This is a genomic window from Promicromonospora sp. MEB111 (genome assembly GCF_030209445.1).
GTDB lineage: Bacteria > Actinomycetota > Actinomycetes > Actinomycetales > Cellulomonadaceae > Promicromonospora.
Genome location: NZ_JARVSD010000005.1, coordinates 1 through 55,535, shown reverse-complemented (window position 1 = coordinate 55,535; position 55,535 = coordinate 1). Strand labels below are relative to the sequence as shown.

The following is a 55,535-nucleotide window of genomic DNA, read 5'->3' as shown; positions in this document are numbered from 1 at the left end:
TGGACCTCCTCGTAGTTCTTGCCGCCGTAGAGGGCTCGAATGGCACCGTCCTTGGGGTCGATCGACACGATCGACACACCGAGCCGCTTGGACGCGGCACCCTCGCCCTCGTACGGGATGGTCTTCGCCGCGTCGACCGCCGCCTTCTGGAACTTCGAGTTGATGGTGGTGCGGATCTCATAACCGTTGTTCATGAGGTCCTCCTCACCGATGCCCTCGTCGGCGAGCTCCTTGCGCACCTCCTCGAGCAGGTAGCCCACCTGGCCGGCGCGCGAGGCCGGCTTGTACTCGATGGGCTCGGGGAAGGTCGCGGAGTTGCGCTCCTCCTGGGTGATGACGCCCATCTCTGCCATGTTGCGCAGCACGCGGGCCCACTTCTCCTCCGCCACGGCGCGCGACTCCTCGCCGAACCGGGGGTCCCAGTACGACGGCGACGGGATGATGCCCACCAGCATCGCGGTCTCCGAGACGGTGAGCTCGGCCGCGGGCTTGTTGAAGTAGGCCTTCGCCGCGGCCTCGAACCCGTAGGCACCCCGGCCGAGGTAGATGCTGTTGACGTAACCCTCGAGGATCTCGTCCTTCGACTTCTCCTGGTCCACCTTGAGGGCCAGGATGATCTCGCGGAACTTGTCCGCGTAGGACGACTGGCCCGGCTGGAAGTACGTGTTCTCGACGTACTGCTGCGTCAGTGTGGACGCACCCTGCCGGCCGCCACCGGTCACGTTGCTGATGAACGCACGGACGATGCCCAGCGGGTCGACGCCCATGTGGTTCTCGAAGTTCTGGTCCTCGGACGCCAGCACGGCCTGCCCGATGTACGGGGGCAGCTCGTCCAGCGAGCGGATCGTCCGGTCGACCGCCGCGAACCTACCGAGGACCTTGCCGTCCTCGTAGTACACGGTGGTGGTCTCCGAGCCGATCTGCTTGTTCTCGTCCGGTACGGCCCAGCCGATCCACCCGGCGGTGAAGACACCGACACCGAGTGAGACCAGGGTCAGCGCCGTTCCGACGACGACGCGCCACGACGGGATCCATGCGCGCAGACCCGTGCGGTGCGGCCGGGGGTAGTTCCAGATGCCACGCCGGCGTCGGGGCGTCTGCGGCCAGATCGGAGAAGGACTCCAGTTCGCCACGTCTTCCTCGTTCCTCGATTCAGTCCAGTGGGCGCACTGAACCGTCGAAACGATAGAGGATCGATGTTGGCAGCAAGTAGCACAAACGCGGTTTCTCTGTGTACGCCCCGTGTCCGAGACGCAGGTCTCAACGGGCTCTACCAGCGCCTTTCGGGCCTTTTCACCCGGTACTTCACCCGACGCCGGCAGAGCCCGCCTGCCGACCTACCCGAAGATGCCCCCGCCGTCCCCGGACGGGTCGTCGGTCGGGTCGTCGCCCGATCCGGTGGAGATCACGAGGGTCACCTCGCTGCCCTTCGGCACCTCCGAGCCCTCGCCCGGGTCCACCGAGATCACCGAGCCCTCGGGCACGGTGTCCGACGGCGCCTCCTGGATCACCGGCGTGAGCTCCGCGTCCTGGAGCTGCTGCTCGGCGTCGCCCTGCTCCCGGTTGGTCAGGCCCCACGGCACCGTGGTGGTCTCCACCTCGGCCTGGGACCCGTTGGACACCTGGACCTCGATCTCCGAGTTCCGGTCGATCTCCTCACCCGCGTGCTCGACGGCGAGCACCGTGCCCGGGGGCTCGGCGCTGTCCACGTCCACCTGCACGGGCACGAGCTGCAGCCCGCCGAGCACCGCCGCGACGGCCGCGAACTGCTGGCCCACCAGGTTGTCGGGCACCACGACCGTCTCCTCGGGCTCCTCGGAGGGGCTCGTGGACGGCGACGGCGACTCCGACGGTTCGGGGGCCGGCGGGACGTAGTCCGGGAGAGGCTCGACGTCCATGCCCTCGGTGGCCTTCAGCATGTAGGCGGTCCACGCCGTGACCGGCCAGGTACCACCGGTGATCTGCTCGTAGCCGCCGAACGGCTTGATCTGCTCGTACCTGTTCGCGTCGGTGTTGTACTCGTAGAGGCCGACGACGGTGGTGAGCTGCGGCACGAAGCCGGCGAACCACGCCGACATGTTGTCGTTCGAGGAGCCGGTCTTTCCGGCGGCTGGCCGCTCGAGCTCCAGCGCCGGCATGCCGGACCCTTCCTCGACGACCTTGCTCATCGCGTACGTCGCCGCGGCCATGACCTCGGGGTCGAACATCTGCTCGCTGGTGCTCTTCCCCTCGTAGACGAGCTCGTCGCCGTTCTTCACCTCGACCACCATGTGCGGCGTGGTGCGGTAACCCTGGGCGGCGATCGTGGAGTAGGCGTGCGCGAGGTCCACGTTGGTCACGTAGGCGGTGCCGAGCACGTTGGCCAGGTTGCCGCCGATGGCGCAGCAGTCGCGGGTGTCCGGGTCGTCGTCGGCCTGCGGGATGCCGAGGTCGTAGCCGACCTGCGCCGTCGTCTCCGGGCCGATGTCCTTGTTGAGTTGGCCGTAGACCACGTTCACCGAGTTCGCGGTGGCGTCGACCAGGTCGAGGCTGTTCCACGAGTCGTTGTTGAAGTTGTACAGCGGCACGTCGGGGCCGTCCGGCGTCTGCTTCCAGCCCTCGATCACCGTCCCGTCCACCGCGCTGTACCTCTTGTTGAGCTGGAAGCCCTCCGTCAGCGCGCCGATGAGCGTGAACGGCTTGAAGGTCGACGCGCCCTGCGCCTCGAACGTCGCGGCGTTGGTCGGGTAGATCGAGTAGTCCGGGCCGCCGTACATCGCCTTGATCTCGCCCGTCGCCGGGTCGATCGACGTCAGCGACGCGCGGGCGAACTTGCTCGCGTCCTCGGGCAGCTTCATGGTCTCGGCCGCGGCGGCCTGCATCTTGCGGTCGATGGACGTGTGGATCTCGTAGCCCATCTTGGTGAGCTGATCGGCCGCGATGCCCTTCCGGTCGAGCTCGTTGGCCACCTGCTCCAGCAGGTAGGCGGTGCGGTTGTCGCCGGACCCCTGGGTGTACTTGACGAGCTTGGGGTACTCGGCGGCGTTCCGGTCGTCCTGGGTGATGTAACCCTGCTCCACCATCAGGTTGAGCGTGCGCTCCCAGCGCGCCCTCGCCTGCGCCTCGGCGCCCTCGCCCTGCCGCGGGTCCCAGTAGGTCGGGTTCGGGATGATGCCCGCGAGGAACGCGGACTCGGAGATGGTCATCTCCTTGGCCGAGTGCCCGAAGTACGCCTGGGACGCGGCCTCGACGCCGTACGCACCACGCCCCAGGTAGATGGTGTTGACGTATCCCTCCAGCACCTGGTCCTTGGACTGCTGCTGCGTCACCTTGAGGGCGATGATCGCTTCCTTGAGCTTGGTCGAGTAGGTCGCGTACTCCACGCCCACGTAGTAGTTCTCGACGTACTGCTGCGTCAGCGTCGACGCGCCCTGCCGGTCGCCGCCGGTCACGTTGTTGAGCGCCGCACGGACGATGCCCAGGGGGTTGATGCCGATGTGGGTGCGGAAGCTCTGGTCCTCCGACGAGATGATCGCCTGCGTCACCTGGGGCGGGAGGTCGGCCAGCGCCACGATCGTGCGGTCCTGCGCGGCGAATTTCCCGAGCGGCTTGCCGTCGGAGTAGTACACCGTCGTGGTCTCGGAGCGCACCGTGTCCAGCTCGCCGGGGACGGGCACGCTGACCCAGGCAGCCAGCAGGACGCCGGCGACGAGCGACGTACCGGTCAGCAGCGTTCCCACGACGAACCGCCACGACGGGATCCACGCGCGGATCCCGGTGCGGTACGGCCGGGGATAGTTCCAGATCCCCTCCCGGCGCCGGGGTGTCTGCGGCCAGATCGGAGGGGGACTCCAGTTCGACACAACAGCCTCTTCCTCGTTCGGACTCGGGGCCCACCGATGTGCTTTGACGCACCCGCCACGGCGGACCACCCGAAACCATAGGGGATTCACCCTCTAGCGCAGTAGCCGGATCCGTCCACATCCCCCCACGCGGGACATTTCACCGCATGGTCAACCCAGTCCGTCTGCCCTCATTTCACAGTTCCCTCACCTCCGCGATGGAACCCCGGCCGGCCGCGGCGGATTGCGCGCCGACGGCGCCGTGCTTATTCTCTCGATGTATCGACTCGATACATCGTGTCGAAGAAGTTGACCCGGCCCGCCGGGTTCTTCCGGGAAGGAGGTCGCCGTGCGTAGTCGGTCCGACGTGCTGGAGACCGCCGTCCTCGGCCTGCTCAACGAGTCCCCGTTGCACGGCTACGAGCTCCGCAAGCGCCTCAACCTGGTGCTGGGCTCGTTCCGTGCCTTCTCTTACGGCACGCTCTACCCGGCCCTGAAGGGCCTGGTCACGCGGGGTCTGATCGAGACCACCGAGAGCGAACCCACGCCGTCGTCACCCCGCAAGGGGAAGGCCGGGATCCCCGGCCGGACCACCAAGCCCATGCCCCTCGGACGACGTCGTGTGGTCTACGAGCTGACCGCCGAGGGCAAGGAGCACCTCCAGTCCGTCCTGGCCACCGCCGGGCCCGCGGCCTGGGAGGACGACAACTTCGACGTGCGGTTCGCGCTCTTCGGGCAGACCGACGCCGAGACCCGCCTCCGCGTGCTCGAGGGCCGGCGCACCCGGCTGACCGAGCGCCTGGAGGCCTTCCGCGAGTCCACGACGCACCCGCGTTCGAGGCTCGACGAATATGCGCTCGAGCTCCGGCGCTTCGGGCTCGAGAAGGTCGAGCGCGAAGTGCACTGGCTCGACAGCCTCATCTCCACCGAGCGGGGACGCGCCGCGGCGCAGGGCCCCGCACCGCAGCAGGAACAAACGAAGAAGGAGCGAGGATGACCTCCATCCGCGTGGGCATCGTCGGCGTAGGCAACTGCGCCTCGTCCCTGGTCCAGGGCGTGCACTACTACCGTGACGCCGACCCGGCGAGCACCGTCCCGGGCCTCATGCACGTGCAGTTCGGCGACTACCACGTGTCGGACCTCGAGTTCGTCGCGGCGTTCGACGTCGACGCGAAGAAGGTCGGGTTCGACCTGGCCGAGGCCATCAACGCGTCCGAGAACAACACGATCAAGATCGCCGACGTCCCGCCGACCGGCGTGACGGTCCAGCGGGGCCCGACCCTCGACGGTCTCGGCGACTACTACCGCGCCACGATCGACGAGTCCACGAAGGAGGCCGTCGACGTCGTCGCCGCGCTGCGCGCCGCCGAGGTCGACGTGCTCGTCTGCTACCTGCCGGTGGGCTCCGAGGAGGCCGCCAAGTTCTACGCGCAGTGCGCGATCGAGGCCGGCGTCGCGTTCGTGAACGCCCTGCCGGTGTTCATCGCCTCCGACCCGGAGTGGGCCGCCAAGTTCGAGGAGGCCGGCGTGCCGATCGTCGGCGACGACATCAAGTCGCAGGTCGGCGCGACCATCACGCACCGCGTGCTGGCCAAGCTGTTCGAGGAGCGTGGCGTCGTCCTCGACCGCACCTACCAGCTCAACGTGGGCGGCAACATGGACTTCAAGAACATGCTGCAGCGTGACCGGCTGGAGTCGAAGAAGCTGTCCAAGACGCAGGCCGTGACGTCCAACCTCACCGGCCCCCTGGCCGGCAAGAAGGAGGACCGCAACGTCCACATCGGGCCGTCGGACTACGTCGCCTGGCTCGACGACCGCAAGTGGGCGTACGTGCGACTCGAGGGCCGCGCGTTCGGCGAGGTGCCGCTCAGCCTGGAGTACAAGCTCGAGGTGTGGGACTCCCCCAACTCCGCGGGCATCATCATCGACGCGGTGCGGGCGGCCAAGATCGCGAAGGACCGCGGCGTGGGCGGCCCGATCCTGTCGGCGGCGACCTACTTCATGAAGTCCCCGCCCGTGCAGATGGAGGACACCGCGGGGCGGGCGCAGCTGGAGGCCTTCATCCGCGGTGACATCGAGCGCTGACGCGGAGCGCAGCGGAGGTTGGAGGCCGAGGTACGAGGCATCCGGCCGAAGCGGAGCGCAGCGGAAGCGGTCAGCGGAAATCGAGCGCTGACGCGGAGCAGCTGACGCGCCGGACGCCTGCCCGGTCGTCCGCCCTGCCGAGACCCAGACCTCGGCAGGGCGGCCGCCGGACAGGCGACCTACTTCGTGGGACCGCCTGTTACAGCGCGGTCAGCCCGAAGTTGTAGACCGTCGTCTGGCCCGCGATGATCTGGGCCTTCTTGGTCGCCGGGACGAACCCGTCGGCCGAGACGGTCACCTGCAGCGGGGCGTTGGACTTCTGCATCCAGTACGAGTACGTACCCTCGGCGTCCGTCCGCAGCACGACGTCGTACGAGACGCCGTCGAGGGCCACGACCGCGTCCTCGATCGGCGCACCGCCGCCGCTCACCGTGCCCGTGATCTTGCCCCAGCCCGCGGGCGCCTTCACCGACATGGTCGCCGCCACGGGGGTGACGTCGTACGGCGTGTTGTTCCCGATGTTGATGGACGCCGTGTAGGTGCCCGGCTGGTCGACGGCGGCCGTGATGGTCGCCACCGCGGTCACGCTCTTGCCCGGCGCCAGGGTGAACGACGGCGGCTGGACGTCCAGCCACTCGACGCCACCACCGCTGCCGGCCACCTCACCGGTCACGTCGATGACCAGGTTGGAGTCCGGGAAGCCCAGGCTGTCGGCGGTCGTCGGCTCCGGGGTACCGCAGCCGTCCGAGGCGAGGTAGGTCGGGCTGGTCTCCGCGGCGGGGTTGCCGCCCACGTAGATGGCCGCGCCCGCGACCTCGACCACCAGGATGTCGTCCGGGGCGATGGTCGCCTCGGCGTCGATCGGCACCGTGTACCAGGAGCCGAAGTCGTCGGTCACGGTGACCTGGCCCGACCCGATCGGGGTCAGGTTGGCGTACGTGAACGCACCCGACAGCGTGTAGAGGGTGACCGTGGCCGTGGTCGACGGCGTGGCCACCTCCTGGATACCGAACGTGACACTGGTCGGCTGGAAGCCGGCCGTGATGCCGAAGTCGCCCGGGGTGTAAGTGCGCAGCAGCTTGGTGATGCCCGACGGGCAGGCCACCGAGCTCGCCGCGACGATCTCGTGCGAGGTCGAGTGCGAGAGGACGACCTCGTCCGCGGCCACGTCCGGGTAGGCCGCCGCGGCGACCTGACCGGTGGCGACGCCGGCGGAGGCGCTGCTGCGCAGACCGCTGATCTTGCCGCCGCCGGACGAGAACGGCAGCTTGGCCGCCGTCGCCTTGCCCTGGACGCCCTTCACCACGCCGCTCGTGGAGGCCGTGTCACCACCGAGGACGACGTACCCGCCGCCGCGCGCAGCCAGGTCCACCTCGGCCGGCGCGGAGCCGGTGTTGGTGATCTTGATGTTGCGCGACGCGGAGCCGCCGATCGCCAGGCTGGCGTCGATGGCGGTCTTCGAGACCGTCAGCTTGCCGGCCTTGAGCTGGGCGCTCACGGTGACGTCGGAACCCTCCTCGGTGACGGCCGCGGTCCTGGTGGCCGACTGGAAGTCGTCCGCCGCGATCTCGACCGAGTAGTCGCCCAGGCTCACCAGGGTGGAGTAGGTACCGTCCGCCGCGGTGGTCGCGGTGACCTCCGTGCCGTCCGCCGAGGTCAGGGTGACGTCGGCGCCCTCGATCGGCTCCTGGGTGTTGTAGTCCTCGACCACGCCCGCCACCGTGGCGACAGGCGGGGCGTCGAACGCGATCGACAGGCCCTCGGACAGCACCGCGGAGTTGTACGAGAACTGCGTGGCGACGGTACCGCTCGCGTTCTCCACACCGATCGTGGCCGAGTTGCCCTTCGCGCCGGCGGAGTCGGTCACGGCGCCGTACCCGAAGGTCACGTCACCGTTGGCCAGCAGCGTCACCGAGAAGTTCAGCCGGTCGGACTCGGCGTCGTACTTCCGGATGTTGCGCCACTCCAGCACGTAGGCGTCCACGCCGTCGACGGTGGTCGTCCCCGAGTACAGGCCGGCGGCCGAGTCGAGGTTGAGGTCGTCCCAGAACGGGTAGAGCGCCGCGTTGGGCACGCTCGTCGACGGGATCGTCGTGTTGGCGTACGTGTTGGTGGCGGCCAGGAAGTTGATGTGGCCGTTGGTCGTCACGAACGCCCGCGAGTACTCCTCGCCGTAGAACGGGAAGGAGAACGGCAGGTTCACGGACGTCGACGCGTCGTCGCCCGACAGGGTCACGCGGGTGTCGCCCTGGCGGTAGTCGGCGGTCGTGACCGAGCACGAGTAGCCGCCGGCGTCGACGTTCGGGACGATGTCGATGTCCACGTCCTCCGCGCCGTCGACCACGAGCTCGCCGTCGTACGGAGCGGCGCAACCGCCCAGCTGGACGGCCAGCGAGTAGGTGCCCTCGGGCACGTCGGCGAACTCGAACGTGCCGTCCGCACCGGTCGTGGCCGGCTCGAACGGTGATCCGCGGAGCGTGACCGGCGTGCCGGCGACCGGCTCACCGGACCCCTCGAGCTGGACCGTACCCGTGACGGTGTGCCGCGGGGCCGACTCCAGGGTGATGGCGACCGTCTCGGTCTCGTCCACGTCCACCGTCACGGCGGCGGGCGCCGAGGTGAGGTAGCCGAAGGCCGAGGCAGACACGCTGTAGTCGCCGGCGAGGACCGCTGCCGACCAGGCGCCGGTCTCGTCCGTGGAGACGGTCCGGTCCCGCTCGCCGTCGACGACGACCGACGCGTTGGCGATCGGCGTGCCGGAGGCGTCCGCGACGGTGCCCGAGAGGGTGCCGGTGCCGGCCGTCGGAGCGGCGTCCACGAGCGCGGCGACGTCGAGCTTGCCCTCGCCCCAGACGTTGTTGCGCTCCGGGGTACCGCCGCACGAGAGGTCCTCGGTGTCGATGGCGGTCTCGTCGAGGAGCGCGATGGTGCCCTCGATGTCGCCGACCAGCGACGGAGCGGCGCTCCACAGCAGCGCGATGGCGCCCGCGAGGTGCGGGGTGGCCATGGAGGTGCCGCTGAAGCTCGCGTAGCCACCGCCAGGGATGGAGGAGCGCACGTTCACGCCAGGGGCGGCGATGTTCGGCAGCAGGGTGCCCTCACGCCCCGGACCACGCGCCGAGAACGACGCGATGGCGCCGTTCACGTCGAACGCGCCGACCGAGTAGGTGTGCGTGAACTCACCGGGGAAGCGGCCCGACTCACACGCCGGACCCTCGTTGCCGCCGGCCCAGGCACCGAAGATGCCCGCGGCGTTCCAGGCCTGCGTCTCGGCGCTCATCCAGTCCTCGGGCAGGTTGACGCCCGGCGGGATGCCCCACGAGTTGCTGACCACGTGCGGCCGCTTCGACGGGTCCGCGTCGCTGCCGTCCGCACGGGTCGGAGCGAGGAACCACTGCGCGTTCGCGAGGTAGTCGTCCCACTCGCAGCCGGCGTTGTCGATGCAGTTCGACGCGATCCAGGTGGCGTCGGGCGCGACGCCGATCTGGTTGGCGCCCGTGCCGCCGACGATGGTGCCCATGGTGTGGGTGCCGTGCTCGCCGGAGTCGCAGGGTGCGCCGCCACCACAGGTGTCGGGGATGTCGAAGTAGTTGTAGTCGTTGTCGTACGTGCCGTCGGCGTTGTACCCGCGGTACTTGCTCTGCAGCGCCGGGTGCGTGGCGTCCACACCGGTGTCGAAGTTCGCCACCACGATGCCCGCGCCGGTGTAGCCCTGCTCCCACACCTCGGGTGCGTTGATCGCGTCGAGGCCCCACTCGACGGCGGCCGCAGACTTCTCGCCGGACGCCTTCTTCTCGACCGGCTGCTCGTTCTGCATGGTGATCTGCTCGTGGATCCCGGCGACCGTGCTGCTGGTCGCGAGGCTCTCGGCGAGCGCGAGCGAGCCGTCGTCGACGAAGATCGCGTTGTTGATCCAGTAGCTCTGGAAGTTCGCGCCGGCCGCCGTCAGCTCCTTGGCCACCGAGGCCTGGGACTTCTTGGCCGTGGCGTGCAGCGCGTCGTAGACGAACTGGCCGCGCTCGTCCCAGTCGGCGATGTCCTCGGCCGGTGCCAGGTCCGCCTTGTCCGTGAACTGGATCCAGAAGTCCGCGGTCTTCTTGTCCTCCAGCTGGGCAAGGACCTTGGCGCTGAGCTTCTCCTCGGGCTCGTCGGCGGCGGCAAGGGTGGTCGTCGGGACGGTCTGGGCGAGCGCTGCCGGAGCAACGGTCACCGCTGAGGTTGCCAGGAGCGCGAGCGCCGTTGTGACGGCGGTCGTCGCCCTCCCTGCAATTTTCCTGCGACGGTACATGGGGCCTCCATGCTCGGGCGCACCCGCTGCAGTTCCGCGGGAGCGCGCGACGGCGATCCACTTGCTGTGGACCGCGTCCTACCGTCGGCTGGACGCCTCCTGGGAACAAGGTCGGTTCACGGTCGAGCGAAGGTCAGTTTCCGGTCAAGACACGGACCGAGCCCGGCGGTCGCCCTTGTCAAGAGTCCAGAATCAATTTCACCCCAAGAGCCGCAAAGTTCACCCCATACGGGGTCAAGTGACGCAATACCGTCATCCGGGCGGGAATGCGCCATATCCCGCACGCAACGGGTAGGTAACGAAAAATTGACCCAAGCGGTACGACTCGGGGGCAAACTGGCGCGCGCCGGCCAGGTTTAACCCGGTCCGCGCCTGAACGGTCGACCATGGAGGGCGAGTCAATGACGCACGACCCCGCACCAGGAACCACCCCCGGCCTCGTCGTCTGCGTGGGCCTCCCCTCCGACCAGATCATCGAGATCGCCCGGCTCCTGCGCGGCCAGGCCACGGTGCTCGCCACGCCCGACGCCGACGGGGCGCGCGCCGTGCTCACCCCCCAGACCGCGCCGCGGCGCACCGGCGACGCGCCCTGGCGTGGCCTCGGCACGCAGCCCGAACGCTTCGACAACCCCGGCCCGGCGGACGAGCGGGCCTACGGCCGGCACCTCTCCGGGCACCCGACCGACCGGCTCCCGGACAACCTCACCGACCAGGCGGTACACCCCGCCCCGGAGTACCTGCCCGCGCAGTGGACGGCGTCCCCCGTGCTGCCCGTGGCGACGATCCCCGCGCCGGCCCGGTCGGCGACGGGCGCGCTGTCGGCCGTCACCGAGGCGATGCGTCCGGTCACGGGTCCGGTTCCTGCCGTCACGGGCGCCGTCCCGATGGTCGCGCCGCCCGTGCTCGAACCGCTCGTGGCCGGGCCGCTGCTCGTGGACCTCGCCGCCCGGGAGGTCACGGCGCTGGGCCGGCGCGTGTACCTGTCGGCGCGGGAGTTCGACCTGCTCGCGACGCTCGCCCTGGAGGCCGGGCGGGTGTGGTCGTTCGCCGAGCTCACGGCGCGGGTGTGGCAGCTGCCCTACCTCGGCGACTCCGACCCGGTGACGTCCGCGGTGAAGCGGCTGCGCAAGCGGCTCGCGCCCGTGCGCGACGTGGAGGTCGCGTCGGTGCGGGGCGTGGGCTACCGGCTCAAGGTGTGGGCCTGACCTGCCTCACGCCCCCGTCACCAGCCAGCGGTCGCCGCGGGCGCGCCAGCCGGTGGTCACGGCGCGCGCGGCCATGAACACACCGGCGAACGCGAGCCAGAGCCAGGCGAGCCCGCGTGCGCCGTCGGGCGCCCAGGCGGCGACCGCGAGCGCGAACGGGAGGTAGGCCACGAGCGTCGCCATGCCCGCCCAGGCGAGGTAGCGGCCGTCGCCGGCGCCGATGAGGACGCCGTCGAGCACGAAGACCCAGCCCGCCATCGGCATGAGCACACCGCAGACTGCGATGCCGAGCGCGATGGCGACGCGCACGTCGGGGTCGGGCGAGAAGAGGGGCGCGATCCACCAGCCGGCCGCCGCGAGGAGCAGGCCGATCACGGCCCCCGCGCCGACGCCCCACTGCAGGCACCGGCGCAGCACGCCCCGGACGTGGGCGACGTCGCCGGCCCCGAGCCCGTGCCCCACCAGGGCCTGTGCCGCGATGGCGAGCGCGTCGAGCGCGAATGCCGCGAGGCCCCACAGCGAGCTGACCACCTGGTGCCCGGCGAGCGCGACGTCGCCGAGACCCGTCGCGACGACCACGGTGAGCAGGATGGCGGCGCGCAGGCTGAGGGTGCGGACCACCAGGGGCGCGCCGGCCCGCGCGCCGGACAGGATGCCCGCGCGGTGCGGGCGCAGGCTCGCGCCGCGCCGCCGAGCGCCGCGCACCACGATCACGCCCAGCACGACGGCCATGAGCAGCTGGGTGATCGCGGTCCCGAGGCCCGACCCGGCGATCCCCATGCCCACGCCGTACACGAGCGCGATGTTCAGCACCGTGTTGAGCACGGCCCCCGCGGCGGCGACGACCAGGGGCGTGCGCGTGTCGCGCAGGCCGCGCAGCACACCGGTCGCGGCCTGGACCACGAGCATCCCGGCGAGCCCCGGCGCGGACCACCGCAGGTACGTCACGGCATGGTGCGCGACGTCGCCGTGAGCACCCAGCGCGGCCACCGTCAGCGGGGCGGCGAGCAGCAGGACGACGACGAGGACCGCGCCGATCCCGAGCGCCAGCCACATGCCGTCGATGCCGGACTGCAGGGCCTGGCGTTCCCGGCCCGCACCGGTCAGCCGGGCCACCGAGGCGGTGGTGGTGTACGCGAGGAAGACGCACAGCCCGACGAGCGTGAGCAGCACGTTGCTCGCGAGCGAGAGCCCCGCGAGCTGGGCCGTGCCGAGGTGGCCCACGACCGCGCTGTCCACGAGCACGAAGACGGGTTCGGCGATCAGGGCCCCGAGGGCGGGTACCGCGAGGGCGAGGATCTCCCGGTCGATGGACCGCGATGAACCGGGGGTGTGGCGAGGCTCGCCCAACTTTCTTTCCTCCACAGGCTGGGGGTTGCGTCAACGCAGGTCAGAGGGCATGTCGATGTTTTACACAGGGGTTATCCACAACTGGGGACAGGGTTGTCCACCCGCTGTGCACAGCCCTGGGCCACCTTTCCACATGGATGTGCACAGGCTTGTCCACAGGTCTCGTTGCGCTCGGGTGCGCGGGGGCCTAGCGTCAGCGGAGCTAGCTTGCTGGTCTGATGTCCGGGGACTGTCGTGCACGACACAAAGGCGTGTCGGTGCCGATGTCCCGAGAGTGTCGGTGGCGAGGAGTAGAACAGGTGTAGGACATCGACCGGACGCACGCGTAGCGTGTGCCCGGGCGTCACGGGATGTCACGAGATCAGGAAGGCTGGAGGCGCGGATGTCGATCGAGGAGCTCGAGTCGAGCTACTCCGGCGGGAGCCCCGGCCTCGACCGGACGCCGCCGCAGGACGTCCCCGCCGAGATGAGCGTGCTGGGCGGCATGCTGCTGTCCAAGGACGCGATCGCCGACGTGATCGAGCAGATCCGCGGCAACGACTTCTACCGCCCCGCGCACGAGGCGATCTACGACGCGATCATCGACCTCTACGGTCGCGGCGAGCCCGCCGACGCCATCACCGTGGTCGCCGAGCTGCAGCGTCGGGGTGAGCACGCCCGCGTGGGCGGCGCCCCGTACATCCACGACCTCATGGCGGGCGTGCCCACGGCCGCCAACGCCGGGTACTACGCCAAGATCGTGCGCGAGCGCGCCATCATGCGCCGCCTGGTGGAGGCCGGCACCCGCATCGTGCAGATGGGCTACGCCACCGACGGCGGCGAGGTGGACGACGTCGTCAACAACGCGCAGGCCGAGGTCTACGCCGTGACCGAGCGGCGCGCGTCCGAGGACTACCTGCCGCTCGCCGAGATCATCGGGCCGACCTTCGACGAGATCGACGCCGCGCAGGGCCGCGGCGAGGGGCTCACCGGTGTGCCGACGGGGTACTCCGACTTCGACCGGCTGACCAACGGCCTGCACGGCGGTCAGATGATCGTCGTCGCGGCCCGGCCGGCCGTGGGAAAGTCCGTTTTGGGAATTAACGTCGCTTCTCATGCGGCCATCCACCACGACATGGCCTCCGTCATCTTCTCCCTGGAGATGAGCCGCAACGAGATCGTCATGCGAATGCTCGCCGCCGAGGCCCGCGTGCCGCTGACCAAGATGCGCAGCGGCAACATGGACGACGGGGACTGGCAGAAGCTCGCCGCCACCATGGGCAAGGTCTCCGACGCGCCGCTGTTCATCGACGACTCGCCCAACATGTCGCTGATGGAGATCCGGGCCAAGTGCCGGCGCCTCAAGCAGAAGCACGACCTCAAGCTCGTGGTCATCGACTATCTCCAGCTCATGTCGTCCGGCAAGCGCGTCGAGTCGCGTCAGCAGGAGGTCTCCGAGTTCTCGCGGTCGCTCAAGCTGCTCGCGAAGGAGCTCGAGGTGCCCGTCATCGCCATCTCGCAGCTCAACCGTGGCGCCGAGCAGCGCAGCGACAAGAAGCCGCAGATGTCGGACCTCCGTGAGTCGGGCTCCATCGAGCAGGACGCCGACGTCGTGATCCTGCTGCACCGCGAGGACGCCTACGAGAAGGAGTCGCCGCGCGCCGGCGAGGCCGACCTGATCGTGGCCAAGCACCGTAACGGCCCCACCGACGTGATCACGGTCGCGTTCCAGGGCCACTACCAGCGCTTCGTGGACATGCAGGTGTGAGCCCTGGTGTCGACGAGGCGCTGGGCTGACCTGGGACGCCGGAGGTCACACCGGACAGATCCAGGGACCGTGGCCCGCGTCTCGCACCGAGCGGAAGATGTCGTTCCACTGCTCGTCGCTCACGACGAGACCCGTACCGGTCAGCCGAACCGCTGGACGCCGATCGTCGCGAGGAGCTCGATCTGCCCTGCGGCCTCGGTGCCGGGTCCGGCCGTGTAGACGAGCAGGCGCAGGTCGCTGTCCCGGACGGTGAGGATGTCGCAGTCGAGGGTGATCGGCCCGATGTCGGGGTGCAGGAAAGTCCTGCTCACCGGGGCGGGCTGCGGCGGCACCCGCCTCGCCCACAGCTCCGCGAAGTCGGGACTCACGTCCTGGAGCTCCGCGATGAGCCCACGCAGCAGGGTGTCCTGCGGGTAGCGCACCCACGCCTCGCGGAGGTCGGCGACAACCTCCAGGCGTAGGAGCCGTTCCTCCTCGTCGGTGCGCACGTACCGGGTCGGCGTGTTCATGAACGTGGTCCACGCGAGGTTCTGCTCCCGCTGCGGCAGCGCCGTCGTGTCACCGGTCAGCGCGTAGCCCATGGCGTTGGAGAGCACACACTGCCACGACGCGTCGACGACCGTGACGGGCGTGTCGGTCAGACGGTCCAGGATGCGCTGGACGCTGGGTGTGATGTGGCGCTTGATCTGGCCCGGCAGCGGCTCGGCCTGGTCCGCCAGCCGGAACAGGTGCCTCCGCTCCTGGTCGGACAGCCGGAGCACCCGGGCCAGCGACATCAGCACCGAGCTCGACGGCTGCCCGGCCCGACCCTGCTCCAGGCGGGCGAGGTACTCGACCGAGAGACCCGCGAGCTCCGCGACCTCCTGACGGCGCAGGCCCGGAACGCGCCGCCGCGGGCCCGCGGACAGTCCCGCGTCGGCGGGCGACACCCTGTCGCGCCACACGCGCAGGCTGCCGGCGAGCTCTCGGGAGTTCACGACCACGTCCCAGTCGTATCACGGGCCCGCGAGGCGGAGGGTGGCCCTGCCAGTACGCCCCTCGCCCGGTCCCTTATGCCGCGGCGGACGCGCAGCAAGACTTGTCGGCATGAGCACTGACACGACAGGAACGGCGCCGCAGACCGCAGGGATGACCCCCGACGAGCTCCGCGACTTCTACCGCCGCTACATCGAGCTGGCGAACAACCGCGACTTCGACCGCATGGACGAGTTCGCGCACGACGAGGTCATCATGAACGGCACACCGGTCTCCCGGGACGACATGGTGGCCGAGTTCCGCCGGCACACCGATGCCGTCCCCGACCTGTCCTGGGAGCTCCAGGAGCTCCTGGTCGACGGCACCCATGTGGCGGCCCGCCTCGTCGACACCGGGACCCCGGTGGCGGAGTGGAACGGTCTCGCACCGACCGGAGCGACCGTGACCTTCGCCGAGACCGCGTTCTACGAGGTCGTCGACGGCCGGTTCAAGCACATGTGGTACCTCATGGACGGCGTCGCGCTGCAGGCCCAGCTCGCCGAGTAGGCCGAGGTCAGGGGCTGGGCGAGGCGGGGACGGACCGGGCCCGAGCCGGGCCGTCCCCGCCGGCTCAGCCGTTGAGGTACCTCCACTGCCCCTCCGAAGCGACCTCGACCGCGCCGTCGACCACCGCGATGGCGGTGTCGTCGTCGATCGCGTAAGCCGGACCGCCGAGCCCGGCCGCCCACTTCTCCGCGGCCGCCATCGTGTTCTCCGGCAGCATCGGGTGGTCGACGTGCGGGAAGATCGAGAAGTCGACGACCCCGAGCGTGGTGTCGTCGCCCGACGGGGGCGTCCACTCGACGAAGTCCTGACCGATGCGCGGTGTCAGCACCATGCTGCCCGCGCTCATCCCCACGTACACCGTCTCGGTCAACGACGGCAGGAGCCCGGCGAAGCCGGACTCTCGCATCCAGTGGCTCAGGTACAGGGCGTCGCCGCCCGACACGAGCAGGACGTCGGCGTCCCGGACCAGCGGCACCCAGTGCTGCTCGTCGATCGAGGGCAGCGCGGTGAGCTCCAGGACGCCCACGGACTTCCAGCCCAGCTCGGTCATGGGCTCGTCCGACCGGCCGGCGATGAACCTCCACGCCCCGGTTCCTGGTCCCACCTGGGGGTGCCCGTACATCGCCGTCGGGATGCAGAGGGCGCGGCACTCGGCGACCGGCCGGCCGAGAAGACCGAGCAGCGCGTCGCGGATGGTCGAGTTCCTGATGCCTGCCGAGGTGAGCAGCAGTCGCATGACAGCTCCTGGGTGGACGAGGGTCGGACGAGAACGAGACCATCCGTAGACCTGGTTCGACCAGGAGATTCATCGGTCACGTCTCGCGACCTGGGCGCGACCGCACTAGCGTCGGCACGGTCGGTACCAGCCGCACAAGGAGGACAGGCGATGGGTCTCTTCGGCCGACGTACACCGCCCCCCGCCCGCCCAGTCACCCTGGAGCAGTCTGCCGAGCCCGCCCGGAGCCCGGCGTCCCGGCTGTGGTCCGACGGGTTCGGCCGCGTCGGCACCCGGTCGCTGCAGATCCTCGCGGTCGTCGCGGTCGTCGTCGTCTTCGGGTACGTGGGCACCCGCCTGACCCTCGTCGTCATCCCCGTGCTCATCGCGCTCGTGCTGGCGGCAGCCATCTCCCCGCTGGTGTCGTTCCTGCGCCGCCGCGGGTGGCCCTCGCTGCTGGCGACGTGGGTCGCGCTCCTGGCCCTGGTCGCGCTGCTGTCCGCGATCGTGTGGCTCGTGGTGCGGGCCGTCGTGGACCAGTGGGACGAGCTGGTCCGGCAGGCGCTCGACGGCTTCGACTCCCTCGAGGCCTACGTCCAGGACCTGCCCTTCGACATCACCGACGAGCAGATCGCGTCGGTGCGGGAGTCCGCGTTGAACCTGCTGCAGTCCGACGCCGTGGGTTCCGGCGCCATCGCGGGCGTCTCCCAGACCGCCGACTTCATCGCGGGCTTCTTCATCATGATCGTCGTCCTGTTCTTCTTCCTGAAGGACGGGCCGGCGATGTGGGAGTTCCTGCTGCGACCCTTCGAGGGCCATCGCTACGAACGCGGGCAGCGCGTGGGCAGCGCAACCGTCAGCACGCTCGGCGGCTACGTGCGCGGCACGGCGATCGTGGCGCTGGTCGACGCGATCGGCATCGGGATCGGCCTCGCGATCGTGGGCGTGCCGCTCGTCGTCCCGCTGTCCGTGCTCGTCTTCCTGCTCGCGTTCATCCCCCTGGTCGGCGCCACGGTGGCCGGCATCCTCGCGGCCCTGGTCACGCTCGTCGCCGTCGGGCCGGTCGAGGCACTCGTCGTGGTCGCGATCGTCATCGCCGTGAACCAGCTCGAGGGCGACTTCCTCCAGCCGATCGTGATGGGCCGGACCCTGCGCCTGCACCCGCTCGTCATCCTGTTCGCCCTGACCGCGGGCACGGTGCTCGCCGGCATCACCGGCGCCGTCCTCGCCGTGCCGGTCGCAGCGTCGATCTGGCGTGCCATCCAGGTGTGGGACGGGCCCGACCTGCCGGCCCGCTTCGCCCGGCAGAAGCGGCCCGAGACGGTGACCAGTGTTCGAGATGAGAAATCCTGAGGCCTTCCGGCGCGCCCGACGATCGTGGTCAGATGTCGCCCATGATCCCGCAGACGACCCGGAGCACGGCCTCGCTGGAGAGCCACACCGGGCTCACCTCCCTGACCGAGATCACCAGCAGCCCGGACCCCCAGGAGCACTACGCCCGGTTGCGTGCGCAGTGGGGCCCGGTGGCGCCGATCGAGATCGAGCGCAAGGACGACGTCGTGATCCCGGCGTGGCTGGTCCTGGGGCACTCCGAGAACTGTCACGTGATGCGCTCCGAGTTCGACTTCAGCAGGAACGCGGCCAACTGGCGGTGGAACGCCGAGAACCTGCTGCCCGCCGGCACGGCGATCGGCACCTACACCCCGGCGGAGCCGCGCCCGACGGCTTTCTACCACGACGGCGACGAGCGGAAGCGGCTGCGCGAGCCGCTGGACGACGCCCTGGCCGCCCTCGACGAGCGGGTGGTCCGCGAGCGGACCACGGACATGTGCGAGCGCGTCATCGACCGGATGGGCCCGTCCGGGAGCGGTGACCTGGTCAAGGCCTACTGCCGGCCCATCGGGTTCCTCGCGATGACCACCACGCTCGGGTTCGACCTGGAGACCGGGGCCATGCTCATGGCCGACGCCGCGGCCCTGGTGAGCGGCGACGGCGACCAGGTCGCCCAGGCCCAGGCGAACACCGCGGCGATCGTCCTGGAGCACATCCGCCAGCGGCGGGAGGACGGCGGGCAGGACCTGGTCTCGTACCTCGCGGTCCACAAGAACTTCGCGCACGACGGCGAGATCGCCAGCAGCGCGATCGTGCCCGTCAGCGCGGCGGCCATCTTCCTCACCGCGTGGATCACGCAGACGCTGCACCAGATCCTGGCGGACCGGAGCCTCGCCGCCCGGGTCGCCGGCGGCCGCCTCACGCTCGACGGCACGCTCGACGAGGTCCTGTGGCGCAGGTCCCCCATCGCCCAGTCGCCCGCGCCGCGGTTCGCCCTCACGGACATGGAGCTCGGCGGGCACCGGATCCGCAAGGGCGACGCCCTGGTCCTGGCGATCGCCGCGGCGAACCGGGATCCGGCCGTGCACACCGGCGACGTGTGGGACGAGGTCGACAACCGCTCCCACCTGTCCTGGGGCACCGGGCCGCACGCCTGCCCGGCACCCCGGCTGGCCCGGCTGATCGCCCGCACCGCCGTCGACCAGCTCCTGCGGCACATGGACGTGCAGCTGACCGGGTCACCCGGTGACCTGCCCTGGGCGTCCTCGGCGTGGGTGCGGCACGCCGAGCGGCTCCCCGTGACCTGGCGGGCCGCCGACCACGGCGTGGGAGACGCTGCGGCTACGCCGCAGCGAGCCCCTGGGTGAAGAACCCGGTCAGCTTCTCGACGACCGGTCCGACGAACCCGGGCCTGTCGTAGAGGTCGACGTGGCTGGCGCCCTCGATCCAGTGGAGCTCCTTGGGCTCGTGCGCCTCGGCGAAGGCGAGGGTGCCCATGTGCTTGGTCACCGCCTCCGTCCCCTGGACGACGAGCAGCGGTCGCGGCGCGATCAGGCCGACGAACCGGAACTGGTCGGAGGTCGCGATGCGGTCGACGCTCGACCAGGTGAACTCCGTGGCGGAACGCGGGTGCGCGCCTCGCTCCGTGCGGTAGTACTCGAAGCCCTCGAAGCCGTGCCGGCCGCCGAGCGCCCGGGCCTCCTCCGCGGTTCCCGGGAAGACCGGGAACATGCCCGTGCCCTCGCCGCGCGCCTCGGCGGTACGGGCGACCGCGGCGGCGTCGAGCATCCCCTGGACGACGGTCGAGGGCTGGGACCCGTCGGCACCCTCGCGGAACTGGCGCCCGACGTCGACGCCGCTCACGGTGGCCAGTGCTCGCACCCGGTGGTCGCCCGCCGTCGCCGCGATGCCGTAGCCGCCCGAGGCGCAGATGCCGAGCATCCCGATCCGCCCGGCGTCCACCTCGGGGCGGGTGGCGAGGTACGAGACCGCCGCCTTGAGGTCCTCGACGCGGTGGGCGGGATCCTCGAGCCCGCGCGGCAGCCCACCGCTCTCGCCCTGGTAGGCGGCATCGAAGGCGAGGGTGACGAAGCCCTGCTCGGCCAGACGCGCCGCGTACGTCCCGGCGGTCTGCTCCTTGACGCCGGTCCCGGGGTGTCCGACCACAACCGCGGGGACCGGGGCGGCGGCGTCGGACGACGGAAGGTAGAGGTGGCCGGCGAGGGAGATGCCGGCGCTGTCGAAGATGACGTCTGTTCGGTTCATGCGACCAGGTTGTGCCGCTCGCTCGCTCCGCAACAGCGTCGGGTTCCTCCCGGGGAAGGATCCTGCCCTCCCACGCCGTCCCGCACGCTCGCAGAATGGTCCGTATGACCCCACCCGTCGATCCGGAAGAGCTCGGTGCGTTCCTCAAGGCCCGCCGGGCCGAGCTCGATCCCCACGCCGCCGGCCTCCCCGAGACCCTGTCCCGGCGCAAGGTGCCCGGGCTGCGCCGTGAGGAGGTGGCCCAGCTCGCGGCGATCAGCGTGGACTACTACACCCGCCTCGAACAGGGTCGCGTCGCCGCGTCCGCCTCGGTGCTCGCCACGCTCTCGTCGGCCCTCCGCCTCGACGAGGACCAGCAGCGCTACCTCTACGAGGTCGCCGGCAAGGCCGATGCCCGGCCCCGTCGCCGCCGTGCCCGGCAGGCCCTGCGCCCGGCGATGCGGCGGCTGCTCGACCAGCTCACCGACACGCCGGCGATCGTGCTCGGCAAGCGCATGGACGTCCTCGCCTGGAACGCCGCGGCGGTCGCCCTCTTCGTCGACTTCGGCGAGATCCCCGCGCCGCGGCGCAACTACGTCCGCCTGCTCTTCACCGACCCGACCGTTCGCGCGCTCAACGTCCGGTGGGAGCACGACGCGCGGGACGCCGTCGCCGCGCTGCGCATGGAAGCCGCCGCCGACCCCGACGACCCCGAGCTCGCCCGGCTCGTCGGCGAGCTCGCCGTGGCCGACCCCGACTTCCGCCGCTGGTGGGCCGAGCACCGCGTGAACAGTGCCACGTACGGCACCAAGCAGTACCGGCACCGCGTGGTCGGCGACCTGACGCTCGACTGCGACACCTGGTCCAGCCCGGACGGCAGCGGGCAGCGGCTGATGGTGCTCACCGCCGAGGCGGGGTCGCCGTCCGACGAGGCGCTGCGCATCCTGGCCTCGTGGACAGCGTCCGCGGAGGCAACGAGCGCGGCCACGGAGTCGGCGTGACGGCGCCCTGGACCGCAGCCACGCAGGCGGTGCTCCGCGACGCGTTCTCCCTGCACCTCTCGGCCGGCCCCGCCGGCCCGGACGCCCTTGAGGTCGAGGTCGGCATGGTGCTCGTCGACGGCGAGCTCTACGTCCGGTCGCAGCGGGGCACGACGTCGCAGTGGTATCGCGCCGCGATCCGCCACGGCGAGGGACGCGTGCGCGTGGCCGGCGAGACCGTCGCGGTCCGCTTCGAGCCCGCGGCGCCAGAGGCCGCGCCAGCGGTGGACGCGGCGTACCGGAGCAGGTACGGGGCGCCCGCCTCCTTCGCCGTCGGCCGGACAGCCCGCGCCGCGACCCTGCGCATCTCTCCGGCGTGACGACTCCGGTCGGGCCACACCCCCGCCGGAGACCGGCGCCTCACCCCGCCCGCGCCAGGTCCAGCACCCAGTTCTGGCCCAGCAGGTCGTGGCCGAAGCTGTGGTGCGGTTCCTCGTCGGCGAGCGTGAAGCCCACGGCCTCATAGATGTGCCGCGCCGAGGCGAGCACGTCGTTGGTCCACAGGGTCACGCGCTCGTAGCCGGCAGCCCGCGCGAACGCGAGGCACTCCTCGACCAGGCTCCGGCCCAGTCCCAGCCCGCGGGCCTCGGGCGCGACCAGCAGGATCCGAAGCTTGGCGGTACCCGGCTCGTCGCCCGTCACCAGGAAGACGCAGCCGGCGCGCTCGCCGTCCACCTCGGCGATCCACCCCGCCTCGGTGCGGGGGTCGTGGTCCGCGGCATAGTCGGCGACGATCCGGGCGACGAGGGCCTCGAAGGCCGTGTCCCAGCCGAACTGGCGGTGGTAGGTCTCGCCGTGCGCCATCACCACCCAGCCCAGGTCGCCGGGCTGGTCGGCGCGACGCACGTGCACCTCGGGCCGCCGGTCTTGCTGCTGCATGCTGTCCTCCCGCTGGCTACTGACACGACTGTTTCAGTGGCACTAGGCTAACCGCATGCCCGACGCCGAACCAGGCCCGTCCGCACGCCAGGTCGAGCTGCTGGAGGCTGCGTACGCGTACGCGCTGGCCAACGGCCTGGCCGACCTGTCCCTGCGCCCCCTGGCCACGGCCATCGGGTCGAGCCCGCGCGTGCTGATGTTCCTGTGGGGCAGCAAGGACGGCCTGATCAAGGCGCTCCTGCGCCGGGCGCGCGAGGACGAGCTCGGGTTCCTGGCCCGCCTGGACCGGGCCGACGGCAGGGCGCCCGCGGACCTGGCCGGAGCGGTCGAGCTGGTCTGGTCCTGGCTGGCCGCCGCCGAGCGCCGGCCGCTGCTGCGCCTGTGGGCCGAGGCCTATGCCCGCTCGCTCGTGGAACCCGACGGGCCGTGGGCCGGGTTCGCACGCACCACGGTGGACGACTGGCTCGGGGTCCTGGCCGCTCGCCAGCCCGCGCCCGAGCGGGACGCCCCTGACGGAGCGGCGCGCCGCACGCTCGCCCTCGCCGTGCTCCGGGGCGCCCTGCTCGACCTGCTCGCCACCGACGACGAGCCCCGGGTCACCGGGGCCGTCGCACTCCAGCTCAGCCTGCTGCGGGCGTCTCGCTGAGCCCGGCCGCCAAGCCGGCCAGCACCTCGGCCGCCGCGCGCGGCCGGACCAGCCACGACAGGTGGCTGGACGCGAGGGTGTGCACGTCGTACGGGTTGCCGGGCGTGAGCGCGTCGCCCTCCCGGATCATCCGGTCCTGCATCGCGGGCGGGATGCTCGTGTCCGCGTCCAGCCGCACGTACGAGCGGGGGATCGTGCCCCAGGTCTCCGCCTGGGCGCGGTCCTCCGACGTGCCCACGTCGAGGTTCTCGTCCGGCTGGAACGTGGTGAGGAACGTACGGAGCTCGTCGTCAGTACCGTCGGCGAGGAACGCCTCCTTCAGGCCGGCCAGCACCGCCGGGTCGGCCGTGCGGAAGTTCGCACGCAGCAGGCCCAGCGCGGCCGGGTCGCCGGCGACGACGGCCGCGAGCGCCCCCGCGTCGACGTCGGCCATCTCGGGCTGGGCGTAGTAGGCGCCCACCTCCAGGTCGACGGGTGCCCAGGCGGAGACGTAGACGATGCGGTCGACCAGGTCGGGGCGGGCGTTGGCGACGGCGGTCACGGTGATGCCGCCCCTGCTGTGGCCGACCAGGATCACCGGGCCGTTCTTCCTGGCACGTTCGAGGACCTCGATGACGCGTGCCGCGTTGTCGGCGAGGGTCACGCCCTTGATGGCGCCGGGCGTGGTGGCGAGGCCGGCCAGGTCCTGCGGCGCCTGGTACGCGGCCGGGTAGGTGGCCTCGAACCCGTGGCCGGGCAGGTCGACCGCCGCGGAGCGGTGCCCGTGCAGGGCGAGCTCGGCCTGCAGCGGCGCGAACGAGAACGAGTTGGCGAAGGCGCCGTGGACCAGCACGAACGTGGGTGACATGGCGCCAGATGCTACCCAGGCGGCGCGGTCAGCCGCCGGGATTTTCGAGGAAGGCCTCCATCCCGCCGCCGTCCGCGAGCCCGATGATGTTGCCCGCCGGGTCGGTGAACCAGGCGCCGTCGCCGCCCTCCATGAACCCGCGCACGATGCCCTTCTCGTCCTGGTCGAAACCCTCGTAGTGCTGGAAGGTCACGCCCTGGGCGGCGAGCTCGTCGACCACCTCGTCGACGTCGTCGACCGTCAGGTGCATGACGGTGAACGGCGCGGGGACGTGGTCGTCCTTCTGGTAGACGAAGACGGCGGCGCCGTCGCCGAGGTCGAGCACGATGCCGGCCCCCTCGTCCAGGGTCGACACGCTCAGCCCGAGCGTGTCGGCGTAGAACGCGCGCGCCGCGTCGATGTCGTTCGCCGCGAACGTCGGCAACACATTTCGTACGTTGACCATGGCTGTCTCACTCCTTCGTGATCACCGGCAACCGCACGGCGGGTTCCCGTCGGGAGCACCGGACCCTTTCCACACTGCCACCGTGGTGCGCGGGCGCAAGCGGCCGACGGGGGTCGGCCCGGACATCACCCGCGGGCGGGCGTGGCCTGTAGCCGGACCGGGCGCCAGGTCGGGACCGACGGCGCCTACTGGCCCACGCGCCCGTCGATGCGTTCGCGCAGGATGTCGGCGTGCCCGCAGTGCCGCGCGTACTCGACGATCTGCGACACGATGCCGTCCCGGAGCTGGAGGTCCCCGCCGTCGGGCCCGAGGTCGGAGGCGCCGACGTTCCAGCTCTCGAGGTCGGTGACGGTGTCGAGGTAGCGGTCGGTGGCCGCCATCTCGGTGTGCCACTGCCGCCAGGCGTCCTGGGCGACGGCCGGGTCCGCGACGGCGCCGTTCCAGTCGGCGTCGCGGTCGTCGTCGGTCCGGTAGAGCGGCGGCGCGTCCTCACCGGCCATCACCCGCCGCAGGTGCCGTTCCCCGTCGGCGAGGTGCCGCACCAGCCCGAGCAGGGACATGGTGGACGGCGGCGCGGACCGGCGGGCGAGCTGCTCGGCGTCGAGCCCCGTGCACTTGAGCTCCAGGGTGAGCCGGTAGTAGCGGAGGTAGTCGAGCAGCATGGCGCGCTCGTCGCCGGGCGGGACGTCGGTCTCGCGGGGGTCGTCGTCGGGGTCCACCCACATGTCGGGGAAGACGGTCGACCCGGTCCACCGGGTCGCTGGAGGCGCTTCGGCGTCGTGCTCCGTGGGTTCCATACGATCCAGGGTGGACCGTGCCGGAGCCTCGGGCCACGGGATTTTCCGCCGGGCCGCCCGGCTAGGGCGCGGTCCCGGCCGATGCCCGCATCACGGCCCGCCGCTCCGTGGGCCGGCTGACCTCGACGAATCCGGCGGCCTCGAACATGCCGACGGTTCCGACGTAGAGGTCGCCGCTCCCCACCTTCCCGTCGGGACGGGGCAGCAGCGGGTAGCCCTCGACCGCCGTCGCGCCGCGGTCCCGCGCGAAGCCGAGCGCGGCCCGTGCCAGGGCGGTCCCGATCCCTTGCCGACGGTGGCCTTTCCGGGTGACGAAGCAGGTCACGGACCACACGGTCGCGTCGTCGCGGTCCTCGTCCCGGCCGGTCCAGACCAGGCGGGACGTACGCAGCCGCGGGTACGCGGTCCGCGGTTCGACGGCGCACCAGCCCACGGGCTCACCGTCCAGGTAGGCGACGAGTCCGGTGGTCGACGCCGCCTGCGCGTCCCCGCACCCGGTCTGCTCCGCGAGCGCGCGCTGCCGTTCCGGGCCGCCGAGGGCGTCGAACTCCGCGTTGGTGAACTTGAACCACTGGCACTGGCACCACTGCGGGGTGCCGCGCTCCCCGAACACCGCCTGGAGGTCGTCCCACGACACCTCGTTGGCGGGGTGGACGACGATCTCACGCGGTTGCGTCGCGGTCATGCGGCCAGGGTAGAGGGCGCCCGGCTAGGGCGCGGTCCAGGCCGCCGCGCCGCCGCACGCCGCGAGCTCCTCGCCGTCGGCGAGGACGCGCACGTCGAACCACGTGCCGGCGGCGACGTCGAGGTCGGAGCCCGGTGCGGTGAGGTTGACCTCGGCGTCGTGCCGGTCCTCGTCGGCCGAGATGGTCCGGGTGTGCGTGAACCCGGCGTCGTCCTCCCGGGCGTCGACGCTGCCCGTGCCGATGTCCCAGGACCGGGAGACCATCGGTTCCTCGCCGGCTCCCGGCCGGACGTCGAGCTCGACCCGGTACCCGGTGTCGCGCGCCGACGGGTCGCTGGCCCACGCGATCGTCGCGCCCGGGCTCACCGAACGGGTCTCCCGGACGGTCCACAGCCGGCGCTCCCGGTTGATCGACACGGACGCGGCCGGCGTGATCTCTCCGCCGGTCAGGGCTGGTCCGGCGTGCTCCAGCTCGCACAGGGGCTCGCCGACCAGGCTCTCACCGCTCCCGCTGCTGATCGGCACGCAGTAGCCGATCCCGAGCACGCAGGTGACTGCCGCCGCCACGTGCACGGCGACGCGCGACCGCCGCGGGAGGTCGGGCACCTCGCGCACCACGACGGTCCGCACGATCGAGTCGGCGAAGGTCTGCCGCCTCGCGTGCCAGAGGGGTCGCAGGTAGCCGATCAGGAGGATCGCGTCGAGCACGTGCAGCACCCAGCGCGCCGACGTCCGCCACAGCCCGGCCGGCCGGTGGTCGTCCTCGCGGACCACCCTGATGCCGGTCACGAGCCTGCCCGGGGTCCAGCCCGTCAGCGCCTGGAGCACCAGCAGGGCCACGAGGGCCGCGACCGGAACGAGGACCAGGGGACCGCTCGACCAGCTCTCGGTGCCGGCCGCGCCGAGCACGGGTGTGAGCGTGACGGGAGCGAACCCCACGCCGAGCGCCAGCCAGGTGACACCGGCCAGGATCGCGTCGTCGAGGATCGCCGCGACGACGCGCTGTCCCCACGAGGCATACGCCGGCCCGTCGACGGCGGTCGGCGGCCCGGGCGCGACGTCGGGCGCTACGGCCACCCCAGACGGCGCGACGGCCACCCCCGACGGCGCGGCGTCCGGCGACGCGCCGCCGCCGGACGCGGACCCGTCGCCGGCCCTGGACCCTGCGCTGCTCACCATCCCTGGATCATGGCAGCGCGGGTGCCCGTCCGCCAGGAATCACGCCTGGTAGCGGTACGCGTCCCAGGCGCCGAGGAGGTACTGGATGCCCAGCGCCCGGTCGTACAGCCCGTACCCGGGGCGAGGCTTGTTCGTGGTGTTCTCGTCCCACAGGTGGCGGCCGTGGTCGGGCCGGATGTAGCCCTGGTAGTTCGCCTCGGCGTACGCCTTCATGATGCCGGTGGTGTCGACGCTGCCCTCGCACGCGCGGTGCGCCACCTCGGTGAAGTCCCCGTTGTCGAAGTGCTTGATGTTGCGCACGTGCGAGAAGTGGATGCGGTCCATGAACGTCTTGACCGCGTCGACGGGGTCCTGCTCCGGGTTGGCCGAGAAGCTGCCCAGGCAGAGCGTCAGGCCGTTGTACGGGCTCGGGTTCAGGTCGAGCACGCGCGCGATGCCCTCCTTGGTCGAGACCACGCGCGGCCAGCCGAAGACGTCGAAGGGCGGGTCGTCCGGGTGCACGCCGAGCTTCACGTCGACCTCCTCGCAGGTGGGGATCACCGCGTCGAGGAAGTACTTGTAGTTCGCGTACATGTCGTCGTGCGTCACGCCCTCGTACGCGGCGTTGAGCTCGCTGAAGCTCGCCAGCCGCTCCGGCTCCCAGCCCGGGAGGGTCAGGCCGTGGGTGTTGGCCTCCATGTCGGCGATCAGGCTCTCGGGCGACATCTTGTCGACCACGGCCTTCTCGTAGAACAGCGCGGTCGAGCCGTCGGGCAGCGGGTGCCACAGGTCGGTGCGCAGCCAGTCGAAGACCGGCATGAAGTTGTAGCAGACCACCTTCACGCCCGACTGCCCCAGGCGGCGGATCGTCGTGATGTAGTTCTCGATCGCCTCGTCGCGGCTCAGCCCGAGCACGGTGCGGCCGAGCTTGATCGACTCGTGCACGTTGACGGACTCGACCACCTCGGCGTCGAAGGTCTTCGTGATGCCCTGGGCGCGCGCCGCGTCGGACAGGCCCGTGATCTTCGCGATCTCGGCGTCGATCTCCGCCTGCTCCCACACCTCACCGGCCTGCTTGTGGTGCAGGCTCCACACGATGGTCTCCACGCCAGGGATCTGGCGCACGTGATCCAGGGTCACGGTGTCGTTGCCCTCGCCGTACCAGCGGAAGCCCATCTTCACAGCGGTTCTCCTCGTCGTCGTTGTCCAGCCGCTCTTGTATACATCATGCCCGCCCCGGCGGGCGGGGCGGGCACGATGCTCACGGAGTGGTTGGCGGGATGGTTCGCGGAGCGCCTCCGGAGGGCGCCCCGGACGGCTCAGAGAGCCGTGAGACGCAGCCGCATCCGAACCGGTGCGGCGTGCAGCTGGGCGTTCGGCAGCACCCCCGGCCCGCAGGCCGCGCTGCCCACGCCGTGCTGGGCGGCGTCGACGTGCAGCCACAGCCGGCCGTCCGGCACGAGCTCGTGCGGGTGCGCCGCACGGTCGAGCGCCTCGTCGGACCACGGCCGCAGCGACAGCTCGAACCCGACCTGCGGCCGGCCCCCGACGGTCAGCTCGCCCGAGTCGATCCGCAGCCCGGAGCCGTCCGCGAACGACACGGCCGCGCTCGTGACGCCGCGCCGGGCCCCGTTCTCCTGCGGGTGCGTGTACCGGGTCTGCCAGTCGGCGACCGTGTGCTCCCACGCGCCCCCGAGCGCCGCCACCTTCGAGTCCGCGTACGACTCGTCCGGGCCGAGGCCGGTCCAGCGCACGCCGGCCTCCGCGGCCCGCGGCTCGTCGAGGGCCAACAGCAGGCCGAGCCGCGCGACGCTCTGCGGCGACGGACCCTCCGGCCGGAGGTCGAGGATCAGATCCACGGCGTCCGGCGCGTCGGTCACCGGCTGCCAGCGGTAGCGCGTGGCAAGACCCGTACGGATCGCCGGTCCTGCAACACGCCCGTCGATCTCCAGCGCCCCGTCGTCCGTGACCCCGACGCCGGCGATGCGCTCACCGAGCAGGGTCAGACCTGCCCGGTGCCAGACCTGCGCGTCGGACCGCTCCCCTCGGCCGGGGCGGCGGTCGTTGTCAGTCGAGGCCCGCCAGGCGTCGGCGCGGAAGACGTGCACCGCACGGCCGCCGAGCTCCTGGAGGCCACCCCGGCTGTCGAACCGGGCCGGACCGGCCCGGAACCCGCCGTCGGCCTCCACCGTGACCCGGCCGGCCGGAGCCGCGAGCGGCGCAGGCTCCACGAGAAGGAGCTGACCCGCGCCGAGCACGAAGCCAGGCTCCAGCCACCCGTCCTCGAGCGCGTCCGGCTTCTCCTGGACCGCGCGCAACGTCCACCAGACCGGCGCGTCGCCGGGCTCGGGCAGGGCGAGGTCCGCCGGCGGCCGGACGACGGCCTCGGTACCGGCGTCGAGTGCCAGCTCGAGGGTCCCGGCCGCGAGCTCCTCGTCGCCGCGGTGCAGCGTCCAGCGGAGCTCCGCGTGGCTCGTGTCCCTGAAGACGTAACGGTTGCGGACCAGCAGCGAGCCGTCGTCCCGGGCGTCGATGCGGATCGGGGCGAACACCGCCGCCGTCTCCAGCAGCCCCGGCGAGGGCGTGCGGTCCGGCAGGAGCAGGCCGTCCGCGATGAACGTGCCGTCGTGGAGACGTTCACCGAAGTCGCCGCCGTACGCCGAGAACAGGACACCGTCGTCGTCGGTGCGGGTCAGGCCGTGGTCGATCCACTCCCAGATGAAGCCGCCGAGCAGGCGCGGGTACCGGTCGAAGAGGGCGTCGTAGTCGGCGAGGCCGCCCGGACCGTTGCCCATCGCGTGCGCGTACTCGCACTGGAGGAACGGCATGGCCCGGCGGCGGACGTCGGCGTCGGCGCGCTCGAACGGCGGCTCGATGCCCTGGCCGATGAGATCGACCTCCTCGCTCTCGGCGTACATCCGGGAGTACACGTCGACGTGGTCGCTCGACCGGTCGCCCTCGTAGTGGACGGGACGTGCCGGGTCGAGCGTGCGGATGGCGCCGGCCATCGCGGCGAGGTTGCGGCCGACCCCGGCCTCGTTGCCGAGCGACCACATGATGATGCTCGCGTGATGGGCGTCGCGGCGCACCATCCGGGTCACCCGGTCCACGAGCACCTCGGTCCACTCGGGGTCGTCGACCGGGTTGCCGACCCAGCCGTCGACCTCGAACCCGTGCGTCTCCAGGTCGTTCTCGTCGATGACGTAGAGCCCGTGGCGGTCGCACAGGTCGAGGAAGTGCGGGTGCGGCGGGTAGTGGCTCGTCCGGACGGCGTTGATGTGGTGCCGCTTCATGAGCAGCACGTCCTCGAGCATCCGCTCGGGTGTCACCGAGCGCCCGCGCAGCGGGTCGAACTCGTGCCGGTTGACGCCACGGAGCTTGATGGGCCGCCCGTTGACGAGGAACACGCCGTCCTCGATCGAGATGGTGCGGAAGCCGACGGCGAGCGTCACCGTCTCGGTGTCCGTGGTGACGACGACGTCGTAGAGCCGCGGCCGCTCGGCGCTCCACGGCTCGACGGCCGCGCGCAGCTCCTCGCCAGCCGCTCCCTCGACGCCCAGCTCCGGCACCACGACCCGCGCGGCGACGGCGTCCGCGCCGGGCAGGATCGTCGCGGCGTCCACGCGCAGCGTGCCGACGCCGGTCACGTGGTCGTAGTCCGCATGCACACGGATGTCGTCGAGGGCACCGTCCGGGCGGTGCTCCAGCGTGACGCCGCGGAAGATGCCCGAGAGCCACCACTGGTCCTGGTCCTCGATGTACGACATGGCCGACCACTGGGTGACGCGGACGGCCAGCAGGTGCTCGCCGCCCTGCCGCAGCCGACCCGTGAGATCGATCTCCGTGGGCAGGCGAGAGCCGTGCGACGTGGCGAGCAGCTCGCCGTCGAGCGCCACCTGGAACCAGGAGTCCACGCCCTCGAACCGCAGCAGCGTGCGGCCGCCGTCCGGCCAGTCGGCGGGCAGCCGCAGCGTGGTGCGGTACTCGCCCGTCGGGTTGTCGTCCGGCACGTGCGGCGGCTCGACCGGGAACGGGAACAGGACGTTGGTGTAGGCGGGCGTTCCGTATGGCCAGGCGTCCGGGGCTCCGGCGAGCTGCCAGTGCCCGGGTACGGACACACGGTCCCAGTCGTCGCCGGGTTCCGCACGGTCCACGCCTGTGTCGGGGCGCGGGAACAACCGGAACCGCCACTCGCCGTCGAGCGAGACGGCGGCGGCGCTGGAGGCGCCGGCCGGAGGGCGGAATCGCGGTGCGACGACACCGTCCGGCGTGGCGACGGACTCGTGGGTGATGGTCATGACTCCTCCAGCGGCGTCGGGTGGGGAAGCGCGAGCGAGCGCCGGTCGCGACGGTACCCCGCCTCGTCCTGCCGGCTGCCTCCCGTTGTCAGATCATGGACAGATGGCCAGCTTGCTGCACGCCGTCCGCTCCCTCGTCGCACCGCTGACGCGCACGCGGCTCTTCCGCGCCGCCGGCCCCGTGGTGCTGCCGCCCGCCGAGCGCGCGCTCGCCTGGGCCTCCGGCGGCCGGCTGCAGATCAGCGCGTTGCTGGTGCCGTCCCTGGTGCTGCACTCGACCGGGGCGCGGTCGGGCAAGCGGCGCGACACCTACCTCATGTACACGCCCGACGGGCGGGGCCGGGGAATCGTCGCGGGCTCGGCGTTCGCCCAGGGCCGGCACCCCGCGTGGACGTACAACCTGCTGGCCCACCCGGACGCGAGCATCAGCGTGCACGGCCGCCGCATCCCGGTGCGCGCGACGCTCGTGGAGGACGGCGAGCGCGACGCGGTCTGGGCGCAGATCGAGAGGCAGTGGCCGGGCTACCGCCAGTACGAGCGGGCGTCCGGCCGGGTGGTACGCCTCTTCCGGCTGGAGCGGCCGGACCGGGCGTAGCCTCGTCGGCATGGCTTACGACCTGGAGCTGGCCGACGAGATCCGGCACGCCCTGGCCGGCGAGGACGGGCTGTCCGAGCGGCGTATGTTCGGCGGGCTGTCGTTCCTGGTGGGCGGCAACCTCGCCGTGGCGGTGCGCGGCGACGGGCTGCTGGTCCGGGTCGGGGCCGACGACGCCGAGAAGCTGGCGCGCACCACGGCGGCCCAGCGCGCGGTGATGGGCGCCCGCGTGATGGCGGGCTGGCTGGACGTCCCGGCGGACGCCGTCGCGACCGAGGCCGAGCTCGGCACATGGGTGCGGCGTGGGGTGAGCTGGGCCCGGACGCTGCCGGCCAATTAGCGCTTCCGTCAGCCCTGCTGCCGCGCCAGCATCTCGCCGATCACGCGCGCGCCCTCCGGGAACGCGCCCGGGTTCGGCCCCGAGTAGTTGAGCCGCAGGTAGGCGCCGGTCGGCTCGGCCGGGAACCACTCGTCGCCCGCCGCGATGATCACGCCCGCCGCCTCGCAGTCCCGGACCAGGCGGGCGACGTCCGTCGTGTCGGGGAACCGCACCCAGAGGTTCAGGCCGCCCCGGGGCACCGACTCGACGCGCGCCTCCGGGACGTGCTCCCGCAGCGCACCGAGCAGCAGGTCACGCCGGCCCGCGAGCTGCTGGCGCAGCCCGCGCAGGTGGGTGCGCCAGGCGGGCTGGGTCACGACGTCGAGCGCGACGGCCTGCAGCATGCCGCTCACGTACATGGACTCGGCCTGGGCGCCGGCGAGGATGCGGTCGCGGGCCGGTCCCCGGGCGACGAGCCCCGCGACCCGCACCGCCGGCGAGACGCTCTTGGCCAGGGAACGCAGGTAGACCACGTGGCCGTTGTCGTCTCGGGTCGCGAGCGGCACCACGTCCTCGGCGATGCCGAAGTCGTGTGCCCAGTCGTCCTCGATCACGTACGCGCCGTGCTGCCGCGCGAGCCGGAGCACCTCGTCGGAGAGCGCGGCCGTCCAGCGGGCCCCGCTCGGGTTGGCGAAGTGGGGCTGCGCGTACAGGGCGCGCGCCCCGGTCTGCTCGAACGCGCGCGCGAGCGCCTCCGGGTCCGGGCCCTCGGGACCGCTGGGCACGGGGACGACCCGCACCCCGACCTGGTCGGCCGCGAGCAGGGCGCCCCAGTAGGTGGGCGACTCCACCAGCAGGGGCCGGCCCTCACCGACCAGGGCACGGAAGGTGATGCTGAGGCTGCTCTGGCTGCCGGGGAAGACGACGACGTCGCTCGGCGCGGGCGGCGCGACGCCGACGGGCGCCGCGGCACCCACCTCGGCCGCGAACCAGGCCTGCAGCTCCGGGACCCCGGCGGCGGGCGACCGCGTCACGGCGGCCTCGCTGCGCGCCGCCCGGGTGAAGGCGGCGCGGACCAGACGCTCGGGCAGCAACTCGCGGTCCGGGTATCCCGAGTGCAGCGCGATGACGTCGTTCGGGACGGTGTGCTGGGCCCGGGACAGCTGCTGGGCGGGCTGCTGGCGGGGGCCGAGCGCCGCCGTCTGCCAGCCGAAGTCGTGGGGGCGGGCCACGCGCACGGCCCGGACGAACGTGCCGATCCCCGGCCTGGTCTCCACCACGCCCTGCGCCACCAGGGTGCGCAGCGCCTTCTGCACCGTGACCGGGCTCGCCCCGTAGCGGGCCACGAGCTCCCTGCTGGACGGCAGCCGCGCGCCGGGGGCCGCCGCCGCGATCCAGTCGTGCAGGCCGGCGACGATCCGTCCGCTGCTATCGTCATACATGACAGCCAACAGTAGCGCTACCCTCACGACGGACCGCCCGCTATCGGCCTCCCGCGCCGGACTCTGGTGGGGGCTCCTCGGGGTGCTGGCCTTCTCGTTCACCCTCCCGTTCACCCGCGTGGTCGTCGGCGACGGCGCCATGTCGCCGCTGTTCGTGTCGTGCGGGCGCGCGGTCGTGGCCGCGGTGCTGGCGTCGGCCGCGCTCGTGATCACCCGGCAGCGCCGGCCCAGCGGTCGCCAGTGGGCGCGGCTCGCCGTCGTCGCGGCCGGTGTGGTCGTCGGCTTCCCGGTGCTGACCTCGTTCGCGCTGACCACCGCGTCGGCCGGCCACGCCGCCGTCGTGATCGCCCTGCTGCCCGCCGCCACCGCGGCGCTGGTGGTGCTGCGCGGGCACGAGCGGCCCCGGGCGTCGTTCTGGGTGATGGCCGCTCTGGGCGCGGTCGCGGCGATCACGTTCGCCTCGGTCCAGGGCGACGGGTTCGGTGGCCTGCACGGGTCGGACCTGCTCCTGCTCGCCGCCGTGGCCGCGTGCGGGTTCGGCTACGCGGAGGGCGGGCTGCTCTCGCGCGAGCTCGGTTCGTGGCAGACGATCTCCTGGGCCCTGGTGCTCGCCGCGGTGCCGATGGCGCTGCTCACCACGGTCGCGGTGGTGCGGCAGCCGCCGTCGGGCTCGCCGCTCGACTGGGCGCTGTTCGGCTACCTGGGGGCCGTGAGCATGTTCCTGGGCTTCGTCGCCTGGTACCGCGGCCTCGCGATCGGCCCGATGGCGCAGGTCAGCCAGGTGCAGCTGGTCCAGCCCGTGCTGGGCATCGCCTGGGCGGCGCTGCTCCTGCACGAGCAGATCGGCTGGCCCACGGCGCTCGGCGGGGCGGCCGTCATCCTCTGCGCCGGCGTCGCCGTCCGGTCGCGCCTGCGCCAGCCCGGCTGAGGCGCACCGTCCGGCGTCGGGCAGACTGGGCGCACACCCCGACCATCCTCCGGAAGGATCCCGCATGCCCCCGATGTCCCGTCTGGGCCGCCTGTTCGCCGCCGTCGCCTGGATCGAGGCGTTCACCTGGGCCGGACTGCTGGTCGGGATGTTCCTCAAGTACGTCACCGAGACGACCGAGGCCGGGGTGTGGCTGTTCGGCCGCCTGCACGGCGGGGCGTTCGTGCTCTTCGTCGTGGTCACGCTGATCGCGGCCGTGCGGCTGCGGTGGGGCTGGTTCCGGACGCTCGTGGCGCTGGCCTCGGCGGTCCCGCCGCTGACCACGCTGCTCGCCGAGTGGTGGCTCAAGCGGACGGGCCACCTCGCCGACCCCGCCGAGCGGAAGGCCGTGCGGACGCCGGACGCGGAGCTGCAACCCACGCGGTGACGCCACTTGAACCTCACGTCGCGTGAGGGTCCAGCCTGGCGTCATGATCAACACCTACCCCGCGTTCGACGTCAGCCCCGTCCCCGTTCCCGGCCCGGACGCCCGGGCTCCCGAGCCGTTCCACGGCATCTACGGCATGCCTATGTTCGTCTCGGTGCCCACCGCCGACCTGGCCGCGTCCACGGACTTCTGGGTGCGCGGGCTCGGCTTCTTCGAGCTCTTCTCCGTCCCCGGCCAGGTGGTCCACCTGCGCCGCTGGACGTTCCAGGACGTCCTGCTGGTCCCGACGGGCCGGCCGGGCGAGGCGCCCGCGCTGGGCGTGAGCTTCTCGTGCGTGCTCGACCAGGTCGAGGAGATCGCCGCGGCCTGCGAGAAGGTGCTGCCCGGCAGCACCACCGGACCGCGGACGATGCCCTGGGGCTCGGTCGAGCTGGAGGTCGTCACGCCCGAGAACGCGCGGGTGGTCATGACGGCCGCCCGGCCGTACGACCCGGACAGCGCCGTGGCCCAGAACCTGCGGGACATGGGGATCGAGGGACCCGCGGTGTGATCCGCCTGCGAGACTGGGCGGGATGACGTACGCGAGCGCCACCGACGCGGTGCCGCCGGACGGGCTGACCGTCGGCGGCGCCGCGTCCGTCGTGGGCGTCACGGTGCGGACGCTGCACCACTGGGACGAGACGGGACTCGCCCGCCCGTCGCAGCGCACGACCGGCGGGCACCGGCTCTACGACGCCGCCGACGTCGCCCGGCTGCACCGGGTGCGCCTCTACCGTGAGCTGGGCCTGCCGGTGGCGGACATCGCGGCGCTCCTGGACGCGCCGACCGACGACGCCGAGCAGTCCCTGCGTCGGCAACGGGACGAGGTGCGCGAGCACATCGCGCGCCTGCAGCGGTCGGCGGACGCGCTGGACCGGATGATCGAGGCGCGCCGGTCCGGCGTGCTGCTCTCCGCCGAGGAGCAGGTGGCGATCTTCGGCGCGGCCTGGCAGCCGTCCTGGCCGGTTCAGGCACGGGAACGCTGGGGCGACAGCGAGCAGTGGGCGCAGTACGCCGAACGGTCGGCCGAGCGTGGTCCCGAGGACTGGCGGCTGATCGTCGAGGCCCTCGGGGCGCTGCACGCGGACCTCGCCGCGGCCGTGCGCAGCGGCGTCCGGCCCGGGAGCGAACAGGCGAACGTCCTGGCCGAGCGGCACCGGGCCTCGATGGGGGCCTACTTCGACTGCACGCACTCGATGCAGGTCTGCCTGGCCCGCTCGTACGTCGAGGACCCGGGATTCCGGTCCTTCTACGACGGCATCGAGCAGGGTCTCGCCGAGTGGCTCCGCGACGTGGTCGACGCGAACGCCCGGGCCCACGGCGTCGACCCGGCGACCGCTACCTGGGCCTGACCCCGCGCACGGGCCCTGACGGCTCGGCCTGTGTCGAAAAGCACGTGTGGCACACCGGGTCGTTGTCGTAGCATCGAGCGGTCGGCTGTGTGGCGAGCTCGCCCGGCCGGCGCACCGGACACCACGAGGAGCGAGAGATGCGGGTATTCACCGCGGGATGCGGGGCGGCCGTCGCGGCCTGCTCGGGCGGCGTCCTGACCCGCGCTAAAGCTCGCTGACCTGGCACTACGCCGTACCGCACCGACCGCTCGCGCGGTAGTGCGCGCTGCGGCCAGGCGTCGGAGGGCGGGCGCGGCATCGTCCCCTGCCCTGCCGCCCGCCGGCCCGGTGACCGATCCGCTTCGGTGACCGTGGCGCCGTCGTGCACTCGCGCGACCGTGAACGCCGGCCGGTGGCCTCCGCACGACCGGAAGCCGAGAAACCTGATGAACCCCCTGACCGAGAAGCAGATCCGCGCGTCCTTCCAGAACGCGAGCAAGCGGGAGGCCGCGCAGGCGACCCTCCCCGACCTCGACACCCTCGACTGGGAGCGCCTCGACTACCTCGGATGGCGCGACCGCAAGGCGCCGCTGTCCGCGTACGTGGTGCTCGAGCTCGACGGCGTACCGACCGGGGTGCTGCTGCGCGCCGCCGACGCCAAGGCGGGCGGCAAGCGCACCAAGGGCGTGTGCGCCTGGTGCGAGGACGTCGTCGTCACCGAGGACGTCTCCCTGTACGTCGCCCGCCGCGGCGGCGCGTCCGGACGCAACGGCAACACGATCGGGACGCTGATCTGCACCGAGTTCGCCTGCTCCCGCAACGTGCGGCGCACGCCCACGTTCACCGAGGCCGGCAACGACCCGGCCGTGCGTGAGCTGATCACCGACCGCCGCATCGCCGGTCTGCGCGAACGCGCCGCTCGGTTCGTGGCAGAGGTCGGCAGTACGCGCTGACCTTCGCGTCGGGCGCACAGGTCCCGCGGGCCTGTGCGTCCGACATCCGCGGGTGCTGCTGCCGGGACGCCCGGACCCAGGCGCACCTGTGCCGGCTCACGCCGCCACGCCGTCCTCGGCCCGGAGGCGTGCGGCGGCCGCTATCGCGGCCTCGCACCACACGACGGCGGGCCGGTCGACGGCGCCGCGCATCACGATCTGGCGGCACAGCTCGCCCAGGCCCTCGGTCGCCGCCCGCTCGGCGTCCACCCCGGGGAACATCCGGTGCACGGAGAAGACGACGGCGCGGCGGTGCGCGGCCCACTCCGAGGGGTTCGAGGCCAGTCCGTAGGTCCTGCTCTTCGTCGCGGTCATGCCCTACAGACGCGGCGACCCGGCCGATGTCACAGCACTTCGGCAACTTCCTTCGGAGCTGTCTGCCGGCGTGGCGACGTAACCTCGCCACGTGCCCCTCTCCGACCGCGAGCCCCGCCTCGACTCCGCCGACACCCCGGTCCTGTTCACCGCCTACCTGGACTACTACCGGCAGGCCGTGGACCGGAAGGTGCGCGGCCTGTCCGACGCCGACCTGCGCACCTCCCGGCTGCCGTCCGGCTGGTCGCCGCTCGAGCTCCTGATCCACCTGGTGCACATGGAGCGCCGCTGGTTCCGGTGGGGTTTTCTGGGCGAGCAGGTGGACCGGCCCTGGGGCGACCACGCAGGCCAGGACCCGCACGGGCCGTGGGCGGTGCCCGACGGCGTGGGCCCGGACGAGCTCCTCACCGCGCTGCACGCCGGGGGCGAGGCGACGCGCGAGGTGCTCGCCACCCACGACCTCGCGGAGCACGGGGCGCTCGGCGGCCGGTTCACCGAGGACCCGCCCACGCTCGCCTGGATCTGCTTCCACGTGCTGCAGGAGTACGCCCGCCACGCGGGGCACCTGGACATCGCCGCCGAGATCGCGGGTGGCGCGACGGGCGAGTAGCCGCCCGCACACGACCTGCACGGATGTTCGCCGTGGCGCACGCATCCCGCGACTAGCCTCCGGACATGCGCATCCCCGCCGAACGCCGTCCGTCCAGGTCAGCACTGCGCACAGCCCTGTGGACGACGGCGGCCGGGGTGGCCGTCGTCGCCGTCCTCGGCGTGCTCGTGGCGACCGGGACCGCCTGGCCCAACCGGATCCCGGCCGCGGCCTACGAGGTGCGAGGCGTGGACGTCTCGCACTACCAGGGCGAGATCGACTGGGACGTGCTCGCCGCGCAGGACCTCGACTTCGCGTGGATCAAGGCCACCGAGGGCGCGTCGCACACCGACCCCCGGTTCGCGGAGAACTGGGCGGCCGCGACCCGGACGGACCTGCTCGTGGGCGCCTACCACTTCATGAGCTTCGAGAGCCCGGGGGCGGAGCAGGCCGCGCACCTCGCGAGCGCGGTGCCCGCGACCCCGGGCACGCTCCCACCCGTCGTCGACCTCGAGTTCTACGGCGCCTACTTCGACGACCCGCCGGCGCCGGAGCGGGTGCGCGCGATCCTCGATCCCCTGGTCGCGGGCATCGAGGAGCACTACGGCGTGCCGCCGATCGTGTACGCGACCGAGGAGGCGTACGACCTCTACCTCGCGGACCGCTACCCCGACCTGCCGGTCTGGATCCGGTCGGTCGTGTGGACGCCCCGGCTGTCCGACGGTCGCGACTGGACCGTCTGGCAGTACTCGAACCGCGACCGGCTGCCCGGGTACGACGGCGAGGAGCCGTACATCGACCTCAACGTCTTCGCGGGCACGCGCGACGAGCTGGCAGACCTCACGCTGCCGTGACCACCCTCCCCCGGGTGACGGTCAGGGCAGCGTGATGGTGCCGACCAGGCCGCCGTCGTGCTCGACCACCTCGAAGCCGATGCGCTCCAGCGACCGCCGCGCCCGCGCGCTCGCCACCGTGCGCGCCACCAGCCGCCGGGCGTCCATGGTCCGCGCCGCCGCGAGCGCCCAGTAGGCCACCTCACCAGAGATGCCGTGCCCGCGGTACGACTCGCCGAGCCAGAGTCCGACCTCGCGCGCGCCCGGGTCGCCGTCGACCAGGGCGAGACGAGCCGCCCCGACGATCCGGCCCCGGGCCTTGACCGCCCAGGTGACCTCGGGGACGGGAGCGGTCCGGCTGAGCCGGCACCGCCGGTGGTAGTCGCGGAACGCGCCCTTGCGCAGCTCGGTCCACGTGGTGCGCGCCTCGTGGGCGGACTCACCGGAGGCGGGCGGCATCACCTCGCCGGGCTGAGCCTCGGCCACGGCCAGGGCGAGCAGGTCTTCGAGCACGTCCTCGCCCACCGGAACGAGGTCAACCATCATCTGTGATGTCACGTCGCGGATGATAGTCCGATTTCGTAGCAACCGATGCTACTGAAATATTCAACCACTTCCGGTATGGACAAAGCGGGCATCTCGGAAAAGACTGAGGCCACCGTTCCTGGACCTGATCTTGAGGAGTGCTCGTGGAGACCGTGGTACTTGACCCCGCCGGCGGCGCCGTGCTCGAAGAGGCCGCTCGCCTGCGCGCGACGGGCCCGGTCGCACGCGTCGTGCTGCCCGGCGGTGTGGAGGCGTGGACGGTGACCGACGTGGCGCTGCTCCGCCCCATGCTGGTCGACCCGCGGATCTCCAAGGACTCCCACCAGCACTGGACCGCTCTCGCCGACGGCGAGATCACCCCGCAGTGGCCGCTGTACACGTGGGTCACGAGCAAGTCGATGTTCAACTCCTACGGGGACGAGCACCGCCGGCTGCGCAAGTCGGTGGCACGCGCCTTCACCGCGCGGCGCACCCGGGAGATGCGGCCGAAGGTCGAGGCGGCGACCGCCGCGACGCTCGACCGGCTCGCCGTGGCGGGCGCCGACGGCGGGGTGGTGGACCTGCGCGAGCTGTTCGCCTACCCGATCCCGATCGAGGTGATCTGCGACCTGATCGGGGTGCCCGCGGAGGTGCGCGGTGACATGCGCCGGTGCGCCGACACCCTGATGGACACGAGCACGACGGCGGCCGAGGCCCTGGCGACCCAGATCGAGCTGGGCAAGCTCATCGCGGGGCTGGTCCAGGCCAAGCGCGAGGCACCCGGCGAGGACCTGACCAGCACGGTCGCCGAGGCGCTCACGGACGATGAGGCGGTCTCGACAGTACGGCTGATGCTGATCGCCGGCCACGAGACCACCGTGAACCTGCTGGCCTCGGCCACCCGCCTGCTGCTGACCCACCCCCGTGTGCTGGCCGCGGCCCGCGCGGGCGAGGTCTCCTGGTCGGCCGTGGTCGACGAGACCCTCCGGGTCGCGCCGCCGGTGGTCTACATCCCGCTGCGCTTCGCGGTCGAGGACCTGGAGCTCGGCGGCGTGCAGATCCGCAAGGGCGACCCGATCATCGCGGCGTTCGGCGCCCCGGGCCGGGACCCCGCCGTGCACCAGGAGCCCATGGTGTTCGACCCCGCGCGGGCGGACCGGACGCACCTCGCGTTCGGCGGCGGCGCCCACCACTGCCCCGGCGAGCCGCTGGCGCGGCTGGAGGCAGAGATCGCGCTCCCGGCGCTGTTCGAGCGCTTCCCCGACCTCCGGCTCGTCGAGCCGGACGGCGACCACGGGCAGGTGCCCGGCTTCGTGGCGAACGGCCCGGCCCGGCTGCCGGCGCGCCTGTCCTGACGCACGCCTGGCCTGACGGGCGGCCGGGCGTCGGACCTGACGCCCGGCCTGCCGTCACGCGTTGATGTCGCCGAACGCCGGGGCCCGCCGGTAGGTCACGGGCATCCGCTCGGGGTGCCGCACCCAGGGCGAGTGCGCCCAGGGCAGGCCCTCCTCCGGCACGTGCAGCTGCACGTCCATGTGCCGCAGGAGCTGGTCCACCGCGATGCGCGCGATCAGGCGGGCCTGACGCGGCGCCGGGCACGCGTGCGGTCCGGTGCCCCAGGACAGGTGGGCGCGGTTGCCCACCTCGTCCCACGGGTCGCTGGTGTGCACGGCCGGGTCGCCGTTCGCGGCGGCGATCGACAGCACCAGGGCGTCACCCTTGTTGATCAGCCGGCCACCCAGCTCGACGTCGTTGCGCGCGAACCGCAGCGCCGGGGACTGCGCGATCGGGGACTGGCGCCACAGCACCTCGTCGAGGGCGTCGTCCAGCCCGACCCGGCCACCGGTCACCCGGGAGGCGAGCTGCCGGTCGGACAGCCGCAGGTGCAGCGTCTGGGTGATCCACGCGGTGAGGAAGATCGCGGCGGCGTGCATCGGGACCACGGCCGTCGAGGCGATCTCGCCGTCGTGCGCGAAGTTCTGGTGGACCGCGAGGAAGGAGATCAGGTCCTGCCCGCCGTCCTGCCTGCGCTGCTGGATGTGCTGCAGGATCGTGCCCGCGACCCGGGCCTGCGCGGCGGCCACCTCGTCGCCGTCGGCCACCACCACCTTGGCGGAGTCGGCCATGAGCTGCGCGCCGGTCTCGAGGTCGAACCCGAGCAGCGTCGTCATCGCGAGGAAGCCCATGGGCTGACAGAACGCCCGGACCAGGTCGGTGGTGCCGCTCGGGCCCATCCGGTCGATGATCCGCCGGCACAGGTCGGTGATGCTGTCCCGGACCGTCCGCTCGTCGAGCGCCTCCAGGGCGTCGTCCAGCGGCTTGCGCAGCCGGCGGCGCTCCTCGCCGTCGTGGTGGAAGGACGACGGCCGAGGGTCGGCCGGCGCGAACGTCGCGATCGCCGTGCCGGGCGGCAGCAGGCCCTCGTAGTTCCACCGCCAGGTGCGCGGGTCCTTGGCGAAGGCGGCCTCGGAGCGCATCACGTGGCAGCTCTCCTGGTGGCCCATGACCAGCCACGCGGGCACCCCGGCCTCGATCTCGACCGGAGCGACAGCACCCCAGCGCGCCCGCAGCGCGTCGTACGCCGCCTGCGGGTCCGGGCTGCTGGTCAACGCCGTCAGGGACACCAGCCCCGTCAGACTCGTCAACGAGTCGGTCTCGTACCGAATTGTCCGCTGTGTCATGGCCGCCATCCGACCACAGGCACCGGCCGTCCGGAAGGTCCAGCCGGGTGCCCGCGCGGGTGGTTTTTCCTCCTGCCGAATCCGCCCCGGACGGTCCGCGCGTGCCGCTAGGCGGATCTGGCGTAGTCGACCCGACCCAGCCCGAGCCACGTCGCGAGGTGCTCGATCTCGGCGTGCACCGCGTCCATCGTGGCCCCGTCGAACGGCAGGTCCTCGTGCACCGCGAAGACGTTCAGCACGCCCTCCTTGCGGTCGGCCTTCGCGTCGAGCTTTCCCACGAACCGCTCGCCGTGCAGGATCGGCAGCGCGAAGTACCCCCAGCGCCGCTTCCCCTTCGGCTTGTACATCTCCAGCGTGTACTCGTAGCCGAACAGGTCGAGCAGCCGGGCGCGGTCGGCGGCGATCGCGTCGAACGGGGACAGCAGGGCGGTGCGCGGCTCGAACTCGTCGTCCACGTGGTCCAGCAGCTCCGGGTCCACCCGCCACTCGCCGTCGACGCCGTCGACCTCGACGACCTCGCCCGGCAGGTCGACCCACCACGCGCCGTCGCCCGAGCGGCCCTGCGCCCGCTCGCGCGCGATGCCCTCCGCGGCCAGCCTCCGGTCCACCCGCTCGCGCAGCGCGTCCGCGAGCGGCACCGCCTCGACCTGCGGATAGACCCGGCCGGCGAGATCCCACAGCCGCTGGCGGCCCTTGCGCCCCACCATCGCGAGCTTGCCCTGCATGTTCAGCGCCTCGAGCATCTCGGCCACGCTGCGCCGGCTGCTCCACCCCTCGGCACCCCAGGTGAACGGGACCCGGGCCGTGTCGGGCACGTCCTTGGCCAGCACCGGCCCCTCCGCCTCGACCAGCGCCAGCACCTCACGCTCGAACTCCGCGTTGTCGGCGAGCCACTGCCGCATGGTCTCGTTCTGCGGCCACTGCTCCATCTGTTCCAGGTACAGCGGCAGGTCGCCCATCGACCGCACGGTGCCGCGGAGCTGGAACAGCATGCGGTCCGTGATCGCGTCGTCGACCGCGCCCACCCAGTACTCGTTCCCGAGCCGCGACCAGGCGACGAGGTCCACGGCCGGGGCGACCGCCGACGTCGGGTCCACCGCGAGGAACGTGAGGTCCTCCACGAGGTGCACCAGGTCGACGGGCCGGTGGGCGTCGAGGAGCTGGGCGCGGAGCGCGATGCGGCGCGCCTGCTGCACGGTGAGCCGGTGGGTGGCCATGCCGCGAGGATACGGAAGCACACCGACAGCCACCCGCGCGCCCCGCTCAACCTTTCGCCGTGCCGAACCGTGAAGGAGACATGAGCATGCCAATGGTCGCGGGGCGCTCGAGCCCCGACCCGGTCCACGCCGCCGACGCCGCAGACGGCGGCGTCGCGGTCGACATCACGGTGGCGCGCGACAAGGAGGCCGAGTTCGCCTCCTTCATGGCGCGGTCCGCCCCCGCCCTCGCCCGCACCGCCTGGTTGCTGTGCGGGGACACGCACCAGGCCGAGGAGCTGGTGCAGCAGGCCCTGATGAAGACGTACCTGGCCTGGCCGAAGGCCCGTCAGGGCGAGCCGCTCGCCTATGCGCGGCGCGTGCTGGCGAACCTGCGGATCGACGGCTGGCGGCGCCGGCGCCGGGAGGTCCTCATGGCTTCCGACGCCGTGCCCGACCGGCCGGACGGCGCCGGGAACACCGCCGACCTGCACGCCGAGCGGGACCGCCTGGTCCGTGCGCTCCGGCTGCTCCCCACCAGGCAGCGCCGGATCGTCGTGCTCCGGCACCTCGAGGGCCTCCCCGAGCGTGAGGTCGCCGACGCGCTCGGCGTCACGGTCGGGACCGTGAAGTCCACCGCGTCCCGCGGCATCGTGCGCCTGCGCGAGATCCTGCAGGGCTTCGACGCGACCGATCGGCCCACCGACAACGAGAGGAGCGGGTCATGAACCCCGACGAGCAGTTCGCCGAGTCCCTGCGCGCCCAGGTCACCCGGGTCGCACCGAGGATCGACGTCGACGTCACGCGCGTAGTCCCCGCCGCACGACGGCGGCGGGCCGCCCGGGCGGGCGGCGTCACCCTGGCGCTCGGCCTGGCCCTCGGGGGCGGGGCCTGGGCGGCCACCACGCTGGAGCCCACCACGGTCGTGCCGGGAGGTTCGACGACGATGCCGGTCGAGCCGTCGCCGAGCCCGACCGGGCCACCCCTGACGTCGAGCGAGGGGGACCCCCTGCCCGAGACACCCAGCTACCCGGCCATGGAGCCCGTCATACCGCCGGACGGCTGGCGGGAGGCGACGTATTTCCACGTCGTGACCCGGGGCACACCGAGCCAGACGGGCGGCGAGTCCGGGCCCGAGGCACCGCTGGGCAGCGACCTCGGCAGCGAGAGCTGGTACGGCGAGGGCGTGAGCTTCGAGCTGACCGCCGGCGGACCCGCGCTGATGGCCCTCGGCGACCACATCAACCTCGAGGGGCATCTCCTCAGCTACACGTGGGCGGACATGGCCGCGTTGCCGACCGAGCCGGAACCCCTGCACGAGGCCCTCGTGGACAACTACGACGACGCGGATGCGCCTGCCAGCTGGACCGAGGAAGCGGTGCGCGACGCCGCGGCACGCCTGGCCACCCAGGCACCGGCGGAGCCGGAGCTGCGGGCCGCGGCGTGGGAGCTGCTCACGAGCCTGTCCGGCGTCGAGGTCGAGCAGGACGCCCGTGACTCGGAGGGCCGCCGAGGCACGGCGGCGACCTACCAGTACGCCGACGACGACAGGATGCGGACCGTGATCTACGACGAGCTGCGGAACCGACCACTCGAGACGCAGGACACGAAGCACGGTATGGACATCTACCTCACGACCGAGTTCACCGACCTCCCCGACGAGATCGCGGACGGCGTCATCGAGGTTCCCGACCTCACCGCGATGACCCGTGAGGACGCCGAGGTGGCCTGCCTGCAGAAGCACCTGGCATGCACCTTCGAGGAAGCTGCGTCCGACACCGTCCCCGAGGGGACAGTCATCTCGTCCGACCCCGCGGGGAGTGCGCTCGTCAGCTGGGGTGCCCCGGTCACGGTCGAGCTCTCCACCGGCCCCTGACCCGCCCCTCACCCGGAGGTCCGCCACGGGCCCCGGGCTGCGCCGGATGCTCCCGAGCCCGGCGTAGCCTGGGGCCCGTGGCTCACGCCTACCGCACAGGCGCCAGGATCGAGGCGCCCGCCGACGTCGTCTGGCAGATCCTGTCCGACGTCGAGCGCATGCCCGCGTGGACCACCGCCATGAGCCGCGTGACGCTGCTCGGCCCGGAGACAGCGCTCGTCGTGGGCTCCCGGGTCGAGATCGACCAGCCCGGTCTGCCGGCCGCGACCTGGGAGGTGGACGGCCTCGCCGAGGGGCAGGGCTTCTCCTGGTCGAGCAGCTCCACCCCCGGCGTCCGGACCGGGATCGCGCACCGGATCACGCCGCAGGCCGCTGCCGCGCCGAGCGCGGACGCCGCGTGCGAGGTCACGACGGCCGTGGCCCGGAGCGGGATGCTGGCCGGGCTGACCGACCTGGCAGGGGGTCCGAGAGCCCGCGAGCTGGCCGACACCCTGCTGGCCGACCTCAAGGCCGAGGCGGAGCTCCGGGTGCGGGACAAGGGCTGACACGCCGCCGGAGAGCGGCGTGTCGCAACATTTCCCCCGCTGTTTCCTCATACCCGTCAGGACCGCATTTCGGCGTTAAAAACAACCCTTACGCTGGGAAAAGGCATCTGGTCGAAAAGTTACGCGCGTTTCGGACAGTCCGATACTTCACGACAACTGTTATCTGATCGAGACAAGGTCGATACCCGTATGTAGCGTCGGTTTCGCTGCGCCACCGGAGGCACAGCCGCGGGCCCCATTCCCCAGACCGGTACGGGCCCGCGCAACCGGCGACTGGAGAACTTCGGTGAGTACCACCGTCCGACGCGGTCGACACCGCGCCGATCACGCTCCTAGCACTCACTTCATGTCCGTGACACGCACCGCAGCACGTTCCGGCGCAGTGATCGCGGCATCATCCGGACTTCTCGCCACGGCGTTCGCACCCAGCGCACACGCGATCGCGGGAGACGGTTCGAACCGACTGGCCAAGGACGTCGCGACGGCACCAGCGGTGCAGGTCGCGAACGACGCGAGGCTCAACATCGAGAGCAAGGCCGTCAAGGTCACCCCCGCTCCCGAGCCCGAGCCGGAGCCGGTCGTGGAGACCACCACAGAGCAGGTGACCGCGACGACCGCGGCCGCCGAAGCCGAGCCGGCCACCCCGGACTACGCGTCCGACGGTTCCATCGGAGCCCAGGCCGTCTCGATCGCGATGCAGTACATCGGCATCGCCTACGCGTACGGCGGCAGCTCGCCCGCCACCGGGTTCGACTGCTCGGGCCTGGTCAAGTACGTGTACGCGCAGCTCGGCGTCGAGCTGCCCCACTCCTCGTCGTCGATGGTGGCCACCGGGTACCAGGTGTCGTCGCCGATCCCGGGCGACATCGTGTGGACCCAGGGGCACGTGTCCCTCTACGCCGGCGGCGGCATGGTGGTCGAGGCCGCCAACTACGGAAGTCCTGTGCGCTACACCGAGCAGTGGCAGGACTACGCGGTCTACATCCGCCCGTACTGATCCGCACCGGCAACCCGTCAACAACCAGAGCGAAGGAGCACCGCGGCGCGCGCCGCGGTGCTCCTTCGCGCTCGTCCCGGCGGTCGCGACCGACGTCGGTACGCGAGCGGCGCCACTCCGCGAGCGGCGTCAGTACGCGACCGCCGCGGCCGCGTCGACGACGCCGTACCCGTACAGCGGCGACCACAGCCCCGTGAGACCCAGCAGCGGGTCGTGAGCCGTGCGGAGGATGGCGCTCTCCACGTCGTCGACCGAGCGCCCCTGCGCGAACAGGAGCGCCGCGACCCCGGCCACGTGCGGCGTCGCCATCGACGTGCCCGCGTAGGAGTCGTAGCTGCCGCCCGAGCAGGTGTCGGAACCCGTGCCCACGGGAACCGTCGACCAGACGTCGCCGTCGCAGCCGGTCAGCCCGCCCGACCCGCCGGGCGCCGAGACGCTCTTCAGGTCCAGCTTGACCGGCAGCTCCGAGTAGTAGGAGTGGAGCCCGGCCGAGTCGGTGGCCCCGACGCAGATCGCGACGCTGGTGAACGCCGGGTCGCTGCAGAGCGGGGTCGACGAGTTGCCAGCCGCCGCCACCGTGAGCACACCGCGCTCACGCGCGTACGCGATGGCGTCCCGCATCAGGGTGTCGACGCCGATGATCGTCAGCAGCTGCCCACCCAGGCCGGAGCCCAGGGAGAGGTTGATGACGTCGGCACCGTGGTCGGCCGCCCAGCGGATGCCGTCCGCGATGTCCTGCGACGAGCCAGACCCGGCCTCGAGCACCTTGACCGGGAGGATCCTGGCGTCCGGCGCCACGCCCGCGACGCCGATGCCGTTGTCCGTCGCGGCGGCGACGATGCCTGCCACGTGCGTCCCGTGCTCGTCGCCGTCGTTGGTGCCGTCGGGCCCCCTGAAGTCCCCTTCGCCGCACGGACGGACGTCCGCGCAGCCCGTGAAGGTGGCGCCCGGCAGGAGCTGCCCCGCCAGGTCGGGCTGGTCGAAGTCGACTCCTGTGTCGACGACGGCCACCACCACGCCCTCGCCGGTGCTGGCCGGCCAGGCCGCCTCGGCGTTGATCTGGTCCAGGCCCCACTGCCTGTCCCGGAGGGGATCGTTGGTCGCGGCCTGCGCGCCCGGCGCGACCGCGACCAGCGTCGCCACGACGAGCGCCGCGGAGGTGGCGGCGCCGACGAGTGACTTCCTGTTCATATATGCCCCCATTATTCGCACAGGGGCTGATTACCCCTGAACTGGGGCAAACCTAGGGCGACTGAGTCGACGCCGAACAGGCCTCACGCCCGGATGGGGGTGAAATTTACACAATCGCAATCAGTAAGGGCACGGGATGTCAGGCCCAGGCCTCGGAGAGCTCGCTCTCGTCATCGGCTTCCCTGGACAGCCGGAGCGCGGCGATGGCCGCACCGAGCAGCAGGGCGACCACCCAGGCCCCGAGCTGGTGCCCGTCGGGAACGATCGCGGCGGAGGCGATCTTGCCCGCGGCGAGGGCCACGGCGGACATCGGGTCCTCGGTGAGCGCCGAGCCCGGCCAGATGTTCTCCTGCACCGCCAGCAGGGCGGGTCCAGCCGCCTGCAGCACCCACACGGCGCCGGCGGCGGGCAGCCAGCCGAGCAGCTCCATCGGCTTGCTGTCCACGGTGAGGCCGAACGCGATACCGAGCGCCAGGGCGAGCACCCACCACGTGCCCGTGGGGGACACCGCGTTGCCGGGCACGAAGCCCCAGAACCAGCCGTCGAGGAGCACCACCGGCAGGGCGAGGGCGACACCGCGCAGAGCGGCCGGCCCGAGGCCCGCCAGGAGCCCGGCCGCGAGGCCGACGATCCCGGCGGCGCAGGTCACCACGAGCATGCCGAGCGGCATGGCGTCACCCGGGACCGTCTCGCGGGCCGCGAGCCACCAGGAGGCGCCACCTGCTCCGGCCATCGCGAGCAGGGTGCCGCCGATCGCGGCGGCGGCGCCCGCCCCGGCCGAGGCGGCAAGGCGGGCGGTGGTCCCGGCGAGCACGCCACCGAGCAGCGCCATGACGACGAGGCCGACCACCGCGCCGTCGGCCGTGAAGGGCAGCGGCAGGATGCCCGCCTGGGCGGCGTCAGAAGCGTCCGCGATGCCGGTGACCTGGTACGACAGCTGCGCGAGCCAGGGCAGGAATCCGCAGATCCACCAGACGATCGCACTGATGGGAAACACCCACCAGGCGGAGATACGGGAGTGCGATTCGCCCATGCCGCCGAACGGTAGCGGATGTGTGATGTCGGTCATAACCCCTGAAGCCCGGAACGGCGCAAATCTGCGCCTTCGTTGGGTCAGACCGTAATGCGTAACCCGATCGTGACTTTTTCCGTGAACGTGTGTACTTTGACTTCTGCTCCACCGCACGGTGGAGTCGCGAGCCGGACGCCGAGTCCTGTCACCGGTTCGTGACCAGACGTTCAAGACAGGAGCGGGGGACCCATTCCCGGGCGACAGCAGGATCGTCGTCCTCGGGGTGAAGCCGGACGGAAACCCCCCAGTAGCCGTGCGGCCGGGTTGTACTCCTACCCGAACCCGACAGCTGACCTCGCAGGCGGTACAGGAGACATTAGGTGACGAACTCCCTCCGCGGACGGCATCGTGACAGCCGCCCGGCCCAGACACCGCTGACCATCCTCGCCCGTACCGCCACCGAGAACGCCGGCACAGTTGCCCGCCGCGGCGCGATCGCCGCAGCCGCCGGTGGCGTCCTGATCTCCACCATCGCGACGACGGCCCACGCGGCCCCGGCGATGGACCTGAAGACCGACGTCAAGACCGCGAAGCTCAACTCGGTCGACCTCAACTCCCTCACCGCGGTGGCCAAGCAGTCCGTCGCCGCCGCCCCCACCGTGACCGTCCCGGCCGACGCGAAGATGCCGATCGAGATGGAAGCCCTGGGCACCTCCACGGGCGCCGACGGCGAGAAGGGCGAGGGCCCCGCCGTCGTCTCGGTCGACGCGCCGGACCCCGTGCCGGTCGGCCAGCAGGCCGTCAACATCGCCTTCAACTACCTGGGCATCACCTACGTGCTGGGCGGTAACTCGCCGTCGGAGGGCATGGACTGCTCGGGCCTGATCCAGTACGTGTACGCGCAGCTCGGCGTCTCCCTGCCGCACTCCTCGAGCGCGATGCTCAGCTCCGGCTACCAGGTCACGTACCCCGAGCCGGGCGACATCGTCTGGACGCCCGGCCACGTGGCCCTCTACGCCGGCAACGGCATGATCATCGAGGCCTGGGCCGCCGGCATGCCGGTCCGCTACACCGAGATGTGGCAGAACAGCCCGACCTTCATCCGGGTCGTCTGAGCCGGAGCCGCAGGCTCAGACGACAAAAAGGCAGAGTCTGAGCCGCTGGCCTGGACAGCCGCAACACCAGAGTCTCGCGAGGCGCCGCCTCCGCGCCGGGTATCCGGCAGCGGACGCGGCGCCTCTCGCGTACCCGGCCCCGGGGCTACTCCGGCCAGTCGCAGCTGTCCGCGATGAAGGCGAACAGGTCGGCGCGCGCCGAGTCCGGCATGGGCACGTAGATCACGTGCTGCGCCACCCCGTCGACGCTCGCCGACACGGGCAGGAACGTCCCGCGCTTGTCCTCGCCCACGGCGTGGGCGTCGCAGCGGGCGGGCACCACGGACAGGGTGACGCTGCCGGAACGCTGCCCGTCGAGCGCGGAGCCGGTCCAGCCGGTCTCTTCGCCGTCCGGGTCGGGGTTGTTCATGATCGTGGTCCCGGCGATCCGGTCGATCGTGACCTCGGGCCCGCCGTCCACCGGATCGATCCGCAGCGTGACCAGGGCGGTCAGCTCGCCGTCGCGCGTCTCGACGGGGATGTCCGCGTCGACGGCGAGGCTCGCGCCCGCGGCTACCGCGGCCGTGGCACAGTCCACCGCGTGGTTCCGCGCGAGATGCCCGCCTGGATCGCCCACCTCCTCGACGACGAGGTCGCTGGCCGGCCCGAGCTCGTCGAACTCGCCCAGAGCCAGCGTGATCGTCGCCGACGGCGCGGCGTCCGGCACCGGCTCCTCCGGGCCCGCCGGGAAGCCGGCGCACTCCGCCTCGCCCAGCTCGACATAGACGTCCCGCGTGGTGCCGGGCCGCAGCGCCGGGGTGCGGTTCTCCTTGGTGGGGTGGGTGGGCCCGAAGCCGTCCGCGTCCAGGGCCCCCGACACCAACGTCATCGTCTCGTCCGAGTCGTTGGTGACCGCGAGGACGATCTCGCGGGCGGCGTACTGCGTGCGCCCTTGGTCCACCTGGACGCTGAGGTGGTCGGCGATGTCGTCGGGCACGGGCCCCAGGGTCGACGACGGCGCGGGCGCGCCCGAACATGCGACAGCGGCCGCCCCGACCAGCGACGTCAGGAGGACGACGAGGGCGGTGCGGCCGCGGGCCACAGCGGTCAGGCGGTCTTGCGCCGGCCGAAGATCGCCTGGGCGATCAGGATGACGATGATCGCGCCGATCACCGCGAAGAGCCAGGTCGACCAGGACCAGAACTCGCTGAAGCTGACGTTGAAGATGAGGCCGCCCAGCCAGCCGCCGAGCATGGCGCCGAGCACGCCGAGAAGCAAGGTGACCCAGAAACCGCCCGGCTGCTTGCCCGGGATGACGATGCGTGCGATGACACCGGCGATCAGTCCGAGGATGAGAAAGGCCCAGTTGCCCATGGCATTTTCCTCCAGTCGTGTGGCTTGCTTGTGCTCTACTCCAGCACTGATTTGGTTCAGTTGCCACCGGACCCGCCGATCAGTCCCATATCGGGACATTGCGCCCGGACAAGTCTGGACACACCGCCGCGCTAAGGTTCGCCCGGGCAAGGGGCCCTGAGGCAAGGCCGGGGCGTGGGCTCCGGGCACGCGAAAGTGGAGGAACACTCGATGAACCAGGAGATCGGCACACGGGCCGCACCGCGGACCGGACGAGAGCGACTGCGTGCCTTTCTCGACCAGAGGTGGGTCACCAACCTCGTGCTCGGGGTGATCCTGGCGAACGCCCTGGTCCTGGGCGCCGAGACCATGGTCCATGGCGAGGCGTTCGAGGTCCTGCAGAACATCGACCACGTCATGCTCGGCTTCTTCGTGCTGGAGCTGCTCCTGCGCCTGATCGCCTACGGCTGGCGCTTCTTCCGCGACCCGTGGAACGTGTTCGACCTGCTCGTGGTGGGTGTCGCCGTGCTCCCGGCCACCGAGTCCCTGTCCGCACTGCGCGCCCTGCGGGTGCTGCGCGTGCTGCGGGTCATCTCGGCGGTGCCCGCGCTGCGCCGCGTCGTCGACGGCCTGCTGCGGGCAGTGCCCGGGATGGGCGCCGTGGGCGCGCTGCTGGTGCTGGTCATGTACGTGTCGGCGGTCATCGCGACCGGCCTGTTCGGCAAGACGTCCCCCGAGTACTTCGGCAGCCTGTGGACGTCCCTGTTCACGCTCTTCCAGGCCATGACGGGCGAGGCCTGGCCCGACATCGCGCGCTCGGTGATGGAGACCCATCCCGCCGCGTGGATCTTCTTCGTGCTGTACATCCTGGTGGTCAGCTTCGCGGTGCTGAACCTGTTCATCGCCGTCATCGTCAACGGCATGGAGGAGATCTCCGAGGAGGAGCGCAAGGACGACGAGCAGAAGGACGAGCGGCTCGACGCCCTGGCCGAGCAGAACCGCGAGATCCTCGTCGAGCTCCGCGCCCTGCGCGCGAAGCTCGACGAGAACGACGGCGCGGCCGCCTAACCGGGAGTCACGTCGGATGTGACGTCGGGTCCGGTCACGACGTTGACCAGGTGCGGCGGGCGGACCACGACCCGCCGCACCGGCCGTCCGCCCACGGCACGCGTGACCGCCGGCCGGGCCAGCGCGGCTCGCTCCAGCTCGGCCGGCACGACGTCCGCCGGGACCGCCATCCGGTCCCGCACCCTGCCGTCCACCTGGACCACCGCCTCGGCCTCGGACACCACCAGGTACGCCGGGTCCACCTCGGGCCACGGCTGTGCCGCGACCGGCGTCGTACGCCCCAGCCGCTCCCACAGCTCCTGGGCGGTGAACGGAGCGAACAGGCTCAGCAGGACCGCGACGGCGGAGATGGCCTCGCGGTAGATCGCCGTGCCGTCGTGCGTCCCGCCGTCGTCCGCCCCGCCGTCGTCCGCCCCGCCGGCCGGCGACGACGCCCGCCGCACCTCACCCACCAGCTGCATCAGGCGCGCGATCGCGACGTTGAACCGCCCGGCCTCGACCAGGGTGTCGACGTCGTGCACGGTCCGGTGCACCGTGCGGCGCAGGGCGTCCGACGCGCGGACGCCCGGCCCGCCCGAACCTGGCGCGCCCGACTCGGACCCCGCCGGAGCCAGCCGCAGCACGCGAGCCAGGAACGTGCGCATCGCCCCGGGTGAGACGTCCGCCCAGTCGACGTCGTCCTCCGGTGGCCCGGAAAACAGCATCGCCAGCCGGACGGCGTCGACGCCGTGCCGGTCCAGCTCGGCCGCCAGGTCCACGCCGTTGCCCAGCGACTTGCTCATCGCGCGGCCGTGGTTGACCACCTGCCCCTGGTTCATCAGGCGGGCGTACGGCTCGGGCGACGGCACCAGGCCCATGTCGTACAGCACCTTGGTGACGAACCGCGCGTACAGCAGGTGCATCGTCGCGTGCTCGACACCGCCCACGTACAGCGCGGCGGGCATCCAGCGGGCGGCGTCCTCGGGCCGGAACGGCCCGCCGTCGTACTCGGGCGACAGGTACCGCAGGAAGTACCAGGACGAGTCCACGAACGTGTCCATCGTGTCCGTGTCCCGCTCGGCCGGGCCGCCGCACCGCGGGCAGGTGGTCTCCACCCAGTCGCGGGCGGCGGCCAGGGGCGAGACGTCGCCCGGGGCCAGGCGGTCCCCCTCCAGGTGCGGCAGCTCGACGGGCAGCCGGTCGTCCGGCACCAGCACCTCCCCGCAGGCCGGGCAGTGCACCACCGGGATCGGGGCGCCCCAGTAGCGCTGCCGGGAGACCAGCCAGTCGTGCAGGCGGTAGGTCGTCGCTCCCTCCGGTCCCGCGGAGCGGCCGATCCAGTTGCGCTGCATCGTCAGGACGTGGGCGGGCCAGCCGGGCTCCAGCAGGGTCATGTCGTCCAGCAGCCGGTCCGCGTACGCGGTGATCCGGAAGAACCACTGCGTCAGGCTGCGCGCGACGACGGCGGTACCGCAGCGCTCGCACGCGCCGTCGACCACCTGCTCGTTCGCCAGGACCGTGCGGTCGTGCGGGCACCAGTTCACCTCCGCCTCGGCACGGTAGGCCAGACCCCGCTCGTGCAGGCGGGCGAACAGCCACTGCGTCCAGCGGTAGTAGCCCGGCTCGTGGGTGTGCAGCCGCCGCGACCAGTCGAACGAGACGCCGTAGCGCTCGATCGACGCCGCCTGGGTCGCGATGTTGGCCTCCGTGAACACGGCGGGGTGCTCGCCACGGCGGATCGCCGCGTTCTCGGCCGGCAGGCCGAACGAGTCCCAGCCCACCGGGTTCAGCACGTCGAAGCCCTTGGCGCGCCAGTACCGCGCCACGACGTCGGTGATCGCGAACACCTCGGCGTGACCCATGTGCAGGTCCCCCGAGGGGTACGGGAACATCGTCAGCAGGTAGCGGCGGGGCCGTGCGCCGTCGTCGGACGCCGCGAACGGGTGGGCCGCAGGCGGACCGTCGCCGGCAGGTTCGGGGGTGGTGCGCTGCTCGCTCATCGTTCTCGCTCTCCGGTGCGTCGATCGGGTCCGGGCACGAAAAAGCCCCTCGCAAGGAGGGGCGGCCGCACCGGTCGTGCCCGATCGAGGGCGAGTCCGGTGCGGCTACATAAGCAGCGAGCGTGCCGTGCGCATGCCTCCACCGTACGCGGGCCGGCCGAGCCGGGTAAAGGACGTTCGGCGTGCCCCGCCCACGGCGAGGGCCGCGCGGGGACACGAGCGCCGGTTCGGTCCGCCGCCAGCGAGGTCCGAGCCGGCGCTCGCGCCGGAGAGCGGGAGATCGTGGCTCGGCGTGCCCCCAGCGCACTCCGAACCACGGTCTCCCACCCGACGCGCCGGAGCTCGGCCCGCCCCCAGCGAGGTCCGAACTTCGTCCGCGTCGCAGCTAAGACGCGGGCACGTCCCGGATGTCACAGCACTTTTCGATGCATTCACATGTGGCCTGGATCACAGGCCTACCGGATGAAAAGAGATCGTGCGCGCCGAACGGTGCCCTGGGCACCCATATCGGACCCCGACATCGGTCCGAACCGGACGTCACAGAACAATCCGAAGAAATTTCCAGAAGTGCTGTGACATCCGGGCAGCTCGCGCGTCTGGGCTGCATGGAACACACCGAGCACCCCGAACTCGTTCGTCTGGGCGCCCAGTACCTGCGCGCGTACGCGGAGGGCGATGCCGTCAACCTCTATCGCCTGGCCGACGCGTGGGGAGCGAGCGACCTGATCGCCGCCACCTGCGAGGTCGCGCTCGCGATCATCCACGCGACCGCCGGACCGCAGGGCCTCGACGCCGTATCGACCACGTTCGCGACCACCCGGAGGTGAGCACCTGATGGAGACGACCAGACCCGCGCCCGAGACCCCGCCCGGGGCCATGTCGGAGGCCGTGCCGGCCGCGCCCCCCAGCGGCGCCGCCACGCCGTCCGATCACGCCGGAAAGTTGCACAAACGTGCATCTGTGGTGCGATCATTGCCGAGCGAGTCGAAACCGGACACTATGCGCAGAGGGGAGCAGGTTCGCGTGACGACCACAGGTGACCTGCGGATTGACGACTGGGTGGTGCACCGGCCCAACGTCGTGCGCTCCGTCGCAGCACGCGTAC

At 71.9% G+C, this 55,535-nt stretch carries 53 protein-coding genes and 1 riboswitch (1 of these 54 running past the window's edge); of the genes, 28 read left to right on the top strand and 25 right to left on the bottom strand.

Annotated elements, in window-relative coordinates; translation table 11 throughout:
• Positions 1–1,133 carry the start of a transglycosylase domain-containing protein gene (locus tag QRN56_RS05265; protein ID WP_285101723.1) on the bottom strand. 1,423 nt of this gene lie to the left of the window's left edge, so only the first 1,133 of its 2,556 coding nucleotides appear in the window; its start codon is at positions 1,131–1,133; its stop codon lies off the left edge, out of view.
• 204 nt (positions 1,134–1,337) lie between these two features.
• Positions 1,338–3,719 carry a transglycosylase domain-containing protein gene (locus QRN56_RS05260; RefSeq protein ID WP_285101722.1) on the bottom strand — a complete coding sequence of 794 codons (2,382 nt, stop codon included), beginning with the start codon at positions 3,717–3,719 and terminating at the stop codon, positions 1,338–1,340.
• Between the two features lie 451 nt (positions 3,720–4,170).
• Here QRN56_RS05260 and QRN56_RS05255 point away from each other — a divergent pair, with 451 nt between their 5' ends.
• The gene (locus QRN56_RS05255; protein ID WP_285101721.1) at positions 4,171–4,818 is read left to right on the top strand and encodes a PadR family transcriptional regulator; all 648 of its coding nucleotides are present in this window, start codon (positions 4,171–4,173) and stop codon (positions 4,816–4,818) included.
• A complete protein-coding gene (locus tag QRN56_RS05250) occupies positions 4,815–5,906 on the top strand; it encodes an inositol-3-phosphate synthase (protein WP_285101719.1) in 1,092 nt (363 codons plus the stop codon). Before QRN56_RS05255 ends, QRN56_RS05250 begins: the two co-directional genes overlap by 4 nt.
• A gap of 199 nt (positions 5,907–6,105) precedes the next feature.
• On the opposite strand, the gene QRN56_RS05245 is transcribed toward QRN56_RS05250, so the two are convergent.
• Positions 6,106–10,116 carry a carboxypeptidase regulatory-like domain-containing protein gene (locus QRN56_RS05245; RefSeq protein ID WP_285101717.1) on the bottom strand — a complete coding sequence of 1,337 codons (4,011 nt, stop codon included), beginning with the start codon at positions 10,114–10,116 and terminating at the stop codon, positions 6,106–6,108.
• A gap of 479 nt (positions 10,117–10,595) precedes the next feature.
• On the opposite strand from QRN56_RS05245, the gene QRN56_RS05240 reads away from it, so the two are divergent.
• On the top strand, positions 10,596–11,399 hold the full coding sequence (locus tag QRN56_RS05240) for a winged helix-turn-helix domain-containing protein (RefSeq protein ID WP_285101716.1): 804 nt from the start codon (positions 10,596–10,598) through the stop codon (positions 11,397–11,399).
• 6 nt (positions 11,400–11,405) lie between these two features.
• Here QRN56_RS05240 and QRN56_RS05235 read toward each other — a convergent pair whose 3' ends face one another.
• On the bottom strand, positions 11,406–12,749 hold the full coding sequence (locus QRN56_RS05235) for an MATE family efflux transporter (RefSeq protein ID WP_285101715.1): 1,344 nt from the start codon (positions 12,747–12,749) through the stop codon (positions 11,406–11,408).
• Positions 12,750–13,131: 382 nt separating this feature from the next.
• Between QRN56_RS05235 and dnaB the strand changes: the two genes are divergently transcribed.
• On the top strand, positions 13,132–14,496 hold the full coding sequence (gene dnaB / locus QRN56_RS05230) for a replicative DNA helicase (RefSeq protein WP_285101714.1): 1,365 nt from the start codon (positions 13,132–13,134) through the stop codon (positions 14,494–14,496).
• Positions 14,497–14,636: 140 nt separating this feature from the next.
• Here the strand turns inward: dnaB and QRN56_RS05225 are convergent, their stop codons facing one another.
• On the bottom strand, positions 14,637–15,479 hold the full coding sequence (locus tag QRN56_RS05225) for a helix-turn-helix domain-containing protein (protein WP_285101712.1): 843 nt from the start codon (positions 15,477–15,479) through the stop codon (positions 14,637–14,639).
• A gap of 103 nt (positions 15,480–15,582) precedes the next feature.
• On the opposite strand from QRN56_RS05225, the gene QRN56_RS05220 reads away from it, so the two are divergent.
• Positions 15,583–16,017 (top strand): ester cyclase, encoded by a 435-nt coding sequence (locus QRN56_RS05220; RefSeq protein WP_285101711.1) that lies wholly within the window; start codon positions 15,583–15,585, stop codon positions 16,015–16,017.
• A gap of 64 nt (positions 16,018–16,081) precedes the next feature.
• On the opposite strand, the gene QRN56_RS05215 is transcribed toward QRN56_RS05220, so the two are convergent.
• The gene (locus QRN56_RS05215) at positions 16,082–16,753 is read right to left on the bottom strand and encodes a Type 1 glutamine amidotransferase-like domain-containing protein (RefSeq protein ID WP_285101710.1); all 672 of its coding nucleotides are present in this window, start codon (positions 16,751–16,753) and stop codon (positions 16,082–16,084) included.
• A 150-nt stretch (positions 16,754–16,903) separates the two neighbouring features.
• Between QRN56_RS05215 and QRN56_RS05210 the strand changes: the two genes are divergently transcribed.
• Both QRN56_RS05210 and QRN56_RS05205 read left to right on the top strand, forming a co-directional pair.
• Positions 16,904–18,085, top strand: a complete 1,182-nt coding sequence (locus QRN56_RS05210; protein WP_285101709.1) for an AI-2E family transporter — start codon at positions 16,904–16,906, stop codon at positions 18,083–18,085.
• A 41-nt stretch (positions 18,086–18,126) separates the two neighbouring features.
• A complete protein-coding gene (locus QRN56_RS05205) occupies positions 18,127–19,431 on the top strand; it encodes a cytochrome P450 (protein WP_285101708.1) in 1,305 nt (434 codons plus the stop codon).
• On the opposite strand, the gene QRN56_RS05200 is transcribed toward QRN56_RS05205, so the two are convergent.
• On the bottom strand, positions 19,406–20,329 hold the full coding sequence (locus QRN56_RS05200; protein ID WP_285101707.1) for an alpha/beta hydrolase: 924 nt from the start codon (positions 20,327–20,329) through the stop codon (positions 19,406–19,408). The two genes, QRN56_RS05205 and QRN56_RS05200, sit on opposite strands and share 26 nt — an antisense overlap.
• 104 nt (positions 20,330–20,433) lie before the next feature.
• On the opposite strand from QRN56_RS05200, the gene QRN56_RS05195 reads away from it, so the two are divergent.
• Entirely contained in the window at positions 20,434–21,309 is an 876-nt protein-coding gene (locus QRN56_RS05195; RefSeq protein WP_285101706.1) for a helix-turn-helix domain-containing protein, read from the top strand.
• A complete protein-coding gene (locus tag QRN56_RS05190; RefSeq protein ID WP_285101705.1) occupies positions 21,306–21,668 on the top strand; it encodes a DUF2255 family protein in 363 nt (120 codons plus the stop codon). Before QRN56_RS05195 ends, QRN56_RS05190 begins: the two co-directional genes overlap by 4 nt.
• A gap of 40 nt (positions 21,669–21,708) precedes the next feature.
• On the opposite strand, the gene QRN56_RS05185 is transcribed toward QRN56_RS05190, so the two are convergent.
• Positions 21,709–22,227, bottom strand: a complete 519-nt coding sequence (locus QRN56_RS05185; protein ID WP_285101704.1) for a GNAT family N-acetyltransferase — start codon at positions 22,225–22,227, stop codon at positions 21,709–21,711.
• Between the two features lie 55 nt (positions 22,228–22,282).
• Between QRN56_RS05185 and QRN56_RS05180 the strand changes: the two genes are divergently transcribed.
• On the top strand, positions 22,283–22,873 hold the full coding sequence (locus QRN56_RS05180) for a TetR/AcrR family transcriptional regulator (RefSeq protein WP_285101702.1): 591 nt from the start codon (positions 22,283–22,285) through the stop codon (positions 22,871–22,873).
• On the opposite strand, the gene QRN56_RS05175 is transcribed toward QRN56_RS05180, so the two are convergent.
• From QRN56_RS05175 to QRN56_RS05145, 7 genes are all read right to left on the bottom strand, one after another.
• Positions 22,848–23,720, bottom strand: a complete 873-nt coding sequence (locus QRN56_RS05175; protein ID WP_285101701.1) for an alpha/beta fold hydrolase — start codon at positions 23,718–23,720, stop codon at positions 22,848–22,850. The genes QRN56_RS05180 and QRN56_RS05175 overlap by 26 nt on opposite strands.
• Before the next feature lie 28 nt (positions 23,721–23,748).
• Positions 23,749–24,165, bottom strand: coding sequence for a VOC family protein (locus QRN56_RS05170; RefSeq protein WP_285101700.1), 417 nt, complete (start codon positions 24,163–24,165; stop codon positions 23,749–23,751).
• A 185-nt stretch (positions 24,166–24,350) separates the two neighbouring features.
• Positions 24,351–24,962: a DinB family protein gene (locus tag QRN56_RS05165; protein WP_285101699.1), complete on the bottom strand. Its 612-nt coding sequence runs from the start codon at positions 24,960–24,962 to the stop codon at positions 24,351–24,353.
• Between the two features lie 61 nt (positions 24,963–25,023).
• Positions 25,024–25,647 carry a GNAT family N-acetyltransferase gene (locus QRN56_RS05160; protein ID WP_285101698.1) on the bottom strand — a complete coding sequence of 208 codons (624 nt, stop codon included), beginning with the start codon at positions 25,645–25,647 and terminating at the stop codon, positions 25,024–25,026.
• Positions 25,648–25,671: 24 nt separating this feature from the next.
• Positions 25,672–26,826: an RDD family protein gene (locus QRN56_RS05155; RefSeq protein ID WP_285101697.1), complete on the bottom strand. Its 1,155-nt coding sequence runs from the start codon at positions 26,824–26,826 to the stop codon at positions 25,672–25,674.
• A 39-nt stretch (positions 26,827–26,865) separates the two neighbouring features.
• Positions 26,866–27,981, bottom strand: coding sequence for a mannonate dehydratase (locus QRN56_RS05150; protein ID WP_285101923.1), 1,116 nt, complete (start codon positions 27,979–27,981; stop codon positions 26,866–26,868).
• Positions 27,982–28,124: 143 nt separating this feature from the next.
• Complete coding sequence (locus QRN56_RS05145; protein ID WP_285101696.1) at positions 28,125–31,103, bottom strand: glycoside hydrolase family 2 TIM barrel-domain containing protein; 2,979 nt, start codon at positions 31,101–31,103, stop codon at positions 28,125–28,127.
• A 103-nt stretch (positions 31,104–31,206) separates the two neighbouring features.
• On the opposite strand from QRN56_RS05145, the gene QRN56_RS05140 reads away from it, so the two are divergent.
• Positions 31,207–31,698 carry a nitroreductase family deazaflavin-dependent oxidoreductase gene (locus tag QRN56_RS05140; protein WP_285101695.1) on the top strand — a complete coding sequence of 164 codons (492 nt, stop codon included), beginning with the start codon at positions 31,207–31,209 and terminating at the stop codon, positions 31,696–31,698.
• Between the two features lie 10 nt (positions 31,699–31,708).
• Positions 31,709–32,038, top strand: coding sequence for a TfoX/Sxy family protein (locus QRN56_RS05135; protein WP_285101694.1), 330 nt, complete (start codon positions 31,709–31,711; stop codon positions 32,036–32,038).
• Positions 32,039–32,046: 8 nt separating this feature from the next.
• Here QRN56_RS05135 and QRN56_RS05130 read toward each other — a convergent pair whose 3' ends face one another.
• Positions 32,047–33,459: an aminotransferase-like domain-containing protein gene (locus QRN56_RS05130; RefSeq protein ID WP_285101693.1), complete on the bottom strand. Its 1,413-nt coding sequence runs from the start codon at positions 33,457–33,459 to the stop codon at positions 32,047–32,049.
• On the opposite strand from QRN56_RS05130, the gene QRN56_RS05125 reads away from it, so the two are divergent.
• The 5 genes from QRN56_RS05125 to QRN56_RS05105 all read left to right on the top strand — a co-directional run bounded on the left by QRN56_RS05125 (position 33,458) and on the right by QRN56_RS05105 (position 37,137).
• Positions 33,458–34,387, top strand: a complete 930-nt coding sequence (locus QRN56_RS05125; protein WP_285101692.1) for a DMT family transporter — start codon at positions 33,458–33,460, stop codon at positions 34,385–34,387. The two genes, QRN56_RS05130 and QRN56_RS05125, sit on opposite strands and share 2 nt — an antisense overlap.
• 64 nt (positions 34,388–34,451) lie before the next feature.
• Entirely contained in the window at positions 34,452–34,814 is a 363-nt protein-coding gene (locus QRN56_RS05120) for a DUF3817 domain-containing protein (protein ID WP_285101691.1), read from the top strand.
• A gap of 43 nt (positions 34,815–34,857) precedes the next feature.
• On the top strand, positions 34,858–35,364 hold the full coding sequence (locus QRN56_RS05115) for a VOC family protein (protein WP_285101690.1): 507 nt from the start codon (positions 34,858–34,860) through the stop codon (positions 35,362–35,364).
• Positions 35,365–35,386: 22 nt separating this feature from the next.
• Positions 35,387–36,205, top strand: coding sequence for a MerR family transcriptional regulator (locus QRN56_RS05110; RefSeq protein ID WP_285101689.1), 819 nt, complete (start codon positions 35,387–35,389; stop codon positions 36,203–36,205).
• A gap of 425 nt (positions 36,206–36,630) precedes the next feature.
• On the top strand, positions 36,631–37,137 hold the full coding sequence (locus tag QRN56_RS05105) for an FBP domain-containing protein (protein WP_285101688.1): 507 nt from the start codon (positions 36,631–36,633) through the stop codon (positions 37,135–37,137).
• A 96-nt stretch (positions 37,138–37,233) separates the two neighbouring features.
• On the opposite strand, the gene QRN56_RS05100 is transcribed toward QRN56_RS05105, so the two are convergent.
• Positions 37,234–37,491, bottom strand: a complete 258-nt coding sequence (locus tag QRN56_RS05100; RefSeq protein ID WP_285101687.1) for a hypothetical protein — start codon at positions 37,489–37,491, stop codon at positions 37,234–37,236.
• A 91-nt stretch (positions 37,492–37,582) separates the two neighbouring features.
• On the opposite strand from QRN56_RS05100, the gene QRN56_RS05095 reads away from it, so the two are divergent.
• Positions 37,583–38,101 (top strand): DinB family protein, encoded by a 519-nt coding sequence (locus tag QRN56_RS05095; RefSeq protein ID WP_285101686.1) that lies wholly within the window; start codon positions 37,583–37,585, stop codon positions 38,099–38,101.
• Positions 38,102–38,166: 65 nt separating this feature from the next.
• On the top strand, positions 38,167–38,934 hold the full coding sequence (locus QRN56_RS05090; RefSeq protein WP_285101685.1) for a GH25 family lysozyme: 768 nt from the start codon (positions 38,167–38,169) through the stop codon (positions 38,932–38,934).
• Between the two features lie 21 nt (positions 38,935–38,955).
• On the opposite strand, the gene QRN56_RS05085 is transcribed toward QRN56_RS05090, so the two are convergent.
• Positions 38,956–39,471, bottom strand: a complete 516-nt coding sequence (locus tag QRN56_RS05085) for a GNAT family N-acetyltransferase (RefSeq protein ID WP_285101684.1) — start codon at positions 39,469–39,471, stop codon at positions 38,956–38,958.
• Between the two features lie 131 nt (positions 39,472–39,602).
• Between QRN56_RS05085 and QRN56_RS05080 the strand changes: the two genes are divergently transcribed.
• Complete coding sequence (locus tag QRN56_RS05080; RefSeq protein ID WP_285101683.1) at positions 39,603–40,793, top strand: cytochrome P450 family protein; 1,191 nt, start codon at positions 39,603–39,605, stop codon at positions 40,791–40,793.
• Positions 40,794–40,847: 54 nt separating this feature from the next.
• On the opposite strand, the gene QRN56_RS05075 is transcribed toward QRN56_RS05080, so the two are convergent.
• Together QRN56_RS05075 and QRN56_RS05070 are read right to left on the bottom strand one after the other, a co-directional pair.
• On the bottom strand, positions 40,848–42,119 hold the full coding sequence (locus QRN56_RS05075; RefSeq protein ID WP_285101682.1) for a cytochrome P450 family protein: 1,272 nt from the start codon (positions 42,117–42,119) through the stop codon (positions 40,848–40,850).
• Between the two features lie 107 nt (positions 42,120–42,226).
• Positions 42,227–43,336: a DNA glycosylase AlkZ-like family protein gene (locus tag QRN56_RS05070; RefSeq protein WP_285101681.1), complete on the bottom strand. Its 1,110-nt coding sequence runs from the start codon at positions 43,334–43,336 to the stop codon at positions 42,227–42,229.
• A gap of 80 nt (positions 43,337–43,416) precedes the next feature.
• On the opposite strand from QRN56_RS05070, the gene QRN56_RS05065 reads away from it, so the two are divergent.
• The 4 genes from QRN56_RS05065 to QRN56_RS05050 all read left to right on the top strand — a co-directional run bounded on the left by QRN56_RS05065 (position 43,417) and on the right by QRN56_RS05050 (position 46,733).
• Positions 43,417–44,043 carry a SigE family RNA polymerase sigma factor gene (locus tag QRN56_RS05065; RefSeq protein WP_285101680.1) on the top strand — a complete coding sequence of 209 codons (627 nt, stop codon included), beginning with the start codon at positions 43,417–43,419 and terminating at the stop codon, positions 44,041–44,043.
• Complete coding sequence (locus QRN56_RS05060) at positions 44,040–45,191, top strand: PASTA domain-containing protein (protein WP_285101679.1); 1,152 nt, start codon at positions 44,040–44,042, stop codon at positions 45,189–45,191. The genes QRN56_RS05065 and QRN56_RS05060 overlap by 4 nt, the downstream gene beginning before the upstream one ends.
• Before the next feature lie 77 nt (positions 45,192–45,268).
• Positions 45,269–45,736: an SRPBCC family protein gene (locus QRN56_RS05055; protein ID WP_285101678.1), complete on the top strand. Its 468-nt coding sequence runs from the start codon at positions 45,269–45,271 to the stop codon at positions 45,734–45,736.
• Between the two features lie 346 nt (positions 45,737–46,082).
• Positions 46,083–46,733, top strand: coding sequence for a C40 family peptidase (locus tag QRN56_RS05050; protein WP_285101677.1), 651 nt, complete (start codon positions 46,083–46,085; stop codon positions 46,731–46,733).
• 129 nt (positions 46,734–46,862) lie between these two features.
• Here QRN56_RS05050 and QRN56_RS05045 read toward each other — a convergent pair whose 3' ends face one another.
• Together QRN56_RS05045 and QRN56_RS05040 are read right to left on the bottom strand one after the other, a co-directional pair.
• Positions 46,863–47,924, bottom strand: coding sequence for a S8 family serine peptidase (locus tag QRN56_RS05045; RefSeq protein WP_285101676.1), 1,062 nt, complete (start codon positions 47,922–47,924; stop codon positions 46,863–46,865).
• A gap of 139 nt (positions 47,925–48,063) precedes the next feature.
• Positions 48,064–48,957 (bottom strand): hypothetical protein, encoded by an 894-nt coding sequence (locus QRN56_RS05040; RefSeq protein ID WP_285101675.1) that lies wholly within the window; start codon positions 48,955–48,957, stop codon positions 48,064–48,066.
• Positions 48,958–49,132: 175 nt separating this feature from the next.
• Positions 49,133–49,315: riboswitch (cyclic di-AMP (ydaO/yuaA leader) on the top strand.
• Between the two features lies 1 nt (position 49,316).
• On the opposite strand from QRN56_RS05040, the gene QRN56_RS05035 reads away from it, so the two are divergent.
• Positions 49,317–50,051, top strand: a complete 735-nt coding sequence (locus QRN56_RS05035) for a C40 family peptidase (RefSeq protein WP_285101674.1) — start codon at positions 49,317–49,319, stop codon at positions 50,049–50,051.
• A 145-nt stretch (positions 50,052–50,196) separates the two neighbouring features.
• On the opposite strand, the gene QRN56_RS05030 is transcribed toward QRN56_RS05035, so the two are convergent.
• Together QRN56_RS05030 and QRN56_RS05025 are read right to left on the bottom strand one after the other, a co-directional pair.
• Positions 50,197–51,132, bottom strand: coding sequence for a hypothetical protein (locus QRN56_RS05030; protein ID WP_285101673.1), 936 nt, complete (start codon positions 51,130–51,132; stop codon positions 50,197–50,199).
• A gap of 5 nt (positions 51,133–51,137) precedes the next feature.
• Positions 51,138–51,404 carry a GlsB/YeaQ/YmgE family stress response membrane protein gene (locus QRN56_RS05025; protein WP_285101672.1) on the bottom strand — a complete coding sequence of 89 codons (267 nt, stop codon included), beginning with the start codon at positions 51,402–51,404 and terminating at the stop codon, positions 51,138–51,140.
• A 210-nt stretch (positions 51,405–51,614) separates the two neighbouring features.
• Here QRN56_RS05025 and QRN56_RS05020 point away from each other — a divergent pair, with 210 nt between their 5' ends.
• A complete protein-coding gene (locus tag QRN56_RS05020) occupies positions 51,615–52,451 on the top strand; it encodes an ion transporter (RefSeq protein WP_285101671.1) in 837 nt (278 codons plus the stop codon).
• Here the strand turns inward: QRN56_RS05020 and QRN56_RS05015 are convergent.
• Positions 52,448–54,430, bottom strand: a complete 1,983-nt coding sequence (locus QRN56_RS05015; RefSeq protein ID WP_285101670.1) for a leucine--tRNA ligase — start codon at positions 54,428–54,430, stop codon at positions 52,448–52,450. The genes QRN56_RS05020 and QRN56_RS05015 overlap by 4 nt on opposite strands.
• Before the next feature lie 605 nt (positions 54,431–55,035).
• Between QRN56_RS05015 and QRN56_RS05010 the strand changes: the two genes are divergently transcribed.
• Both QRN56_RS05010 and QRN56_RS05005 read left to right on the top strand, forming a co-directional pair.
• Positions 55,036–55,257: a hypothetical protein gene (locus QRN56_RS05010; protein ID WP_285101669.1), complete on the top strand. Its 222-nt coding sequence runs from the start codon at positions 55,036–55,038 to the stop codon at positions 55,255–55,257.
• 7 nt (positions 55,258–55,264) lie between these two features.
• Positions 55,265–55,535: hypothetical protein (locus QRN56_RS05005; RefSeq protein ID WP_285101668.1), on the top strand; the 271-nt coding region annotated here is incomplete at its 3' end.

What these genes read in the sequence shown, in the direction of transcription:
- QRN56_RS05110 (WP_285101689.1), top strand. Translation starts at nt 35,387, where the DNA reads ATGACGTACGCGAGCGCCACCGACGCGGTGCCGCCGGACGGGCTGACC.
- QRN56_RS05020 (WP_285101671.1), top strand. Translation starts at nt 51,615, where the DNA reads ATGAACCAGGAGATCGGCACACGGGCCGCACCGCGGACCGGACGAGAG.
- QRN56_RS05200 (WP_285101707.1), bottom strand. Translation starts at nt 20,329, where the DNA reads ATGAACCGAACAGACGTCATCTTCGACAGCGCCGGCATCTCCCTCGCC.
- QRN56_RS05160 (WP_285101698.1), bottom strand. Translation starts at nt 25,647, where the DNA reads ATGACCGCGACGCAACCGCGTGAGATCGTCGTCCACCCCGCCAACGAG.
- QRN56_RS05040 (WP_285101675.1), bottom strand. Translation starts at nt 48,957, where the DNA reads ATGGGCGAATCGCACTCCCGTATCTCCGCCTGGTGGGTGTTTCCCATC.
- QRN56_RS05165 (WP_285101699.1), bottom strand. Translation starts at nt 24,962, where the DNA reads ATGGAACCCACGGAGCACGACGCCGAAGCGCCTCCAGCGACCCGGTGG.
- QRN56_RS05090 (WP_285101685.1), top strand. Translation starts at nt 38,167, where the DNA reads ATGCGCATCCCCGCCGAACGCCGTCCGTCCAGGTCAGCACTGCGCACA.
- QRN56_RS05010 (WP_285101669.1), top strand. Translation starts at nt 55,036, where the DNA reads ATGGAACACACCGAGCACCCCGAACTCGTTCGTCTGGGCGCCCAGTAC.
- QRN56_RS05050 (WP_285101677.1), top strand. Translation starts at nt 46,083, where the DNA reads ATGTCCGTGACACGCACCGCAGCACGTTCCGGCGCAGTGATCGCGGCA.
- QRN56_RS05120 (WP_285101691.1), top strand. Translation starts at nt 34,452, where the DNA reads ATGCCCCCGATGTCCCGTCTGGGCCGCCTGTTCGCCGCCGTCGCCTGG.
- QRN56_RS05195 (WP_285101706.1), top strand. Translation starts at nt 20,434, where the DNA reads ATGACCCCACCCGTCGATCCGGAAGAGCTCGGTGCGTTCCTCAAGGCC.
- QRN56_RS05145 (WP_285101696.1), bottom strand. Translation starts at nt 31,103, where the DNA reads ATGACCATCACCCACGAGTCCGTCGCCACGCCGGACGGTGTCGTCGCA.
- QRN56_RS05135 (WP_285101694.1), top strand. Translation starts at nt 31,709, where the DNA reads ATGGCTTACGACCTGGAGCTGGCCGACGAGATCCGGCACGCCCTGGCC.
- QRN56_RS05065 (WP_285101680.1), top strand. Translation starts at nt 43,417, where the DNA reads ATGAGCATGCCAATGGTCGCGGGGCGCTCGAGCCCCGACCCGGTCCAC.
- QRN56_RS05180 (WP_285101702.1), top strand. Translation starts at nt 22,283, where the DNA reads ATGCCCGACGCCGAACCAGGCCCGTCCGCACGCCAGGTCGAGCTGCTG.
- QRN56_RS05150 (WP_285101923.1), bottom strand. Translation starts at nt 27,981, where the DNA reads ATGGGCTTCCGCTGGTACGGCGAGGGCAACGACACCGTGACCCTGGAT.
- QRN56_RS05240 (WP_285101716.1), top strand. Translation starts at nt 10,596, where the DNA reads ATGACGCACGACCCCGCACCAGGAACCACCCCCGGCCTCGTCGTCTGC.
- QRN56_RS05250 (WP_285101719.1), top strand. Translation starts at nt 4,815, where the DNA reads ATGACCTCCATCCGCGTGGGCATCGTCGGCGTAGGCAACTGCGCCTCG.
- QRN56_RS05140 (WP_285101695.1), top strand. Translation starts at nt 31,207, where the DNA reads ATGGCCAGCTTGCTGCACGCCGTCCGCTCCCTCGTCGCACCGCTGACG.
- QRN56_RS05015 (WP_285101670.1), bottom strand. Translation starts at nt 54,430, where the DNA reads ATGAGCGAGCAGCGCACCACCCCCGAACCTGCCGGCGACGGTCCGCCT.
- QRN56_RS05045 (WP_285101676.1), bottom strand. Translation starts at nt 47,924, where the DNA reads ATGAACAGGAAGTCACTCGTCGGCGCCGCCACCTCCGCGGCGCTCGTC.
- QRN56_RS05205 (WP_285101708.1), top strand. Translation starts at nt 18,127, where the DNA reads ATGATCCCGCAGACGACCCGGAGCACGGCCTCGCTGGAGAGCCACACC.
- QRN56_RS05070 (WP_285101681.1), bottom strand. Translation starts at nt 43,336, where the DNA reads ATGGCCACCCACCGGCTCACCGTGCAGCAGGCGCGCCGCATCGCGCTC.
- QRN56_RS05100 (WP_285101687.1), bottom strand. Translation starts at nt 37,491, where the DNA reads ATGACCGCGACGAAGAGCAGGACCTACGGACTGGCCTCGAACCCCTCG.
- QRN56_RS05105 (WP_285101688.1), top strand. Translation starts at nt 36,631, where the DNA reads ATGAACCCCCTGACCGAGAAGCAGATCCGCGCGTCCTTCCAGAACGCG.
- QRN56_RS05075 (WP_285101682.1), bottom strand. Translation starts at nt 42,119, where the DNA reads ATGACACAGCGGACAATTCGGTACGAGACCGACTCGTTGACGAGTCTG.
- QRN56_RS05185 (WP_285101704.1), bottom strand. Translation starts at nt 22,227, where the DNA reads ATGCAGCAGCAAGACCGGCGGCCCGAGGTGCACGTGCGTCGCGCCGAC.
- QRN56_RS05130 (WP_285101693.1), bottom strand. Translation starts at nt 33,459, where the DNA reads ATGTATGACGATAGCAGCGGACGGATCGTCGCCGGCCTGCACGACTGG.
- QRN56_RS05175 (WP_285101701.1), bottom strand. Translation starts at nt 23,720, where the DNA reads ATGTCACCCACGTTCGTGCTGGTCCACGGCGCCTTCGCCAACTCGTTC.
- QRN56_RS05210 (WP_285101709.1), top strand. Translation starts at nt 16,904, where the DNA reads ATGGGTCTCTTCGGCCGACGTACACCGCCCCCCGCCCGCCCAGTCACC.
- QRN56_RS05025 (WP_285101672.1), bottom strand. Translation starts at nt 51,404, where the DNA reads ATGGGCAACTGGGCCTTTCTCATCCTCGGACTGATCGCCGGTGTCATC.
- QRN56_RS05215 (WP_285101710.1), bottom strand. Translation starts at nt 16,753, where the DNA reads ATGCGACTGCTGCTCACCTCGGCAGGCATCAGGAACTCGACCATCCGC.
- QRN56_RS05220 (WP_285101711.1), top strand. Translation starts at nt 15,583, where the DNA reads ATGAGCACTGACACGACAGGAACGGCGCCGCAGACCGCAGGGATGACC.
- QRN56_RS05115 (WP_285101690.1), top strand. Translation starts at nt 34,858, where the DNA reads ATGATCAACACCTACCCCGCGTTCGACGTCAGCCCCGTCCCCGTTCCC.
- QRN56_RS05060 (WP_285101679.1), top strand. Translation starts at nt 44,040, where the DNA reads ATGAACCCCGACGAGCAGTTCGCCGAGTCCCTGCGCGCCCAGGTCACC.
- QRN56_RS05170 (WP_285101700.1), bottom strand. Translation starts at nt 24,165, where the DNA reads ATGGTCAACGTACGAAATGTGTTGCCGACGTTCGCGGCGAACGACATC.
- QRN56_RS05155 (WP_285101697.1), bottom strand. Translation starts at nt 26,826, where the DNA reads ATGGTGAGCAGCGCAGGGTCCAGGGCCGGCGACGGGTCCGCGTCCGGC.
- dnaB (WP_285101714.1), top strand. Translation starts at nt 13,132, where the DNA reads ATGTCGATCGAGGAGCTCGAGTCGAGCTACTCCGGCGGGAGCCCCGGC.
- QRN56_RS05125 (WP_285101692.1), top strand. Translation starts at nt 33,458, where the DNA reads ATGACAGCCAACAGTAGCGCTACCCTCACGACGGACCGCCCGCTATCG.